Here is a 56,374-nt window from a genome sequence, read left to right on the forward strand (position 1 = left end):
AGCGAAGGCGTACGGGCCAGCCACCCCCCCCCCCCCCCCCCCCCCCCCCCCCCCCCCCCCCCCCCCCCCCCCCCCCCCCCCCCCCCCCCCCCCCCCCCCCCCCCCCCCGGCCCGGGGCGGTCAGGTGCATGCCGGGGAAAGTGGCGTGAAACGGCTTCGCGTGTGGTGGAGTGACACCCGTACGCTGCGGCGGTTCTGCAGAGTGTTGATCTTGGGGGGTCATTCATGTTTCACCGTCGGGGATTTGCCGTGGCAGCACTGGTCGGGGCGGTGGTCCTGCTCGGCAGCGGATGCGAGGATGCCGCGCCGAAGAGCACGCCGGAGAAGGGCGCGGACAAGCCGGCCGCCACGACCCCTGCTGCGCCCGCGGCCTCGCCCAGTACGCCCGCGATGCCCACGCTCGTCGGGCAGAAGTTCACGGACGCCGAGGCCGCCGTCAAGACGCTGGTCAGCAGACCCGTCGAGGCGCGCAGCGCCTACAGCGACGTCCCGTTGGCCGCGGACCACGGCCCGTGGGCGGTCTGCTTCCAGACCCCGGCGGCCGGGAGCCCCCTCGACCCGGCGTCCGCCGTCGAGCTCTCGCTCGTCGCGCCCGGCCGGCCGTGCCCGGACAAGGCCGGCGCCGCCCTGGCCCCCTCCAAGGCCCCGGCGGCGAGCCGGACTCCCGCCCCGCCGAAGCCGAAGACCTCGCCCCCGACCGACGGCGGCTCCACCGGCGGTGACGGCGGCGGCAGCGGCAGCGGCAGCGGCGGGAGCAGCGTCTACTTCAAGAGCTGCGCCGAGGCCAAGGCCGCCGGGGCGGCGCCCATGCGGCGCGGCCAGCCCGGTTACCGCGACGCCCTCGACCGGGACAAGGACGGCATCGCCTGCGACAAGTAGCGACGTAAAGGTAAGCCGACCGGTGGGTTTCAGCCGCACGGCGGAGCGATCCTCGGCGCCCCCGGCACGGGCCGGGCAGAATCGGCCCCGTCGGTACGGTGTCGAGGGGGCGGCCATGGCAACAGCGAATGCACGGACGGAAACCGGTACGGAGGCACCCGCGCTCGAGGGGATCCCGCTGCTCGGCTCCCTGTTCGACCTGAAATCGGACTCGCTCGGGACCTATCTGCGCGCCCAGCAGCAGCGCGGCGACGTCGTACGGATCACCGCCGGCCCGCCGGGGCTGCGCGCCGAGCTGTACTGCGTCTTCTCCGCGGAGGGCGCGCAGCAGGTCCTGGCCTCGGAGTCGGCCAACTTCCGCAAGGACAACGCCTTCTACCAGGAGGTCCGGGACTCCTTCGGCAACGGCCTGCTGACCAGCCAGGACGAGGACTACATGCGCCAGCGGCGGCTGGTCCAACCGCTGTTCACCAAGCGCCGGGTGGACGGCTACGCCGACGCCGTCGCGGCCGAGACCCGGGCAGTGGTCGCGGGCTGGGAGCAGGCCCCCGGCGGCGTGGTCGACGTCGGCGAGGAGATGACGCAGCTCGCCCTGCGCGCGGTCGCGCGGATCCTGTTCGGCACCGACGTGGAGGCCACCGTCGACGTCGTCGACCGGTGTTTTCCGGTCATCACGGATTACGTGCTGCGCCGCGGCTACTCCCCCGCCAACATCCCGCGCACCTGGCCCACGCCGGGCAACAAGCGGGCGGCCGCCGCGATGGACGAGCTGTACGCGGTGTGCGACAAGATCATCGCCGAGCGGCGCGGCGGGGCCGCGGCCGGGGGCGAGGACCTGCTGAGCCTGCTGGCCGCGGCCACGAGCACGGAAGACGGCGAGTTCGACGCCGCCGAGCTGCGCGACCAGGTACTGATCTTCCTGCTCGCCGGCCACGAGACGACCGCCACCTCGCTCGCCTTCTCCCTGCACCTGCTGGCCCGCCACCCCGAGCAGCAGGTGCGGGCCCGGGAGGAGATCTCCCGCGTGCTGGGCGACCGTACGCCGGAGGCCGCCGATCTGGACCGGCTCCCGTACCTCACGCAGGTCCTCAAGGAGGCGATGCGGCTCTATCCGGCCGCACCGGTCATCGGCCGCAGCTCGGTCGCGGCCACCGAGGTCGGCGGACGGACCGTTCCGGCGGGCTCGGACGTGATCCTGGCCCCGTGGGTGACGCACCGGCACCCCCGGTACTGGCCGGATCCGGACCGCTTCGACCCGGACCGCTTCACCCCGGAGGCGGAGGCCGGCCGGCCGCGCTACGCCTGGTTCCCGTTCGGCGGCGGCCCGCGCGCCTGCATCGGGCAGCACTTCTCGATGCTGGAGTCGGTGATCGCGCTGGCGATGATCCTGCGGGCGTACGAGTTCGAGGCCGTGGACACCGACATCCCGGTCAGCGCCGGGATCACCCTGCGGGCGGACGGCCCGATCCGCTGCCGGGTCCGGGGCACGGCCGGATAGCGGCCGGCCGTGCCGCGGACACGCCCGGACCGCGCTCGTCGGCTCCCGCCGCCGGCCTGTCTCAGACGGCCGCCGGGGCGTGGTTGCCCTTGAGGCGTTCCAGGTCCGAGGGGCGGACCTGGATCACGAGCAGCGCAATGCACGCGGAGACCAGGGCGAAGCACGCCCCGACGATGAACGCGGAGCTCACGCCCGCGGTGAGCACCTGGTCGCCCCACGGGTCCGGGAGCTGCCCGGTCCGCAGGAAGAGGGCCTTCTGGACGGGGTCGGCCTGGCTCAGGAAGGCCGGGACCTGATCGTGGGCCTCGTTGCGGCTGACCGTGCCGAACACCGTGACCAGGATGGACAGGCCCAGCGATCCGCCGACCTGCTGCGTCGTGTTGAGCAGTCCGGAGGCCGCCCCCGACTCCCGGTCGGGGACGTTAGACAGGGCCATCAGGGTCAGCGAGACGAAGTTCATGCCCATGCCGAGGCTGAAGACGAGTATCGGGCCCAGGATGCTCCCCAGGTACGTCGAGTCGACGTCGGTCTGCGTCAGCCAGGCCAGGCCGGCGGACGCGCACAGCGCTCCCGCCACCATGAAGGGTTTCGGCCCGTACTTCGGCAGGAGCTGGGAGGTGACGCCCGCGCCGACGGCGATGACGGCGCTCACCGGCAGGAAGGCGAGGCCGGCCTGCAGCGGGCTGAAGCCCAGCACGTTCTGCACGAACAGGGTCAGGAAGAAGAACATGCCGAACATGGCGCAGGCCAGGAAGAGCATGATGCCGTAGGACCCGGCCCGGTTGCGGTCGGCGAACATGTGCAGCGGGGTGATCGGCTGCGGCGAGCGCCGTTCGTTGAGGAAGAACAGCAGGAGCAGGACCACGGCCGCCCCGAAGGAGCCGAGCGTGATCGGGTCGGTCCAGCCTTCCTGGGAGGCGCGGATGAAGCCGTAGACGAGCGCGACCATGCCGAGGGTGGACAGCAGCGCGCCGGCGACGTCGAAGTGTCCGGGGTGGCGTGCGGACTCGCGGATGACGCGCCGGGCCATCAGGGCGATGGCCAGGGCGATCGGGACGTTGACGAAGAGCACCCAGCGCCAGTTGAGCCATTCGACGAGGATGCCGCCGGCCAGCAGTCCGATCGCGCCGCCGCCCGCCGAGACGGCGGCGAACACGGCGAACGCCCGGTTGCGCGCCGGGCCTTCGCGGAACGTGGTGGTGATCAGCGCCAGGGCGGTCGGGGAGGCGATGGCGCCGCCGACGCCCTGCAGGGCCCGGGCGGCCATCAGCTGGCCCTCGTTCTGCGCGAGCCCGCCGAGCAGTGAGGCGAGGCCGAAGAGCAGCACGCCGAAGATGAACACGCGTTTGCGGCCGAGGATGTCGCCGGTGCGCCCGCCGAGGAGGAGCAGCCCTCCGAAGGTGAGGGTGTAGGCGTTGACGACCCACGACAGGCTCTCGGTGGAGAAGCCGAGGGCGGTCTGGATGTGCGGCAGCGCGATGTTCACGATGGTGATGTCGAGAACGACCATGAGCTGGCACGAGGCGATGACGAAGAGCGCCAGCCCGTTGCCGCTGCCTCGGACCTTGCCGTCGGTCCCCTTGCTGGTCGGCGTTGCGTTCCGGTCCACCTTTTCGACGCTAAACCTGCTACCGGGGCTACACCACTCGAATGGCCTAGGCTACTTGACATGTACAGTGTGCCATTTCACATGACACACTACGATCATGGATGTTTTCCTCAGGCTCTCCGCGAGCACCGGCCGCTTCACCTACGGCGCCCCGCGCGCGTTCTCCTTCGGGGACGACGGCCGGCTGCTCTGGTTCCTCCGCTCTACCGGCCCCACCGACGCCTTCGACGGCCTCTGGGTCCTGGACACCGCCACCGGCACCGAGACCCGCCTCGCCGACCCCCGCGAGCTGTCCCCCGAGCCGGGCACCCTGCCGGTCGCCGAGCGCCGGCTGCGGGAGCGGATCCGGCTGGTCGCCGCCGGGATCGGCTCGTACGCGCTCTCCGGCGACGGCCGCAGCGCGGTGTTCCCGCTGTACGGGCGGCTGTACCGGGTCAGGTACGAGGGCACCCCCGAGGGCGCCTCCGCGGTCGCGCCCGAGGGCACCGGGAAGGCGTTCGGGCAGCCCGAGGAGATCCCGGCCGCCGGGCCCGCCCTCGACCCGCGGCTCAACGCCGACGGCTCCCGCACCGCGTACGTCGCCGACGACGCCCTGTACGCCCACCCCGGCGGCCGGGTCAGCCCCGCCGACGGGGCCCGCTGGGGTGTCGCGGAGTTCGCCGCGGCCGAGGAGCTGGACCGGAGCCGGGGCCACTGGTGGTCCCCCGACGGGGAGACCCTGCTGGCCGCGCGCGTCGACGAGTCCGCCCTCCAGCGGCGCCACTTCGCCGACCCCGCGCAGCCCGAACTCCCGGCCGAGGACTTCGCCTATCCCGAAGCGGGCGGGCCCAACGCCGAGGTGCAGCTGTGGGTGCTCGGCCCGGACGGCGCCCGCGTACGGCTCGACTGGGACGCGGCGGCGTACCCGTACGTCTCCGACGCCGGCTGGGAGTCGGAGACGGAGATCCTGCTGACGGTCCAGGACCGGCTCCAGCGATGCGTGCTGCTGCTCTCCGCCGATCCGGCGACCGGCCGTACCCGGGAGCTGTCGCGCACCACCCACCCCCACTGGGTCGACCCGATGCTGCCCGGCACCCCGGCCCGGCTCGCCGACGGCCGGATGCTCACCGCCGCCGACACCCCGGACGGCGCCGCCCGCGGCCTCGCCGTCGACGGGAAACCGCTGACCGGGGACGGGATCCAGGTCCGCCGGGTGGTCGGCACCCACCGCGACCGCCTCCTGATCGAGGCCGGGCAGCGCGACCCCGCCGAACAGCAGGTCCTGCTCCTCGACCCCGCCACGGGGGAGCTGACCCCGCTGGCCGACGGACCGGGGGTGCACGGCGTCCTGGCTTCCGCCGGAACGCTGCTGCTGACCTCCGCCGACGCCGACGGGATCCGGCGGACCGTACGCACCGCCGACGGGCGGGAGTTCGTACCCGGCGACCTGTCCGCGCCGCTGCCGTACCGGGTGGTCCCGCTGCTGGAGCGGGTCACCGAGCACGGCATCCCGACCGCGCTGGTACTCCCCCGCGGCCATGTCCCGGGCCGGCGGCTGCCCGTCCTGATGGACAGCTACGGCGGCCCCGGCTACCAGGACGTGTCCGCCGAGCCGCGCCGCTGGCAGCAGCGGCAGTGGTGGGCCGACCGCGGCTTCGCGGTGGTGACCGTCGACAACCGCGGAACCCCGTACGTCTCCCCCGCCTTCACCCACGCCGTGTACCGCGGGTTCTCCGAGGTCACCCTGGACGACCAGGTCGCCGCCCTGCACGCGCTCGCCCTGCGCCACCCGGACCTGGACCTCGGCCGGGTCGGGGTACGCGGCTGGTCGTACGGCGGCTACCTGTCCGCGATGGCGGTGCTGCGCCGCCCGGACGTCTTCCACGCGGCGGCCGCCGGGGCCGCGCCCACCGACTTCCGGCACTACGACACGGCGTACACCGAGCGGTACCTGGGACTCCCCGAGGACCACCCGGACGTCTACGAGCGGGACTCCCTCGTCCCCGACGCCCCGAACCTGGCCCGGCCGCTGCTGCTGATCACGGGCCTGGCCGACGACAACGTCCACCCCTCGCACACCCTGCGCCTCTCGCAGGCCCTGACGGACGCGGGCCGCCCGCACCAGCTCCTGGCCCTCCCGGGCGTCACCCACATGACCCCGAACGGCACCCGGGAGAAGATCACGACGCTGGAACTGGAGTTCTTCCGCCGGGAGCTCGCCTAGGTCGCCTCTTTCTGATCGTGCCGGTGAGGCAAGAGCCGGAAGAGACGGCCTACGCGGATCCCGCCGCGAAGGCGAGGATGGCGGGTACCGCCTCGTGCAGGCTCGTGAAGTGGCGGTGCACGCCGTCCACCGGGGCCGGCGTGTTCACCCCCCACACCGTCATGCCGGCCCGCAGCCCGGACTCGACGCCGGACGGAGCGTCCTCGATGACCAGGCAGTCCCGCGGCCTGACACCGAGGCGCTCCGCGGCCAGCAGGTAGGGGACCGGCGAGGGTTTGCCCTCGGCGACGGCGGCGGCGTCCACGAGCACGCCCGGAACCGGCAGTCCGGTCCGCGCGAACCGCCCGCGCACCCGGTGCTCGTAGTTCGAGGTCACCAGGGCCCAGCGCCCCCGGGGCAGGCCGGACAGCAGCTCCGGCGCGCCGGGAAAGGCGGCGTAGACACCGGAGCGGACGTCCTCGTCCTCCAGCTCGTGCAGCGCGGCCAGGCAGGCGCCCGGGTCCTGTTCGGGGACCACCTCGGCGAAGGTCTCCAGGGGACGGGTGCGCAGTGCCACGCGGTGGACCGCGTCGGGGTCGAGTCCGTACCGCGCCGCCCATGCCGCCCAGACGCGGCGCTGGTTGGCCACCGCGTCGATCAATGTCCCGTCGACGTCGAAGAGGACGCATGCCGCGGGGCCCGGCCGGGAGATGTCGCTGGTCACGCCGTGATCATGCCATCAGCGCGCCACCGGCCGAACGGCGGGAGGACCCCGGGCCGATCGTGTCGGCCCGGGGTCCTCCTTCTCCCCCTGGATCCCCGTCAGTCACCGGGGAAGTGGCAGGCCACCTCGCGCGAGGCGGCGATCCGGAGCAGCGGGCGCTCCGTCCGGCAGATCTCCTGTGCCTTCGGGCAGCGCGGGTGGAACGTGCAGCCCGGGGGCGGTGCGGCCGGGCTCGGCGGGTCGCCGAGCAGCACGATCCGCTCCCGGCGCCGCTCGGCCGCCGGGTCCGGCAGCGGTACGGCGGACAGCAGGGCCCGCGTGTACGGGTGCTGGGGGTTCTCGTACAGGGTGCGCTTCTCGCCGATCTCGACGATCCGGCCGAGGTACATGACGGCGACCCGGTCGCTGACCCGTTTCACCACGGACAGGTCGTGCGCGATGAACACGTAGGCCAGGCCGAGTTCGCGGCGCAGGCGTTCCATCAGGTTGACGATCTGCGCCTGGACGGAGACGTCGAGCGCGGAGACGGGCTCGTCGGCGACGATCAGCCGGGGGCTCGTGGCCAGGGAGCGGGCGATCCCGATGCGCTGGGCCTGGCCGCCGGAGAACTCGTGCGGGTAGCGGTCGATGTGCTCCGGGATCAGCCCGACCAGGTCCATCAGCTCGGCCGCCCGGCGGCGCGCGTCGGAGGCCGACCAGCCCTGCACGAGCAGCGGGTCGGAGATGATCCGGGCCACCGTCTGGCGGGGGTTGAGGGAGGAGTGCGGGTCCTGGAAGACCATCTGGAGGTGGCGGCGCAGCGGACGGAGTCTTCCCTGCGGGAGCCGGGTGATGTCCCGGCCGTCGAAGGCGATGCTGCCGGAGGTGGGTTCCAGCAGCCGCACCAGCATCCGGCCGGTGGTGGACTTCCCGCAGCCCGACTCGCCCACCAGGCCGAGGGTTTCGCCCGCCGCGAGATCGAAGGAGATCCCGTCGACGGCGCGCACGGGCGCCCCCCGGCGCCCGGACGCGGAGCGCCTGCCGGGAAAGGCCATGGTGAGATCGCGTACGGACAGCAGCGGCTCGGGCGGCGCCGGGTCCGTCCCGGCGGCACCTTCCGGCCGTGCGGTGGTGTCCGGGGAGCGGGCCTCTACGGTCATCGGGACGCCTCCGGGGCGGTCGGGGCGGACGCGGCGGACGCGGCGGACGCGGCGACGGGCACGACCCCGGCCCCCGTGAAATGGCATGCGGCCGTACGCCCGGCGATCCCGTAGGGCCGTGGCTCGGGCCGCTCGGTGGCGCAGCGGCGCTGCTGCTCCGGGGTGCCCGCGGCGGCGAGATGGCAGCGCGGGGCGAACGCGCAGCCGGGGGCGGGCCCGAGCAGGGAGGGCGGTGAGCCGGGGATGGCCCGCAGGGGCTCGTCGTCGGCGTCGTCCAGCCGGGGCAGCGAGTCGAGCAGACCGCGGGTGTACGGGTGCGCGGGGTCGGCGAACAGCTCGTCGACGCCGGCCTGTTCGGCGGCCCGGCCGCCGTACATGACCAGCACCTCGTGCGCGACGCGCGCGACCACCCCCAGGTCGTGGGTGATCATCACGACGCCGAGGCCGCGCTCCTGCTGGAGCCGGGCGATGAGCTCCAGGATCTGCGCCTGCACGGTCACGTCGAGGGCCGTGGTGGGCTCGTCGGCGATCAGCAGATCGGGTTCGCAGGCCAGCGCCATCGCGATCATCGCGCGCTGGCGCATGCCGCCGGAGAACTGGTGCGGGTACTCCCCGGCCCGGCGGGCCGGTTCCGGGATGCCGACCTCGCCGAGCATGTCGACGGCGCGCCGGCGCGCGGCGGCCCGGCCGGCCTTGAAGTGCACCCGGAAGTGCTCGGCGATCTGCTCGCCGACGGTGTAGTAGGGGTGCAGGCTGGACAGCGGGTCCTGGAAGATCATGGCCATCTTCCGGCCGCGCAGCCGGGACAGCTCCTTCTCGGACATGCCGGTGAGCTCCTGCCCGGCCAGTGCGATGGAGCCGCCGACCTCGGCGCCCCGGTGCAGGCCCATGACCGCGAGCGAGGTGACGGACTTGCCGGACCCGGATTCGCCGACGATGCCGAGGGTCCGCCCGGCCTCCACGGTGAAGCCGAGCGCGTCGACGGCCCGTACGGAGCCGCGCGGGGTGGTGAAGGTGACGCGCAGATCACGTACTTCGAGGAGCGGGGCGTCGGGGAGAGCGGCCATCAGTACCTCACCCTCGGGTCGATGACGGCGTACAGGAGGTCGACGACGAGGTTGGCGACGACGATGAAGAAGGCGGCGAGCAGCGTGACCCCGAGGACCACCGGCTGGTCCGAGCTGACCAGGGCCCCGTAGAACAGCCGCCCGATGCCCGGGAGTCCGAAGATGGACTCGGTGATGACGGCGCCGGCGAGCAGCCCGCCGAGGTCCATGCCGAAGATGGTGAGGATCGGGGTCATCCCGGAGCGCAGCCCGTGCTTGACGACGACGGTGCGCTCGGGCATGCCCTTGGCCCGGGCGGTACGGATGTACGGCTCGGCCATGGCCTCGATCATGGAGCCCCGGCTCTGGCGGGCGTACATGGCCGCGTAGAGCAGGGCGAGCGCGGTCCACGGCAGCAGCAGGTTGGAGGCCCAGGCGGCCGGGTTGTCGGTGAAGGCCTGGTAGGTGGGGTAGGGCAGGAGCCCGGCGACGCGGATGACCCCGTAGATGAGCATCACGGACGTGAAGTAGACCGGCAGCGAGGCGGCGGCGACCGCGCCGACCATCAGGGCCTTGTCGGTGGCGGTGTCCTTGCGCAGGGCCGCGGTGACCCCGGCGCCGAGGCCGAGGACGAGCCACAGCGCGGCGGCGCCGACGGCCAGGGAGGCGGAGACCGGGAGGCGGTCCATCAGCAGGTCCCACACGGGCAGGGAGTTCTCGTACGAGTAGCCCAGGCACGGGAAGTCGCACTGGACGGCGTACTGGCCGGTGCCGAGGGTGCGGCCGGTGAAGATCCCGGTGAGGAAGTCGGCGAACTGCCGCCACACCGGCTGGTCCAGGCCGAGGTACTCCCGTACGTCGGCCAGCCGTTCGGCGCTGCAGGTCTTGCCGCAGGCGGCCGCGGCCGGGTCGGAGGGCAGGACGTAGAAGATGAGGAAGGTGACGGCGGCGATGGCGAGCAGGACGCCCGCGAGGGCGAGCAGCCGGCGCGCGAGGTAGAGGATCACGTGCGGCCGCCCCTCGGGTCGAGGATGTCGCGCAGGGCGTCGCCGAGCAGGGTGAAGGCGAGTACCGCGAGGAAGAGGAAGGTGCTCGGGATGACGAAGTACATGGGGTCGGTCTCGTAGAAGGCGACGGACTCGGCGATCATCTGGCCCCAGGACGGGGTGGGCGGGCGCACGCCCACGCCGAGGTAGCTGAGCGCGGCCTCGGTGCTGATCATGCCGGGGATGAGCAGGGTGGTGTAGGCGATGACCGGGCCGGAGACGCCCGGGAGGATGTCGCGGGTCAGGATCCGCCAGGAGCTCGAGCCGCCGACGCGGGCGGCGTCGACGTACTCGCGGTGTTTGAGGGAGAGGGTCTGGCCGCGGACGACGCGGGCGACGCCGGGCCAGCCGAAGACGCCGATGACCGCGGTCATGAGCACGATCCGGTTGACGTCCTTGGCCACCGACAGCATCGCGATCATGAAGATGAGCGAGGGGAAGGACATCGTCAGGTCCATCAGCCGGGACAGGACCATGTCGGTGCGGCCGCCGAAGTAGCCGGCGGCGATCCCGGCGGCGGTGCCGGTGACCACGACGATGGCGGTGGCGGTGAAGGCGATGAGGAGGGAGACCTGGGCGCCGTGGACGACGCGGGCGAACAGGTCGCGGCCGGTGACGGGTTCGACGCCGAGCCAGTGCTCGGGGCTGATCCCGCCGAGGGAGCCGAGGGGCTGGCCGCCGAGGTAGGGGTCGATGGCGGACTTGTCGAACTCCTCGGGGGACCAGCCGCCGAGTGCGCCCAGCCAGGGGGCGGTGACGGCCATCAGGACGAAGAGGAGGACGACGCAGAGGCTGACGCGGACGGCGGGGCGGCGGCGCAGCTCCCGGCGGGCGAGCTGCCAGGGGCTGCTGCCGGTGGCTGCCGCCGCGGGCCCGTCCTCGGCGGCGCCGGGGGCCGGTGCCCCGCCCGGTGTCCCGCCCGGAGCCGGCGCCGGGGCCGCCTGGCCGCCGGCACCGGGTGCGGTGGTGGTCATGGTGTCGAGGGCTCCGTATTCCTCAGCCCTGGCTCTTCGAGGGGTCCTTGAGGCCGACCGTGCCGTAGTCGATGGTGCCGGTCCACACGGGGTGGCCGTAGGCGCCCGCGATGTTGGGGCCGACGAGCAGCGGCTTGCGCTCGAGCAGGATCGGGACGGCCGGGGACTTCTTCATGATCTCGGCGTCGAGGTCGATCCAGGCCTGGTTGGCCTGCTTGGCGTCGGCCATGGCGTTGATCTCGTCGATCCGCTTCATGGTGGCCTCGTCGCGGAACTGGCTGTTGTTGCCCTGGTTGCCCTTCTCCTTGATGGTGCGCCCGTCGAAGACGAAGGGGATCCAGGTGGAGCCGGACGGGTAGTCGGGGCACCAGCCGGAGAGCGTCATGTCGGGGGTGGTGGAGAGGTCGCCGATGACGTCGTAGTACGCGCCGGGGTCGATGGTGTCGATGACGACCTCGACGCCGACGCGGGACAGGCCCTGCTGGATGGCCTCGGCCTTGTTCTTGTCGCCGGTGGAGACGGCGAGGGAGACCTTGAGGGTTTCCTTGCCGGCGGCCTTGAGGAGCTCCTTGGCCTTGGCCGGGTCGCCCGCCGGGGCGATCTTGAGGGTGTCGGCCTGCTTGCCGCCGGAGAGCGCCGGGGGCAGGTAGGCGGTGGCGACCTCGTTGAGGGCCGGGCCGCCGCCCGCGGTGATCACCGCCTCCTTGTCGACGGCGTACTGCATGGCCTCGCGGACCTTGGGATCGTTGAAGGGCGCCCGGGAGTTGTTCAGGGCGAGCATCTCGGTGCAGCCCTGGGACTCGGCGAGCAGGCGCGCCTTGACGTCCTGCTTCGGCAGCACCTTGGGGGCGCTCTCGGGGCGCATGTCCATGTACTGGACGGTGGAGGCGTCGGCGCCCTCGCCGGCGATGATGCGGTCGTCGATCTGGCCGCCCTTCAGGCCCATGACCACGACGAACTTGTCGGGGTAGGCCTTTCTGACCGTGTCGGTCTTGGGGTCCCAGTGCTCGTTGCGGACGAGGACGAGCTTCTTGTCGCGGTCGTACGACTCGATCTTGTACGGGCCGGAGGAGAACGGGCGGGCGTCGTACTGGGTGCCCTTCTCCTGGGACTGCGGGACCGGGGCGAAGGTGGGGAGGGTGGCGGTGGCGGAGAACTCGGCGACGGGGCGCTTGAGTTCGAAGACGATGGTGCGGTCGTCGGGCGTCTTGACGGAGTCGAGGTGCCGGCCCTGGAGCGGGCCCTTGTAGCCCTCGGTGCCGGCCAGGTACTGGGCGGCGTAGTCGGCGCCGCCCGTGAGGTCGGGCGCGAAGGAGCGCTCGACGTTGTACTTGACGTCCTGCGCCTTGATCGGCGTTCCGTCCTCGTACTTCACGCCCTCCTTGAGGGTGAAGGTCCAGGTCTTGCCGCCGTTGGAGGGGGTGCCGAGGTCGGTGGCGAGGTCGGGGACGAGCTCGCCGCCGGCCTTGCCGGGCTCGGCCTTGAAGGTGACGAGCGTGCGGTAGAGGAGGCGGGTGCCGAAGTCCATGGCCGGCATGACCCAGTTGCGGGCGGGGTCGAGGTGGGCGAAGTCCTGGTTGGACAGGACGGTCAGGGTCCCGCCCTTGACCGGGGTGCCGCCGAGGATCTTGCCGTCGTTGGCGGCGGCGGGGTTGCTCGCGCCGGCGCCGGTGGAGCCCTTCTTGGGGTCGGAGCAGCCCGACGCACCCAGGGCGAGTGCGGCCACCAGGGCGGTGGCGAGGGCGAGTTGGGTGCGCTTGGTCATGGGTCACTCCAGTGAAGGGCCGCGCTCTATGATGTGACCGGTAACATAGTAATGTGAAATTGTACTGACAAGGGGTTGGCGCCGCCGTTATCCAGCCGTTGCCCAAATCCCGCCAGCCGGGGGCGCGTTGGGGGGCGTCAGACAGGACTCAGGGGGCGGGCGCTCACGGTGGAGCGGCCGACGGCGATCAATGTGATCCGCGCCTCTTCATTCTGGTTCTTCTGGCGTGAGCCATAGATCATCCTGCAATCTTCGTCATGGACCAGATCGCATTCGGTCTACGCCTGCCAGGAAGGAAAGGCCCATGACCAGCCAGCGCCCCGGGCTGTACGAGATGTTCGACGACCGGTTCCGAACCGGACGCTGCATGAACGGTGATGACGCACTGGAGGTCCTCTACACGGGCTGCCGCTGGGCCGAGGGGCCGATCTACCTGCCCGCCTGGCGGCAGGTGGTCTGGAGCGACATCCCCAACGACCGGATGCTGCGCTGGGACGAGGAGACGGGCGCCGTCGGCGTCTTCCGCCGCTCCGCCGGGCACACCAACGGCAACACCCTCGACCGCCAGGGCCGGCTGATCACCTGCGAGCAGGGGAACCGGCGCGTCACGCGCACCGAACACGACGGCACCATCACCGTGTTGGCGGACCGCTGGAACGGCAAACGCCTCAACAGCCCGAACGACGCGGCGGTGAAGTCCGACGGTTCGATCTGGTTCTCCGACCCGGACTTCGGCATCACCAGCGACTACGAGGGCCACCGCGCGCAGAGCGAGATCGGCTCCAACAACGTCTACCGCCTCGACCCGGCCACCGGCGCCGTGCAGTTGGTCGCCGACGGCTTCGGCGCGCCCAACGGCCTGGTCTTCTCCCCCGACGAGCGGCAGCTGTTCGTCTCCGACACCCGGGCGGGCTTCATCCGGGTCTTCGACGTACGCGACGACGGCACACTGTCCGAGGGCGAGGTCTTCGCCGAAGCGGCGCCCGGGAAGGCTCGCTTCGACAACCTCCGCTTCGACGACGGCGGCCGGCTCTGGGCCGCCGCGATGGACGACGGGGTGCACTGCTACGACCCGGACGGCACCCTGATCGGACGGCTCAACGTCCCCGAGACGGTCTCCAACATCGCCTTCGGCGGCGCCAAGCGCAACCGCCTCTTCGTCACCGCCGAGACCAGCCTCTACTCGATGGTCATGGGCGTCACCGGCACGCACCCGACCGGCCCGGGGCGCCGGCGCTGGCTCGACGGCTGAGCCCGGGGATCCGGCGCGACCCGAAGGACGCCCCCTAGACGCCCGAGCCGAGGCCTCCCGGGGTGCGGCCCACCGGCTCGTCGCGGCCCTGGGCCCAGAGGGAGCGGACGTGGCCGAGGTGGCGGACCATGCAGGCCTGCGCCGCCTCCGCGTCCCCGGAGATCATCAGGTCCAGCAGCTCGATGTGCTCCTCGGCGGACGAGACCAGCTTGCCGGCCTCGTCCAAGCCCGTCAGCCCGTACAGCCGCGAGCGCTTCCGCAGGTCGCCGACCGTCTCCACCAGGCGGTCGTTGCCCGCCAGGGCGAGCAGCGAGAGGTGGAAGCGGCGGTCCGCCTCCAGGTAGCCGATGAGGTTGTGCTCGCGGGCGTTGGTGACGATCTCCTCGGCGATGGGCCGCAGCGCCTCGAGCTGCTCCGCCGTCGCGATCTTCGTGATCCGGCCGATGGTCGGGACCTCGATCATCGTGCGCAGTTCGGTGTACTGGTCCAGGTCGCGCTCGCTGACCTCGGTGATCCGGAAGCCCTTGTTGCGGACGGGCTCCACCAGGCCCTCGCGGGCCAGGTCGAGCATCGCCTCGCGGACCGGCGTGGCGGAGACCCCAAGTTCGGCGGCCAGGCCGGGCGCCGAGTAGACGCTGCCGGGGCGCAGTTCACCCGCTATCAGGGCTGCTCGGAGGGCGTGGCCGACCTGGTCGCGGAGCCGTTCCTGGGCCTTGATCAGACTGTTTTGCTTCAGGTCACCCATTGCTGTTCCTCCGAAACCCCTTCGCACCACCGAGTGCAGGGGAACAGCGTACAATGTCACGTTGCGCTTATTCCCCGACCCGTGGTGTCTCCCGCGGCGCGATACATCGCCACCGCCACAGCGAGATCTTCCCAGGCCATGCCCACGCTCTTGAAGAGCTGTGGACAACTCGGGGCTCCGGCCACCTGCATCCGGCCCGTCACCAGGTCGGCCAGGGTGCCGCTGATGTGGCCGGGTCCGATGGCCCCCTCCGCCTCCGGCACCAGCAGGTCCCCCGCCTCGCGCAGCGCCGCCGCCCGCGACTCCACGTACACCGCCGCCCTCCGCACCAGCGCGGTGTCCGTCTCCCGGGCGTCCGGCTCGTGGGAGCCGACGGCCACGACCGTCGCGCCCCGCGCCACCAACCGCCCGTCGAAGAGGGGTTCGCGGGCCGTGGTGCAGCACAGCACCAGGTCCGCGTCCGCCACGTCCGCCGGGGTGCCCGTACGGGCCGGGACCCCCAGGGCGCGTGCGTGCTCCGCCAGCTTCTCCGCGGCCACGGGGCCGCGGCCCACCACCACGACCTGGGCCAACTCCCGCACGGCCTGCACCGCTTCGAGATGCCCGTACGCCTGCGGGCCGGCGCCGAAGAGCACCAGCCGCAGGGGCCGCCCGGCCGGCGCGAGGTGGCGCAGGGCGAGCGCCGAGACCGCCGGGGTGCGCAGGGCGGTCAGCGCCGCGCCGTCGAACAGGGCCAGCGGGCGCAGGGTCGGCCCGTCCAGCAGCAGGTACGAGCCGGTGATGCGGGGCAGGCCGCGGGCCGGATTGCCGGGCGCAACGCCGGCGATCTTCACCCCGGCGTACGCCCCCGCCGCGGCCGGCATCAGCAGCAGCTCGCCGCCGCCGGGCACGGGCATCGCCGAGCGCTGCGGGCAGGCCTCCGGGTCCAGCCCGGCCCGCAGTACGTCGGCCAGCGCGTCGGCGGCTGCGGCCGGGGTGAGCAGCGCCGCCGTCTCCTCGGCCCCGAACTGCGGGATCACAGCAGGAACCCGGGGCCGAGGGCGTCCTGCGGATCCAGCACGAACGCGTGCTCGCCGGTGCGGTACGCCGTGCCGGTGACCTCCGTGACGAGGCCGTCGCGGGAGCCCTCCGGTACCACCCGGCCCGTGAACACCGTGCCCACCACCGACTCGTGGAGCAAGTCCTCGCCCGCGCCGAGCCGCCCGTCCTCCGCGAGCAGCGCGAGGCGCGCCGAGGTTCCCGAGCCGCAGGGCGAACGGTCGATCTGCCCGTCGGCGAACACGGTGACATTGCGCTGGTGCGGCCCGAAGGGCGTGTCGGGCAGCTCCTCGTGGAGGACCACCCCGTACACCCCGGAGAGCAGCGGCCCGCCCGGGTGCCAGGTCCCCGGGTGGGTGGCCAGGGCCGCCCGGATCTCCTGCCCGGCCCGGACCAGTTCGGGCAGCGCAGCCCGGGAGACCTCCAGGCCGAGGTCCCGGGCGGCGGCGGACGCGTAGCAGGCGCCGGCGTGCGCGAGGTCCACCTCCGCCATGCCCAGGGTGGTCGCCACCGGCACCTTGCGGGCGCTGACCCGGGCCGGGACGTTGCGGAAGGTGACCCCGGTGGTGCGGCCGCCGCTGCGGTGCACGGTCGCGGCGACCCGGCCCGACGGCACGTCGATGCGTACCTGTACGGCCCCGTCGTCCGGGGCGGCGACCCGGCCGGTGTCCACGGCCCAGGCGCCGAGGGCCATCGTGCCGTGGCCGCAGGCGGTGGAGTAGCCGTCCTTGTGCCAGAACAGCACCCCGAAGTGGGCCCCGTCGTCGTCCGGGGGCACGACGAACCCGCCGTACATCCCGGCGTGCCCCCGCGGCTCCTGCACGAGGAGCCGCCGTACGTCGTCCAGCGGGCTGCGGCGCGGGGCCGTCCCGGAGCCACCGGGGCCGATGGCGGTGGCGCAGCGCTCGGCGACGGTGTCCCCGGGGACGGGCGGCAGGCCGGCTGCGGCGACGTCGACGATCCGGAAGGGCTCCCCTGCCGTGTGGTAGTCCACGGTCCGGACGGTGACGGCCCCGGCGCTCACAGGAGGAACCCCGCGGGGAAGGGGTCGGACGGGTCGAGGAAGTACTGGGCGGTGCCGGTGATCCACGCCCGCCCGGTGACGGTGGGGACGACGGCGGGGAGCCCGCCGACCGTGGTCTCGCCGATCAGCCGGCCGGTGAACTCGGTGCCGATGAAGGACTCGTTGACGAAGTCCGCGCCGAGCTCGAGGAGGCCTCGGGCGTGCAGCTGGGCCATGCGTGCGCTGGTCCCCGTACCGCAGGGCGAGCGGTCGAACCAGCCCGGGTGGATGGCCATGGCGTGCCGGGAGCGGCGGGCGTCGGAGCCGGGGGCGGCGAGGTAGACGTGCTTGACGCCGGCGATGGAGGGGTTCTCGGGGTGGACGGGCCGGTCGCCGGAGGCGTTGACGGCGTCCATGACGGCGAGTCCGGCGGCGAGCAGGTCGTCCTTGCGGTCCCGGTCGAAGGGGAGCCCGAGGGAGTCGAGTTCGACGAAGGCGTAGAAGTTCCCGCCGTAGGCGAGGTCGTAGGTGACCGTGCCGAAGCCGGGGACCTCGGCCTTCAGGTCGAGCCCGACGCAGAAGGAGGGGACGTTGGTGAGGGTGACGGCGGTGGCCGCCCCGTCCTCGACGCGGACGTCGACGCTGACCAGCCCCGCCGGGGTGTCGAGCCGGACGGTGGTGACCGGCTCGACGACTTCCACCATGCCCGTCTCGACCAGGACGGTGGCGACCCCGATGGTCCCGTGGCCGCACATGGGGAGCAGGCCCGACACCTCGACGTAGAGCACGCCGAAGTCGGCGTCGGGCCGGGTGGGGGGCTGGAGGATGGCGCCGCTCATCGCGGAGTGGCCGCGCGGCTCGTACATGAGCAGGGTCCGGACGTGGTCCGTGTGCTCGATGAAGTGGAGCCGCTTCTCGGCCATGGTGGCGCCGGGGATCACCCCGACGCCGCCGGTGATCACCCGGGTCGGCATGCCCTCGGTGTGCGAGTCCACCGCGTGGTAGATGTGGCGCGTGCGCATTCCAGTCCCTTCCCGTCTTCCGTTCCCCACGGGGGGACTAGTTGAGGCCCTCGGCGAGGGCCTTCTCGGTGGCGGCGCGGACGGCCGCCTCGGTCTCCCCGGTGAGGGGGAAGCGCGGCGGGCGGGTGGCGCCGCCGGGGCGTCCGGCGAGGTCCATGGACAGCTTGATGGCCTGGACGAACTCGGTCTTGGAGTCCCAGCGCAGCAGGGAGTGCAGGGACTTGTACAGCGGCAGCGCGGTGGCGACGTCTCCGGCGACGGCGGCCCGGTAGAGCTCGGCGCAGGAGCGCGGCAGGGCGTTGGGGTAGCCGGCGATCCAGCCGACCGCGCCGGCGAGGGCGAGTTCGAGGAGGACGTCGTCGGCGCCGATGAGCAGGTCGAGGCCGGGGGCGAGCTCGGCGATCTCGTAGGCGCGGCGGACGTCCCCGCTGAACTCCTTGACGGCGACGATGCTGCCGTCGCCGTGCAGGCGGGCGAGCAGGGCGGGGGTCAGGTCCACCTTGGTGTCGATGGGGTTGTTGTACGCGACGACGGGCAGCCCGGAGCGGGCGACCTCGGCGTAGTGGGCGCGTACGGTCGCCTCGTCGGCCCGGAAGGCGTTGGGCGGCAGCAGGAGTACGGAGCCCGCCCCGGCCTCGGCGGCCTGGTCGGCCCAGCGGCGGGCCTCGGCGCTGCCGTAGGCGGCGACGCCGGGCATGACGCGGGCGCCGTCGCCGGCCGCCTCGACGGCGGTACGGACGACGCGCGCCCGCTCGTCGTCGGTGAGGGTCTGGTACTCCCCGAGGGAGCCGTTGGGGACCACGCCGTCGCAGCCGTTGGCGACGAGCCAGGCGACGTGCTCGGCGTAGGCGTCGTAGTCGACGCTGAGGTCCTCCCGCAAGGGCAGCGCGGTGGCGACCATGATGCCGTGCCAGGGGCGGGTGCGGGTGTCCGTACCCGTGGTGGGCGCGGGGGTGTGCGCGTCGGTCATGTGAGAGCTCCCTAGAGTGGTGTGTGACATTTTACTAGTGGGTGTGAGGCGGCCACAAGGGCCTGGACCGCCCGATCAGCCGTTCGCCGGAGGCAGTTCGGCGAGGTGGCGCAGCGGGACCGGGCAGGACAGGGGCCGCCGGTCGGGTGCGGGTTCCTCCCCGGCCAGGGCGGCGACGGCCGGTCCGCACATCCGGCCCTGGCACCAGCCCATGCCGGCCCGGGTGAGGAGTTTGACCGTACGGGCGTCACGCGCCCCGAGGTCGGCGACGGCCTCGCGGATCCGGCCGGCCGGGACCTCCTCGCAGCGGCAGGCGTCGGTGTCGTCGCGGAGCCAGTCGGTCCAGCCGGCGCCCGGACGGTGGGCGGCGCCCATCGCGTCGGCGAAGGCGCGCAGGCGGGCCCGGCGGCGGGCCAGGGCGGCGGGGGCGGGCCGGCCCGCGATGGCGTGGGCGGCGATCTCCCCTTCGAGCAGCGCCAGTTGGGCGCCGCCGATGCCGCCGGTCTCGCCGGCGGACCAGATGCCGGGGACGGAGGTCCGCTGCTCGCCGTCCAGCGCCAGCGCGGCGGTGCCGTCGGCGCTGCGGCGGGTGGCGCAGCCGAGGCCGGTCGCCAGCTCCAGCTGGGGGACGAGCCCGTGACCGACGGCGAGGGCGTCGCAGGGGATCCGGCGGCCGGTGCCGGGCACGGGCCGCCAGTCCCGGTCCAGGCGGGCCACGGTGACGGCCTCGACGCGGTCGGCGCCGTGGGCCTCGGTCACGGCGTGCCGGGTGAGCAGCCGGATGTGGCGGTGGAGCAGGGCGCTGCCGTACGTGGCGGCCTCGGCGATCTTGCCGGGGTTGCGCAGCAGGACGGGGACGTGGCCCGCGTAGCCGCTGTACGCGGCGGCTTCGACGATGGCCGGCACCCGGGCCCCGGCGGCGGCGAGCGAACCGGCGACGGCGAGCAGCAGCGGCCCGCTCCCGGCGACGACGACCCGCTCGCCCGGCAGGACGAGCCCGCTCTTGAGCATGGCCTGCGCCCCGCCGGCCCCGACCACTCCGGGCAGGGTCCAGCCGGGGAAGGGCAGTTGCCGCTCGTAGGACCCGGTGGCGAGGAGTACGGCCCGGGCGTGCAGGGTCGCGGCCGCCTCGTCGGGACCGGCGACGGCGTGCAGCGTCCAGGCGGGGCCGCCCGGTACGACGGTCCAGACGTGGTGGGCCGGGAGGTAAGTGATCCGGCCGGCCGCCTCGTGTGCCCGGAGGGCGGCTTCGCGGGAGGCGAAGGCGGCCCACCCGTGGTGCAGGGCTTCGGGACGGTCCGCCCCGAGCCCCGGCGCGGGGTGGCGGTAGTACTGCCCGCCGGGCCGCTCCCCCGCATCGAGCAGGACGACCCGCAGCCCGAGACCGGCGGCGGTGACGGCGGCGGCGAGCCCGGCGGGGCCCGCGCCGACGACGGCCAGGTCGGGCAGGGGGCCCGGCGTTGCGGGGTCAGACGCCGAGCTCGGCATGGCCGGTTCCTTCCTGGGTGGTGACGGTGTCCCCGGGGCGGGCGGGGACGAGGCAGGCGCGCTGGTTCGGGCGGCCGTTGACGGTGACGAGGCAGTCGTAGCAGCTGCCGATCCCGCAGAACGCCCCGCGCGGGGCGCCGCGTTCGCGGGTGGTCCGCCAGGCGAGGATCCCGGCGCCCCACAGCACGGCGGCGATGCTCTGGCCCGCCTGGGCGGTGAGCTCGCGGCCGTCGAAGCGCAGGACGTAGGTCGCCTCGGGCGCACCGCCGACGAGGGTGCGGGGGGTGTGGCTCATCGGCCGTTCTCCTTGAGCAGCTTGCGGTGGGCGGGCCGGTACGGAGTTCCGCTGCGCGGAGCCTCCTCCCCGCCCCGCCCCTTCCCGATTTCCGGGGCTCCGCCCCGGACCCCGTGCCTCGAACGCCGGCGAGGCTGGATCTTCCCGGGCGGCGCCGGTACGTACTCGGCGTGCCGGCTGCCGCACGGCGACGATCCCGGCCCCGCGCGGCGGGGACCCGTACCGGGCGCGGTCATCGGGTCGGGGCCTGGTCGAAGCGGGCCGGGTCGAACGGCGACAGGGGGAGCGGTGGTTCGGCCCCCGTCAGGGCGGCCGTGATCAGGACGCCCGTGGCCGGGGCCAGGCCGATGCCCGCGCCCTCGTGGCCGCAGGCGTGCAGCAGCCCCGGGACCCGGGGGTCCGGGCCGATCGCCGGGAGGTGGTCCGGGAGGTACGGGCGGAAGCCGTGGTAGGTGCGCAGGACCCGGGCGTCCGCCAGGACGGGGAAGAGGGCCGCCGCCTGAGCGGCGAGGCGGCGCAGGGCCTCCACCGACAGGGACCGGTCGAAGCCGACCCGCTCCCGGGTGGCCCCGATCAGCACCGGGCCCGACGGCGTGCCCTCCACCACCGCCGAGGACTGCAGGGCCGCCGAGCCGCTGGCGACGTCCGCGATGTAGTCGGCGGCGTAGACCTTGTGCCGGACCACCCGCGGCAGCGGCTCCGTCACCAGGACGAACCCGCGGCGCGGAAGCACCGGCAGGGACACCCCGGCCAGTTCCGCGATGCGGCCGCCCCAGGTCCCGGCCGCGTTCACCACCGCGGGGGCGAGGAGTTCACCACCGCGCGTGCGGACCCCGCGGACGCCCCCGGGCCCCGCGAGGATCCCGGTCACCTCCTCGCCGAGGTGCACCGAAGCCCCCGACGCGGCGAGCAGTCTGGCCGCCGCCTGGGCCGGCTGGACCTGGGCGTCCTGCGGGTACAGGAACCCGCCGACCGGCCCGGGGGCCAGGTGGGGCTCCAGCTCGCGGAGGTCGTCGACCCCCGCCTCGACGGCTTCGACCCCGGCGGCGCGCTGGCCTTCGGCGAAATCTCGCAGCGCCTTGAGCGAAGCCTCGTCCGGGGCGACGACGAGCCCGCCCTTGGCCTCGTACTCGATCTCCTGCGGGAGGACCGCGGCGAGTTCGCGCCACAGGCCGGCCGACAGCAGGGCCAGGTCGAGCTCGGGGCCCGCCTCCTTGTCGGAGACGAGCAGGTTGCCTTCTCCGGCTCCGGTCGTGCCGCCCGCGACGGGGCCGCGGTCGACGACGGCCACGGAGAGTCCGGAGCGGGCTGCGTAGTACGCGATCGCGGCTCCGACGACGCCGGCGCCGATGATCACGACGTCCAGGGGATGTCTCTTGGGCACGGCAGTAATATGTCACATTCTTTAGTCGGTGCCTAGGTCGCCCGGCCGATCCTCCGGCCGGTCCGCGGGCCGGTCCGCGGGCCGGTCCCTCCCCCCGTTGCGGAAGGGACCGGCCCGGTCGCCGGATCAGCTGCGCAGCGGGCCCTCGCAGCTGTAACTCGACGTCCCCGCCCTGTGGTCGGTCCAGACCTCGACGGGGCCGAAGGAGCAGTTCATGTCGGCCAGGTTGTTGGAGGCCGCGCCCGCCCGGTCGAGGATGAAGTAGTCCACCGTCTCCGACATGTCCTTGAAGTTCTGGTCGTCGCTGCGCCAGTTCTTCAGGTTCGAGGAGATCCGGCCGGTGCAGGTGAACCGGCGCTTGCCCGGGCCCCCGTTCTCCACGCAGTCCGGGGTGTTGTACGTGGCGGTCGCGAAGGCCGACTTCACGTTCGCCAGAGCGGAGTCCCGCAGCCGGTCGTTGGGCGTGAAGCTGGTGTTCGGCACGTAGAGCTGGTCGACCTTGGCGATCTGCGCGTCCAGGAAGCGGTCGTAGTCGCGCTGGAGGTAGGAGTCCGCGCCCGTCCGGTGGCGCCAGGCGTCGTACCCGGCGACGTCGTTGGCCCGCAGGTGGGTGTACATCTCGCGCAGCAGCGAGGGCTTCTCCGTCCACAGGAACTCGAAGAAGGTGCCCGCGTAGTTGTAGAAGCGGAAGCCGTCGCCGTCGTACGTGGCGTTCAGCAGCTGCTCGACCGACATCCGCGGGCCGCCGCCGGCGGTGTCGCTGATGATGCCCTTGACCAGGGACTTGCGGACGGCGATGCCGTTGTCGCGGGTGGCGCCGTCGAAGAACTCGGCGGTGCCCTCGTCCATGGCGGTGGTGCGGTCGCCCTCGTACCAGGGGCCCTCGCCGAAGAACCCGGGGACGGCGAACCGGCCGTTGAGGTAGTGCGTGTACTCGTGGCGGAAGAGCTCCTCGAGGGTGAGGGAGGAGTCCTGCGGGACGCGGCGCTGGTACGTGTAGAAGGTGGCGCCGTTCTCGATGTACATGCCGCCGTTGTTGGTGCCGTAGCCGTTCAGCATCGTCTGGTACGTCACGTAGTCGGCGCGGGAGGCGTACAGCACGATGTTCAGCGTGGTGTTGGGGTCGCCGGCCAGCGGCTGGTCGGTCCCGAGCACCCGGTGGAACTGCGTCTTGACCTGCTTGCTCGCGTAGTAGAGCTGGTCGACGGTGGCCCGGTCGAGGGCCGTGCGGACCTTGATGGCGCCGTTGTCGTAGGTGTACGTGTTCGGGAAGAGCATCTTCTCGATGTCCTCCTTGCACACCCCGTACTGCTTGCACGCGTTGTAGGTGTTCAGCCAGGAGACGACCTTCGCCCAGGGCTCGCTGCCGTTGCCCCACGCGGTCTTGACCGGCTCCAGGAGGGCGCCGAGGTCGGCGGCGATCTGGTCCTGGAAGCCGTCGATCTGGCCGAAGCGGCCGTACTCGCCGACCGCGTCGCGGACCACCCACTCGTTGGCGGTGCCCTTGAGGTGGGTGTATCCGGCGAAGGCCTTGAAGGCCGCCCGGTAGGCGGGGTCGGCCTTGACCGCGGCGTGGAAGGCGTCGTCCTCGTTGCCCGGGTACACGCCGAGGTAGTTGACGGTGAGGGCCGCGAGGGCGGCGCCGCCCCAGTTCGCGTCGCCGCTGGTGGCGGGGTGCGAGGCGTCCATGGTGGCCAGGACCTTCTTGACGAGGCCGAGCTGGCTCTGGCGCATGCCGGGGCCGGTCGCGTACAGGGCCTCGCGCAGGGTGCGGGCGTTGGAGGCGGTGGCGTCGAAGGTGTGGGCCGCGTTGCCGAAGTCGGTGACGGCCTTGCTCATGGCGCCGACGGTCGCGGCGTCGGTGAGGTCGATCTCGGAGCGCGAGAAGTCGTGGTACATGGCCGCGTGCAGGTACGTGAACATCTCCTCCAGGTGCGAGGAGCCCCGGCCGTCGTGGGCGGCGGCCAGGCCGGATATCCGGCGGGAGACGGCCTGGACGTGCGCGTCGGACATGACCGGCACCAGGCGGGCGTCCCAGGTCCAGATCAGCCCGCGCAGACAGCCGTCGGCGGTGACGGCCGGGTCGGCCAGGAAGTCGGCGAACTGCTCGGGGGCGAGGCCCGTGATCCCGTCGAGGGTGCAGGGGACGCCCGCGGCGACGCTCTGCGCGGTGGGCGCGGCCTGGGCGGCGGCGAGCTTGCGGCTCTTCTCGGTGCGCTCGGTGCGCTCGGCCGGAGCTGCGGCGGCCGGGGCGGCCCCGGGGACGCGGCCGTCGGCGGACAGTCCGCCGGGGGCCAGGGCCGTGGCGGGCGCCGCCTCCTTGGGCGAGGCGAGGTGGTCGACCTCGTCGAAGGGGTTCGGGGCGGGCGCACCGGAGGTGAAGGTGCCGGGCACGGCGGCGGGGGCGGCGGGCGCGGGCCGCTCGGCGGTCTGGGACACGGCCTGGCCGGCCGAGGCGAGCAGCGTCACCGCGACGGCGGCGGAGAGGAGAGACGTACGCACAGCTCTGTGCTGAGACACCAAAGACTCCTGCTTGGGAGGGGAGGTGGGGGAAGTGGTGCGCAAATACGTGGACTGCGTGAGATGCGTGAGATGCGTGAACTGCCCTGCGTCACGCGGCGTTTGACGGGGATTAACGTGCCGCGGTGTGAGCTGTAACATAGTAATGTGAAATTGCACTGACAAGACCTGTGCGCCCACCAGTTCGCATCTTCTTGAGGGAGCCCCCCGTGACCGAAACCCCCTCCCGCCTCAACATCGGCAGCCACGACCTGCCGGTGTCACCGGAGTTGTCCCGCTTCATGGCCGCCGACTGGGCGGCGTCCCCCCTCCCCGACGCCGCGCGGGTCTCCGCGCACGAGGTCACCCCGGCCCGGCGCGCCCGGCTCTCGGCGCGCTTCCCGGGCGAGCGGCTGATCGTCCCGGCCGGCGAGCTCAAGGTCCGCTCCAACGACTGCGACCACCGCTTCCGCCCGCACAGCGCGTACGCCTGGCTGACCGGACTGACGGGCGAGGACCAGGTGGGCCACGTCCTGGTGCTGGAGCCCTCGGGCCCGCACGGCCACGAGGCCGTGCTGTACCTGCGCCCCCGCTCCCCGCGCGCGGACGGCAACGAGGAGTTCTACCGGGACCGCCGCTACGGGGAGTTCTGGGTCGGCCGCCGCCCCGACCTGGCGGAGGCGCAGCGCCTGACCGGCCTGCGCTGCGCCCACCTGGACGACCTCGGCTCCCCCGCGGGCCGCAACGCCGCGACCGACACCGAACTGGCCGCCGCGCTCTCCGAGTTGCGGCTGGTCAAGGACGCCTGGGAGGTCGGGCAGCTCCAGCTCGCCGTCGACCACACGGCGGCCGGTTTCGAGGACGTCGTACGGGCGCTGCCGCGCGCACTGGCGCACCCGCGCGGCGAGCGGTGGATCGAGGGGGTCTTCGGCCTGCGCGCCCGGGCGGAGGGCAACGGCACCGGGTACGACACGATCGCGGCGTCGGGCGCGCACGCGTGCGTCCTGCACTGGATCCGCAACGACGGCCGGCTCGACCGGAACGAACTGCTGCTGCTGGACGCGGGCGTGGAGACCGACAGCCTCTACACGGCGGACATCACGCGCACCCTCCCGCTGTCGGGGCGCTTCTCGCCCGTGCAGCGGCAGGTGTACGAACTGGTGCTGGCGGCTCAGGACGCTGGCATGGCGGCGCTGCGCCCGGGCGCGAGCTTCCGGGACTTCCACCGGGCCGGAATGCGGGTGATCGCGGAGGGCCTGGCGGAGTGGGGCGTCCTGAAGGACGCGCGGGGCGACCTGCACCGGCGGTACACGCTGTGCAGCAGCGGTCACATGCTGGGCCTGGACGTGCACGACTGCGCGAAGGCGCGCGCGGAGACCTACCTGGACGGGGTCCTGGAGGAGGGCCAGGTTCTGACGGTCGAGCCGGGCCTGTACCTGCAGCCGGACGACGAGACCCTGCCCCCGGAGTTGCGCGGCATCGGGGTGCGCATCGAGGACGACCTGGTCATCACGGCGAAGGGCGCCCGACTGATGTCAGGCGCCCTGCCCCGCACGGTCGCGGGGATCGAGGAGTGGATGGGGGCTCTGCTGGAGAGCCGGTGAAGCCGGGGGTCAGTGGCCGGGGTGGCCGGCGGTCCGGTCAGTGGCCGCCACCGCCTCCGCCACCCCCGCCTCCGCCGCCGCCACCGTGGCCGCCGCCGCCACCGTCGCCGCCGCCCCCTCCGCCGCCGTCGTGGCCACCGCCACCGCCACCGTCGCCACCACCGCCGCCGCCGTAGCCACCGCCACCACCGTCGTGGCCGCCGCCACCGTCACCGCCGCGGCCGGACCCGTTGTCGTTCCAGCCGCTGTTGTGACCGCTGCCCCAGTTGTTGTCGTTCCGGTTGTCATGGTTGGAGCGGCCGTCGTTCCACCGGCTGTTGTCCCAGTTGTTCCAGTTGTCGTGCCAGTTCGCGTTGTGCCGGCTGTCGTTGCGGGAGTCGTTGTCCCAGCACCAGCTGGGGCGGTCGTTCCAGTTGTGCCAGCGGGAGGGGTCGCAGCAGTCACGCCAGTGGTCCCCGCGCCAGTCGTCGGAGCACCATCCCGTGTTGTTCTGCTGGGTCTGAGGGAGACCCGCGGCGAACGCCCCGCCGACAGGCATCAGGCCGAGCGCGACTCCCGCGGCTCCCGCCACGATCGTCGCGGTGATGACACGGCGCATGACCATGCACCTCCGAGGATTGAGACATTCCTTACAAAAAGGTCATTTCCACCCTCACCCCTCCCTGGCTCGCTGTCAAAACCACCTGGTCAGCGGTCCGGCAACTCGGATACGGCCGCACCGAGTACGGCAATACCGTCCAGTTCGACCAGGGCCGGCTCGTCCCAGAGGCGGACCACTCCGATGACCGCCATGGCCGGGTAGTCGCGGCCGGCCAGCCGGCGCCAGACGCGGCCGAGTTCGGGCGCGTGGGTGCGGTATGCGTCCACGTCGACCGTGTAGACCGTCACGCGGGCCAGGTCGGCCGGGGTGCCGCCGGAGGCGGCGAGCGCCGCCAGGAGGTTGGCCAGAGCGCGTTCGAACTGCTCGGGCAGGGTGTCCCCGACCACCTTGCCCGAGGCGTCGAGCGCGGTCTGGCCGGCCAGGAAGACGAGCCGGGAGCCGCTCGCGGCCACGGCGTGGGAGAAGCCCGCCGGCGGGGAGAGCTCCGCCGGGTTGATCCGCTCGAGACTCACCGGTAGAGCTCCTTCGCGATGATCGTGCGCTGGACCTCGCTCGCACCCTCGTAGATGCGCGGGGCCCGCACCTCCCGGTACAGGTGCTCCAGCAGGTGGCCGCGCTGGAGGGCGACGGCGCCGTGCAGCTGGACCGCGTGGTCCACCACGTACTGGGCCGTCTCCGTGGCCAGCAGTTTCGCCATCGCCGACCGGCGCGGGACGTCGGGCGAGCCGGCGTCGTACGCGCCCGCCGCCGCGTAGACCAGCAGCCGGGCGGCCTCGGTGCGGGTGGCCATCTCGGCCACCCGGTGGCCCACCGCCTGGAGGTCTCCCAGCACCCCGCCGAACGCGGGCCGCGCCGCCGTGTAGGCCAGGGTCGCGTCCAGCGCGGCCCGGGCCATGCCGACGGCGAAGGCCCCCACGCTCGGGCGGAACAGGTTCAGCGTGTCCATCGCCACCCGGAAGCCCCGGCCGGGCTCGCCGAGCAGGTCCTGCGGGCCGACCGGGACCCCGTCGAACGAGAGCCGGCCGATCGGATGCGGCGAGAGCATGTCCAGGGGCTCCCCCGACAGGCCGGGGCGGTCCGCCGGGACCAGGAAGGCGGTGACGCCCTTGGCGGCCGGCCCCTCGCCGGTGCGCGCGAACACCGTGTAGAAATCCGCCTCGGGGGCGTTGGAGATCCAGCACTTCTCACCGCTGAGCCGCCAGCCGCCGGCGCCGTCGTGCCCGCTCCCGCTCCCCCCGCCCCCGTCCCGTACGGCCTGCAACGCCAGCGCCGCCGCGTCCGAGCCGGCCCCCGGCTCGCTCAGCGCGAAGGCCGCCACCGCGCGCCCGGCCCGCACCTGCGGCAGCCAGCGCGCCCGCTGCTCCGGCGTCCCCGAGCTGAGCACCGGATGCGCCCCCAGGCCCTGGAGGGCAAGGGCCGTCTCCGCCTCCGTGCATCCGTACGCGAGGGATTCGCGGAGCAGGCACAGCTCCAGCGCCCCCGAGGTGAAGACCCGCTCCAGCAGGCCCAGCTCACCGAGTGCCGCGAGCAGCGGACGGTTGACCCGCCCCGGCTCGCCCTTGTCGGCGAGCGGCCGCAGCCGGTCCGCCGCCAGCGCGCGCAAGTGCCCGCACCACTCCTCTTGTTCCGCCCCGAGCGCGAATCCGGTCATCCGAATATCCCCGCTTCTATCGCGTCCTGTTGACTGCCGTCACCATCACGATACGCTCGTAGCGCACGTGCACGGCCTGCTCCGCCACTTCGGTCCCTCACCCGGGGGCCGCTGCCGTTGCAAGGGGGCGAACCCGCCTTGGAGCTCAAGCCTTCCGCCCACGCCGACACCTTCGCGCGCGACCACCTGCCACCGCCCCACGCCTGGCCGCGGCTGCTGTTCGAGCTCCCCGAACTGGCCTACCCGGACCGGCTCAACTGCGGCGCCGAGCTGCTCGACGTCACCGTCGCCCGGTTCGGGCCCGACCGCCCGGCCTTCCGCAGCGGCACGGGCGAGGTGTGGTCGTACGGAGAGCTGCGCGAGCGCGTGGACCGCCTCGCGCACGTGCTCACGGCGGACCTCGGCGTGGTCCCCGGGAACCGGGTGCTGCTGCGCGGCCCCACCGGCCCGTGGCTCGCCGCCTGCTGGCTGGCGGTGATGAAGGCGGGCGCGGTGGCGGTGACGGTCCTCGCCCAGCAGCGGGCGCAGGAGCTGGCCACGGTCTGCGCGATGGCCCGGGTGCAGCACGCGCTGTGCCATGTGGGCGCACTGGACGACCTGGCCAAGGCCGAGGTTCCCGGCCTGCGGATCACCCCGTACGGCGGCGAGGCCCCGGACGACCTGCTGCGGCTGGCCGGCCGGCACGAGGCGCCCTTCCGCGCCGTCGAGACCTCCGCCGACGACGTGGCCCTGATCGCCTTCACCTCGGGGACCACCGGCCGCCCCAAGGGCTGCATGCACTTCCACCGCGATCTGCTCTCCGTCGCCGACACCTTCTCCCGCAACGTCCTGCGCCCCCGCCCCGACGACGTCTTCGCGGGCAGTCCGCCGCTCGGCTTCACCTTCGGCCTCGGCGGCCTGGTCGTCTTCCCGCTGCGCGCCGGCGCCTCCGCACTGCTGCTCGACCAGGCGGTCCCGCGCCGGCTGCTGCCCGCACTCGCCGCACACCGGGTCACGGTGCTGTTCACCGCGCCCACCGCGTACCGGGCGATGCTGGACACCCTGGGCCCGTACGACGTGGGCGCGTACGACCTGTCCGCGCTGCGCCGCTGCGTCTCGGCGGGCGAGAACCTCCCGGCGGCCACCTGGCAGGCCTGGTACGAGCGCACCGGACTGCGGATCATCAACGGCATCGGCGCCACCGAGCTGCTGCACATCTTCATCTCGGCGGCCGACGAGGACATCCGCCCGGGTACGACCGGCCGCGTGGTGCCGGGCTGGCAGGCACGGGTGGTGGACGCCTCCGGCCGGCCGGTCGCGGACAACGAGCCGGGGCTCCTGGCCGTGCGCGGCCCGGTGGGCTGCCGCTACCTGGCGGATCCGCGGCAGGAGGAGTACGTACGGGACGGCTGGAACCTGACCGGGGACACCTACGTCCGCGATCCGGAGGGCTACTTCCGGTACGTCGCCCGCGCCGACGACATGATCGTCTCGGCGGGCTACAACATCGCGGGCCCGGAGGTGGAGGAAGCCCTGATGCGCCACCCGGACGTGGTGGAGGCTGCGGTCGTGGGCCGCCCGGACGAGCGACGCGGCCAGGTCGTGGTGGCGTACACCGTCCTGAGGGCGGGTGCGGCGCTGACGGAAGAGGCCCTGCGTACGTTCATGCGGGCGGAACTGGCCCCGCACAAGTGCCCCCGCTCCTTCGTCTTCCTCTCGGCGCTCCCGCGGACCGCGACCGGGAAACTGCAGCGGTTCCGGCTGCGAGACGGAGCTGATCCGGCCTGATCGGCAAGACGCCCCCTAGAGTGAACCCGTGGTCGAGCAGCACACCCCGCGATCCCTGATCGTCACGTTCTACGGAGCCTACGGGCGGGCCTTCGAGGGTCCGGTCCCGGTGTCGGCGCTGGTCCGCCTGCTGGGCGCGGCCGGCGTGGACGCCCCGTCGGTCCGCTCGTCGGTGTCCCGGCTGAAGCGGCGCGGCTTCCTGCTGCCCTCGCGCGCCGCGGACGGCTCGGCGGGGTACGGGCTCTCCGCGGAGGCGCGGCAGCTGCTGGACGACGGCGACCGGCGGATCTACGGGGACCGCGACGCGCACCCGCCGGGAGAATGGCTGGTGGCGGTGTTCTCCGTGCCGGAGCAGGAGCGGCACAAGCGGCACCTGCTGCGCTCGCGGCTGGCCCGGCTCGGCTTCGGCGCGGTGGCGCCGGGGGTGTGGATCGCCCCGGCCCACCTGTACGAGGAGACCGGGCACACCCTGGGCCGGCTGCACCTGACGGCGTACGTGGAGCTGTTCCGCGGCGGCCACCTCGGCTTCGCCCCGACCGCCGAGGCGGTGGCCCGGTGGTGGGACCTGACCTCGCTGGCCAAGCAGCACGAGGAGTTCCTCGACCTGCACGAGCCGGTGCTGCGCGCCTTGCAGTCGGGTCCGGCGCCGACGCCGGAGGAGGCCTACCGCGGCTACCTCCTGGCGCTGGACACCTGGCGCCGCCTCCCGTACGCCGATCCGGGCCTGCCGCGCGAGCTGCTGCCGGCGGACTGGCCGGGCGACCGGGCGGCGGCGGTCTTCGCCGAACTGCACGCCCGGCTGCGGGACGTCGGGGCGGGGTTCCTGGGGCCGTAGGGGTGTCTTGCCGTCCGGTTCGCCGGAGAGAAACTGATGTGCGCGGGGAAACGATCCGGCGCCATCATGAGCCATGACCTGGACCTTCACCCATGACCTGGCGGCCTACCTGGCCGCGGCGGGCCCGGCCGTCGCCGGCGAGCCCGTCGCCAACACCTCCCTGCTGACCGTGACCGACGCGCTGGAGCGGCGCGGCCTGGACGCGTACGGATCCGCCGAGCCCTTCTTCGGCTGGTGGACCGGCGCCGACGGGAGCGTCACCGGCGCCCTGCTGTGCACCCCGCCGCACCCGCTGCTGATCGGGGCGCTGCCGGACGAGGCCGTCGCCGGGCTGGGGGCCGCGCTCGCCGCCGAGCCGCTGCTCGCCGGGGTCGACGCACTGACCGCCCGCCGCCGCGACGCGGAGGCGCTGGCCGCGGCCTGGGGCAGGCCGAGCGAGGTCACCGAGGAGAACCGCCTGTACCGGCTCGCCGGCCTCGTGGCCCCGGATCCCGCCCCGGCCGGGCGGGCCCGGACCGCCACCGAGGCCGATCTGCCGTTGCTGATGGAGTGGGCCGGCGCCTTCAAGCGGGAGACCGGGGAGCCGGGCGGCCCCTCCGAGGCCTTCCTTCGCGACCGGCTCTCGTACGGGGGCATGCTGCTCTGGGAGGACGCCGGGACGCCGGTGTCGATGGCCGGGTTCTTCCGCCCGATCGGCTCGGCCGCCCGCGTCGGCCCCGTGTACACCCCGCCGGAGCTCCGCGGCCGCGGTTATGCCGCCGGGGTCACGTACGCGGTGAGCGAAGCGGCGCACGCGGCCGGGGCCTCGGAGGTGCTGCTCTTCACGGACCTGGGCAACCCCACCAGCAACGGCGTCTACCAGCGCCTGGGCTACACCCCGGTCGAGGACCGCATCGAGGTGGCCGCCCTCTGAGGGCGGCCGGAGGACGCCTCCCTCAGCCGCGGCCGGCCGGCGGTTTGCGGCTGCCGGCCCGGTAGGGGGCGGGCCAGGGGGCCGCCGGGCCGGCGTAGGACTGGTCGGCGGCCGCGTGCAGGGTCCAGTGCGGGTCGTACAGGTGGGGGCGGCCGACGGCGCAGAGGTCGGCGCGGCCCGCCAGCAGCAGGGAGTTCACGTCGTCCCAGGAGGAGATGGCGCCGACGGCGATGACCGGGACGCCCAGCGCGTTGCGGATCCGGTCCGCGTACGGGGTCTGGTACGAGCGCCCGAACTCGGGGGCCTCGTCCGCCACCACCTGGCCGGTCGACACGTCGATGGCGTCGGCGCCGTGGGCGGCGAAGGCGGCCGCGATGTCCACCGCGTCCTGGGCGGAGGTACCGCCCGGGGCCCAGTCGGTGGCGGAGATGCGGACGGTCATCGGGCGGTCGTCGGGCCAGACCGCGCGGACCGCGTCGAAGACCTCCAGCGGGAACCGGAGCCGGTTCTCCAGCGGGCCTCCGTAGGCGTCCGTACGGTGGTTGGTGAGCGGGGACAGGAAGCCGGACAGCAGGTAGCCGTGGGCGCAGTGCAGTTCCAGCAGGTCGAACCCGCAGTCGGCGGCCCGTACCGCGGCGGCCGCGAAGTCGGAGCGGATCGACGCGAGGTCCTCCGCCGTCAGCGCGCGCGGGACGGCCGAGACGCCCGGCCGGTAGGGCAGCTCCGAGGCCGCCACGACCGGCCAGTTGCCCTCCGGGAGGGGGTCGTCCATGCCCTCCCACATCAGCCGCGTCGAGCCCTTGGGACCCGAGTGGCCGAGCTGGACGCCGAGCGCGGTGCCGGGCGCGGAGGTGTGCACGAAGTCGGCGATCCGGGTCCAGGCGGCCGCCTGCTCCGCCGTGTACAGGCCGGTGCAGCCGGGGGTGATCCGGCCCTCGGCGGACACGCAGACCATCTCGGTCATCACCAGGGCGGCTCCGCCGAGGGCCCGCGCGCCCAGGTGCACCAGGTGGAAGTCCCCGGGCGTCCCGTCGCCGTCCTGCGCGGAGTACATGTCCATCGGGGAGACCACGACCCGGTTGCGCAGGGTCAGCCCGCGCAGCTTCAGGGGCGTGAACATCGGGGGGGTGTCCTCGTCCGGGCAGCCGAAGTCCCGTTCGACGGCCCGGGTGAACCGCTCGTCGCGCAGCCGCAGGTTGTCGTGGGTCACCCGGCGGCTGCGGGTGAGCAGGTTGAAGGCGAACTGCCGGGCGGGCTGGTCCACGTATCCGGCGAGTTCCTCGAACCACCGCATGCTGGCGGCGGCGGCCCGCTGGGTCGAGGCCACCGCCGGGCGCCGTGCGGCCTCGTACGCGGCCAGGGCGCCGGGCACGTCCGGCTGCGCGGCCACGGCTTCGGCGAGCGCGAGCGCGTCCTCCACCGCCAGCTTGGTGCCGGAGCCGATGGAGAAGTGCGCGGTGTGCGCCGCGTCGCCGAGCAGGACCACGTTGCCGTGGGACCACCGTTCGTTGACGACCGTTCGGAACTCCGTCCACGCCGAGCGGTTTCCGTGCAAAGGCCGGCCGCGCAGGGCCTCGGCGAAGATCTTGGCGCAGCGGGCGGCCGATTCGTCCTCGTCGCACAGGTCGAGCCCGGAGGCGTGCCACACCTTCTCGTGCATCTCCACGATCACGGTGGAGGCGTCCGCCGAGTACGGGTAGGCGTGCAGCTGCATGACGCCGTGCTCGGTCTCGGCGATCTCGAAGCGGAACGCGTCGAAGGCGAAGTCGGCGGCGAGCCAGATGTAGCGGCACTGCCCGCTCGTCAGCGTCGGCCGGAAGTGCGCGGCGCCGCTCTGCCGGGTCGCACTGTGCACCCCGTCGGCCGCGACCACCAGGTCGTACGAGGCCGCCAGCAGCGCGGCGGCCGGCGCCCCGGTGCGGAAGCGGAGCGTCACCCCGAGCCCGGCGCAGCGCTCGTGCAGGATCTCGAGCAGCCTGCGCCGCCCGATGGCGGCGAAGCCGTGGCCGCCGGAGGTCAGCAGCCGCCCGCGGTGGACGACGTCGATGTCGTCCCAGCGCACGAACTCCGCGCCGAGGGCGGCGTGGACCAGGGTGTCGGCCGCTTCGATGCCGCCGAGGGTCTCGTCGGAGAGCACCACGCCGAAGCCGAAGGTGTCCTCGGGGGCGCCGCGTTCCCAGAGTTCGACGGTGTGGCCCTGGCGGGCCAGCAGTGCGGCGGCGTACAGGCCCCCGGGCCCGCCGCCGATGACGGCGACCCGCAACGGGCTGCCGACCCGCATGGTGCCCGCAGCCATGGCGCTACCTGCCCTTCCACTCCGGGGGCCGCTTCGTGGTGAAGGCGGCGTGGAACTCGGCGTAGTCCCGGCCGTGCATCAGCAGGGCCTGGGTGTTGGCGTCGAGCTCGACCGACGCGGCCAGCGGCATGTCGAGCTCGGCGGTCAGCAGCGCCTTGGTCTGCGCGTACGCGAGGGCCGGGCCGGCCGCGAGGTGCGCGGCGAGTTCGGCGGCCCGTACGCCGGCCTTGCCCTCCTCGGTGACCTCGCTGAGCAGGCCGATGCGCTCGGCCTCCGGCGCGCGTACGGGCTCTCCGAGCATCAGCAGCCGGGTGGCGTGGCCGAGGCCGACGACGCGGGGCAGCAGGTAGGCGGCGCCCATGTCGCCGCCGGAGAGGCCGACGCGGGTGAAGAGGAACGCGAAGCGGGCCGTGGGGTCGGCGATCCGGAAGTCGGCGGCGAGGGCGAGGACGGCGCCGGCCCCGGCGGCGACCCCGTGCACGGCGGCGATCACCGGGAAGGGGCATTCGCGGACGGCCCGCACCACCTGGCCGGTCATCCGGTTGAAGTCGAGGAGCTGGGCGGTGTCCATCGCGAGGGTGGCGCCGATGATCTCGTCGACGTCCCCGCCGGAGCAGAACCCGCGGCCCTCGCCGCCGAGCACCAGGGCGCGTACGGACCGCTCCCGGGAGAGTTCGGCGAGCAGGTCGCGCAGGTCGGCGTAGGCGCCGAAGGTGAGGGCGTTGAGCTTCTCTGGGCGGTCGAGGGTGACGGTGGCCACGCCGTCCTGCCGGGTCACCCGCAGGTGGCGCCACCGTTCGGTCGCTGCTGTGGAACCGATGAAGGGGCTCACACGATCGACGGTATCACTGCATCGTGACTGCCGTCACAGAAACGCGACACATGGGTGAGGCGCCCTGCCGCCCCGGCCCGCATGACTATGCGGTGCCGGGCCGGCATCAGCCCCCACTAGGAGCCGACCGGCGGGGCGAGGGTTGCGACGAGCACGGCCTTGATGGTGTGAAGCCGGTTTTCGGCCTCGTCGAAGACGAGGGAGTGCTCGGATTCGAACACCTCGTCCGTCACCTCGAGCGACTCCAGCCCGTGCCGCTCGTGGATCTCCCGGCCGACCTTGGTGCCCAGGTCGTGGAAGGCGGGCAGGCAGTGCAGGAACTTCACGTCGGGGTTCCCGGTCGCGCGCAGCACGTCCATCGTGACGGCGTACGGCGCCAGGGCGCCGATCCGCTCGTCCCAGACCTCCTTGGGCTCGCCCATGGAGACCCACACGTCGGTGGCGACGAAGTCCGCCTGGGCCACGCCCTCGGCGACGTTCTCCGTCAGCGTGATCCGGGCCCCGCTGGCGGCCGCGAGCCGGCGCGCCTCCGACACCACGGACTCGGCCGGCCAGTAGGCCTTCGGCGCGACGATGCGTACGTCCATGCCGAGCAGCGCGCCGGTCACCAGGTACGAGTTGCCCATGTTGAAGCGGGCGTCGCCGAGGTAGGCGAAGGTGATCCGGTCCAGCGGCTTGGGGCAGTGCTCGGTCATGGTGAGCACGTCGGCCAGCATCTGGGTGGGGTGCCAGTCGTCGGTGAGCCCGTTGAACACCGGCACGCCGGAGTGGGCGGCGAGCGCCTCGACGGCCGCCTGGCTGTCACCCCGGTACTCGATGCCGTCGAACATCCGGCCGAGCACCCGCGCCGTGTCCTTGACCGACTCCTTGTGGCCGATCTGGGAGCTGGCCGGGTCGAGGTAGGTGGTGTGGGCGCCCTGGTCGGCGGCGGCGACCTCGAACGCGCAGCGGGTGCGCGTCGAGGTCTTCTCGAAGATCAGCGCGATGCTCCTGCCCTGGAGGCGGCGCTGCTCGGCCCCGGCCTTCTTGGCCGCCTTGAGGTCGGCGGCGAGCTCGATCAGGCCGCGGAACTCGGCGGCTGAAAAGTCGAGCTCCTTGAGGAAACTGCGGCCGACGAGGTCGGTGGCCATCGGGGTACTCCAGGGTCGCGCTGACGGGGATGCTGGAAGTGTATACGCCGTCCTGCATTGATATACAGCCCCCCATCCACCGGTCCGCCGGCCTCCGGTTTGCGCCTCCTGCTCCTACGCCCGCCCTCCTGGTGCCCGGTCCTCCGGTTCCCCTCCGGATCAGGCCGGGTCCCGCTCCACCGGGCAGCTCATGCACCGCGGCCCGCCGCGGCCCCGCCCCAGCTCGCTGCCCGGGATCTCGATGACCTCGATGCCCTCCTTGCGCAGGTGCGTGTTGGTCGTCACGTTCCGCTCGTACGCCACCACCACCCCCGGCTCGACAGCCAGCACGTTGCAGCCGTCGTCCCACTGCTCGCGCTCCGCCGCGTGCACGTCCTGCGTCGCGGTCAGCACCCGGATCGAGTCCAGCCCGAGCGCGGCCGCGATCGCCCGGTGCATGTGCTCCGGCGGATGGTCGGTCACCTTCAGCTCCTGCAGGCCGGCGCCCGGCTCGATCGTGTAGGAGCGCAGCATGCCGAGGCCCGCGTACTGGGTGAACGTATCTCCGTCCACCATCGTCATGACGGTGTCCAGGTGCATGAACGCCCGCCGCTTCGGCATGTCCAGCGCCACGATGGTGGTCGCCGACCCGGCCGCGAAGAGGCCGCGCGCGAGCATCTCCACCGCCTGCGGCGTCGTCCGCTCGCTCATCCCGATCAGCACCGCGCCGTTGCCGATGACGAGCACGTCCCCGCCCTCGATGGTCGAGGGGTAGTCCGCCTGCCCCTGCGACCAGTAGTGGAAGGCCCCCGAGGAGGTGAAGAGCGGGTGGTGCTTGTAGATCGCCTCGAAGTGCACCGTCTCGCGCTGCCGGGCCGGCCAGCGCATGGCGTTGATGGACACCCCGTCGTAGATCCAGGCGGAGGTGTCCCGGGTGAACAGGTGGTTGGGCAGCGGCCCCAGCAGGAAGTCGTCCAGCTCCATGGCGTGGAAGCGCACCGACACCGGCTCGGCGTGCCGCTCCAGGTACTCCCGCTTGGTCATCCCGCCGACCAGCGCCTCGGCCAGCCCGGTCGCCGGCAGCTGGTCGAAGACCGCGCGCAGGTGGTCGGTGGCGAGCGGACCGTACTCCTTCTCGTCGAACACCCGGTCCAGTACGAGGTGTCTGGCCTCCGGGATCTCCAGGGCCTCGCACAGCAGGTCGCCGAAGAGGTGCACCTCCACGCCGCGGTCGCGCAGGACGTCCGCGAAGCCGTCGTGCTCCTGGCGGGCCCGGCGCACCCACAGCACGTCGTCGAAGAGCAGCGCGTCCTTGTTGCTCGGTGTGAGCCGCTTCAGCTCCAGGTCGGGCCGGTGGAGGATGACGCGGCGAAGCCGCCCGGTCTCGGAGTCGACATGGAATCCCATGGCGTACACGTTCGCAGACCGGACGGCTTTTTGATGTGGCGTTCGCTCAGGAGACCGAGCGCAGCCGGCAACCCCCGCAGGCCCGTCGGCCCCCGCGGGGTCAGCGCAGACCGAGGAGTGCCGTCGGGGTCCCGATGAGCTCCGGGGTGGTCAGGCCCAGCTTGGGCATGGTCAGGTCCGGGATCCCGAAGTTGTCGCCGTTCGGCATCGTCAGCGGGGCGCCGACGACCGCCCCGGGGGTCCGGGCGAGCAGGCCGGTGGCCGGGGACTCCAGCGTGCCCTCGCCGTCCGTCTTCGGGTCGCCGAGCAGGTTCGGCACCGGCGCACCGACCAGGGTGCTGCCGAGCTCGGTGCTGACCGGCAGCACCGGGAGGATCGGGTTGGGGAGCAGATCGCCCGTGTGGTACCGGGGAGCCTCCGGGGCGCCGACGACCGGCACCGGCACCGCGGTGGCCACGCGCGGGGTGTCCACGCCCAGCGTGGTCTTCACGGCGTCCAGTGGCACGGCCACCGGCACCGAGTCGGCCACGGCCGGGGTGGCCGCGCCGGCCGCGGCCATACAGGTCATGAGTGCCGCAATGCTTCCGCGCGCGGTCATCTTCATAAGTGACGTTCCGTCCTTCCAGGGTTGCGGACATTCCGCTGCCCTGGATGAACGATCCCGCCGGTGGTTTTCCTGGCGTTCTTCGGGAAAGTTCCCCCATACGACCTAATTCGGGGCCGTACGGGGGCCTCACCTTTACGGCGGCGTGCGACGCGCCGTCACCGTCCGCGTCACAGCCTCCGTCCTCCGCGCCCTGGCCTCAGCGTCGTGGCCTCTGCGTACTGGCCTCTGCGTCACAACCGGGGGTCGACCGGCTCCGATTCGAGGGCGAGCACCCCGAAGACCGCCTCGTGCACCCGCCACAGCGGCTCCTCGCCCGCCAGCCGGTCCAGGGCTTCCAGCCCGAGCGCGTACTCGCGCAGGGCCAGCGAGCGCTTGTGCCCCAGGAACCGCCGGCGCAGCTTCTCCAGCTGCTCCGGACGCGTGTACTCCGGCCCGTAGATGATCCGCAGGTACTCGCGGCCGCGGACCTTGACGCCGGGCTGGACCAGGCGCCCCTTGCCGTCCCGGGCGTACGCCTGGAGCGGCTTGACGACCATGCCCTCGCCGCCCGCGGCCGTCAGCTCCAGCCACCAGTCGGTGGCCGCCCGTACGGAGTCCTCGTCGGCGGTGTCGACCAGGATCCGGCCGGTGCGGCGCAGCAGCCCGGTGCCGGCCGGCTGGTCGGGGTCATCGGCTTCGACGAGCCGGTCCAGCCAGAACAGCTGCTCGTCGTGCGGTACGCCGGCCAGCGAGCGCCCGGCTGCCGCCAGGAGCTGGAAGGGCGCGAACCGTACGCCGTCCAGCCCGTCCGTGGTCCAGCAGTAGCGCCGGTAGGCGTCGGTGAACCGCTCGGCGTCGGCGGCCCGGTCGCGCTGGCGGGCGAGCAGGTCGCCGGTGTCGATGCCCCGGCCGGCTGCCGCGGCCAGGGCGGCGAGGGCGTCCGGGAAGACGGCGCGGGAGGCCGCGCCGACGGCGGCGTACTGGTTGCGCAGCAGGCCGGCGGACTTGAGCGACCAGGGCAGCAGCTCCCCGTCCAGCAGCAGCCAGTCGGTGGCCAGTTCCTCCCACAGGCCCGCGCGGGTGATGGCGCCGCGGAGCCGGGCGAGGACCTCCTCGGTGACCTCGGGGTCGTGGAAGAAGGGCCGGCCGGTGCGGGTGTAGACGGACCCGGTCGGCCCGTCGACGCCGAAGCGCTCGCGGGCGCTCTCGGCGTCCTTGCAGACCAGAACCGTGGCCCGGGAGCCCATGTGCTTCTCCTCGCACACGACCTGGGCGACGCCGTCCTTGCGGTACTGGGCGAAGGCCTCGGCCGGGTGCTCCAGGTAGCCCTCCTCCTGCGAGGTGGCGGTGGGCGCCATGGTCGGCGGCAGGTACGGGACCAGCCGGGGGTCCACCGCGAAGCGGCTCATGACCTCCAGGGCCGCCGCCGCGTTCTCCTCGCGCACGGTGACGTTGCCCAGGTGCCGGGTCTCGACGATCCGGCGCCCGTGGACGTCGCCGAGGTCGAGCGGGCGGCCGTCGTGACCGCCGGGCGCCTCGGAGACCAGCGGCCTGACCGGCTCGTACCAGACCTTCTCGGCCGGTACGTCGACCAGTTCGCGCTCGGGCCAGCGCAGGGCGGTCATCTTCCCGCCGAAGACGGCGCCCGTGTCGAGGCAGATGGTGTTGTTGATCCAGGCGGTGTTCGGGACCGGGGTGTGGCCATAGACCACGACCGCCTTGCCACGGTAGTCCTCGGCCCACGGGTAGCGCACGGGCAGGCCGAACTCGTCGGTCTCGCCGGTGGTCTCCCCGTACAGGGCGTGCGAGCGGACCCGGCCGGAGGTGCGGCCGTGGTACTTCTCGGGCAGGCCGGCGTGGCAGACCACCAGCTTGCCGCCGTCGAGGACGTAGTGGCTGACCAGGCCCGCGATGAAGCTGCGGACCTCCTGGACGAACTCCTCCGGCTCGTGGCTCAGCTGCTCGATCGTCTCGGCCAGCCCGTGGGTCTGCTGGACCTTGGAGCCCTTGAGGTAACGGCCGAGCTTGTTCTCGTGGTTCCCGGGCACGCACAGGGCGTTGCCGGACCCGACCATGCCCATCACACGGCGCAGGACGCCGGGGCTGTCCGGGCCGCGGTCGACGAGGTCGCCGACGAAGACCGCGGTGCGGCCCTCCGGGTGGACGCCGTCCTCGTACCCGAGCTTGCCGAGCAGGGTCTCCAGCTCGGAGGAGCAGCCGTGGATGTCGCCGATGATGTCGAAGGGGCCGGTGAGGTGGGTGAGGTCGTTGAACCGCTTCTCCAGCACTATCTCGGCGGCCTCGGCCTCCTCGACCGAACGCAGCACGTGCACCTTGCGGAAGCCCTCGCGCTCCAGTCCGCGCAGCGAGCGGCGCAGGTCGCGGCGGTGCCGCTGGATGACGGCGCGGGGCAGCCCGGCCCGGTCGGGGCGGGAGGCGTTGCGTTCGGCGCAGACCTCCTCGGGCATGTCGAGGACGATGGCGATGGGCAGCACGTCGTGCGCGCGGGCGAGCTGGACCAGCTGCCGGCGGGCCTCGGGCTGCACGCTGGTCGCGTCGACGACGGTCAGGCGGCCGGCTTCCAGCCGCTTGCCGGCGATGTAGTGGAGTACGTCGAAGGCGTCCTTGCTGGCGCTCTGGTCGTTCTCGTCGTCGGAGACCAGGCCCCGGCAGTAGTCGGAGGAGAGGACCTCGGTGGGCTTGAAGTGCTTGCGGGCGAAGGTGGACTTGCCGGAACCGGTGGCCCCGATCAGGACGACGAGGGACAGGTCGGTGACGGGAAGTACGCGCGTGCCGGTCGTGGTCATGCAACCTCACCCTCCTTCTGGATATCGGTGTTGATCTGCGAAAAGACGGCCATCTGGGTCGGCGGCCCCACCTCGGGGTCGTCGTCGCCGACGGGAACGAACTCGGCCGCGTACCCATAGCGTTCGGCGACCTCGCCGGCCCAGGTACGGAACTCCGCACGGGTCCACTCGAAGCGGTGGTCGCCGTGCCGGACGTGCCCGGCGGGCAGGGTCTCCCAGCGGACGTTGTATTCGACGTTCGGGGTGGTGACGAGGACGGTGCGGGGGCGGGCCGAGCCGAACACCGCGTACTCCAGGGCGGGCAGCCGCGGCAGGTCCAGGTGCTCGATGACCTCGCTGAGCACGGCCGCGTCGTACCCGGCGAGCCGCTTGTCGGTGTAGGCGAGCGAGCCCTGCAGCAGCTGCACGCGGCTGCTCTGCCGCTCGCCCATCCGCTCGAGGCGCAGCCGCTTGGCGGCCATGCCGAGGGCCCGCATGGACACGTCGACACCGACGATCTCGGTGAAGTCCACGTCCTTGAGGAGGGCCTGCACCAGCTGTCCCTGTCCGCAGCCGAGGTCGAGGACCCGGGCCGCGCCGGCGGCGCGCAGGGCGCCGAGGATCGCCTCGCGGCGCTGCACGGCGAGCGGCACGGGCTTCTCGTCGGTCTCCGCCACGGCGTTGTCGAGCTCCTCGACCTCACTGCCGTCGACCTCGGCGAGCCGGACCAGCTCCAGCCGCTCCAGGGCGTCGCGGGTCAGCCGTTTGTGCCGGGCGAGATAGCGAGCACTGATGAGTCCGTTCTCGGGGTGCGTGGCCAGCCAGCCGTCTCCGGCGCGCAGCAGCTTGTCCACCTCGTCGGGGGCGACCCAGTAGTGCTTGGCGTCGTCGAGCACGGGCAACAGGACGTAGAGCTGTCGCAGGGCGTCGGCGAGCCGCAGCTCGCCCTCCAGGACGAGCCGCACGTACCGGGAGTCCCCCCACTCGGGGAACTGCTCGTCGAGCGGTACGGGTTCGGCCTGTACGAGGTCCCAGCCGAGCGGATCGAACAGCCGGTGCACGAGGGCCGCCCCGCCCCGGGCGGGCAGCACCGGGATCTCGATCCGCAGCGGACGAGCCTGCTCCGGCAGCTCGGGCCGGGCGGTGCACTGGCCCTTGAGCGCACTGCGGAAGACGGAGCTGAGCGCGACGGCGAGCAGCGAGGAGGCGGCGTACGGGCGGTCGTTGACGTACTGCGCGAGCGCGGCGTCGGGCGCCCCGCCCCGCCCCTTGCCCTGCCCGCGCCGCACGAGCGCGACGGGATCCACCTCCAGCAGCAGAGCCGCCGTGCACCGCGCATCCGTGGCTTCGGGGTAGAAGACCTGGGCGACGCCGTGGGAGGTGGAAAACGCCTGCACCTTCCCGGGGTGCTTGTGCAGCAGGAAGCCCAGGTCGGTAGCCGGGTGCTCAGCACTGCCAGTGCTGGAGATCGTCAAGAACATGCAGCTCAGCATGCCTGCCGCCCGATACCGGGGGCCACTGGATTTCCCCCCTCCCTCCGCCCGCCGCCCCGCCCGCGCATCCCGGTTCGGGCACGTGCCCGAGGCGCTCGCGGCAGGCGCTGTGTCAGGCGCGCCGGCGCCCCTGACCGGTCCCGTCCCCCGAAGTCCCTGAGGCCAGTGCGGCGATGCCCGCCGGGCCGATGCGGCAGCAGCCGCCGATCAGGCGGGCGCCCGCCGTGCGCCAGGCCTCGACGGGCCAGGGGGCGGGGGCGGGCGGGGCGTGCCAGGTGGCGGTGGGCGCGTCCCAGACGGAGCCGTCGTTGGGGTAGGCCAGGAGCGGCTTGGCGGTGACGGAGGCGGCGGCCTCGAGGGCGGGCAGTACGTCCGCCGGGTCGCAGCAGTTGACGCCGAGGGCGATGATCTCCGGGGTCCCGGCCGCGAGGGCGAAGGCCTCGGGGAGGGGTTGGCCGGCGCGGGTGCGGTCGCCGGCCACGGTGTAGCTCAGCCAGGCGGGCATGCCGGTCCCGGCGAGGACGCTGAGGAGGGCTTCCGCCTCGTCGGCGTCCGGGACGGTCTCCAGGGCCAGGACGTCGGGGCCGGCCTCGAGCAGCGCCTCGATGCGCGGGCGGTGGAAGGCGGCGAGCTCGCGCACGCTCAGCCCGTACCGCCCGCGGTACTCGGAGCCGTCCGCGAGCACCGCCCCGTACGGGCCGACCGAGGCGGCGACCCAGACCTCGTGGTCCGCGGCCTCGGCCGCCCGGGCGGCGAGTGCGACGCTGCGGTGCAGCAGGGCGGTGGTCGCGGCCCGGTCGTGCCCGTGGGCGGCGAAGGCCTCGTACCCGACCTGGTAGCTCGCGGTGATCAGCACCTCGGCGCCGGCCCGCGCGTACGCCGTGTGGGCGGCCTCCACCTGGTCGGGCCGCTCGGCGAGCACCCGGCCCGACCAGAGGCCGCCGGACAGGTCGCAGCCCTGGTCGGTGAGCTGGTTGCTCAGCCCGCCGTCCAGAAGGACGACCCTGGCGGCCAGGGCTTCGGCGAGCGGGCCGGACGCGCGGGGCATCGGTCGTACGCCTCCCTCAGCCGCCGAGCTGGGACAGCACCTGGGCCGAGATCAGCTCCAGGTGGTCCAGGTCGTCGAGGTCGAGCAGCTGGAGGTAGACGCGGGAGCTGCCGACGGCCGCGTAGGCGCCGATCTTCTCCACGACCTCGGCCGGGGAGCCGGCCAGGCCGTTGGCCTTGAGCTCGTCCACGTCCCGGCCGATGGCGGCGGCGCGGCGGGCGACCTCGGCGTCGTCCTTGCCGACGCACACCACGAGGGCGTTGGAGTAGACGAGGTCGTCGGCGCCCCGCCCGGCCTCCTCGGCGGCCCGGCGCACCCGGCCGAACTGCCGCTCGCTGTCCGCGATCGACGCGAACGGCATGTTGAACTCGTCGGCGTACCGGGCCGCGAGGCGCGGGGTGCGCTTGGCACCGTGGCCCCCGATGAGCACGGGCACCTTGGCCTGGGCCGGCTTGGGCAGCGCCGGGGACTTCTCCACCCGGTAGTGGGTGCCGGTGTAGTCGAACGTGGCGCCGGGCTCGGTCGCCCACAGGCCGGTGACGATGGCCAGTTGCTCCTCGAGCCGGGCCATCCGCTCCGCCGGGAACGGGATGCCGTACGCCTTGTGTTCCTCCTCGAACCAGCCCGCGCCCAGACCCAGTTCGATCCGGCCTCCGGACATCTGGTCGACCTGGGCCACCTGGATGGCGAGCACGCCGGGCAGCCGGAAGGTGCCGGCCGTCATCAGCGTGCCCAGCCGGATCCGCCGCGTCTCCCGGGCCAGGCCCGCGAGGGTGATCCAGGCGTCGGTGGGCCCGGGCAGGCCGTCCGCCGAGCCCATCCGCAGATAGTGGTCCGACCGGAAGAACGCGTCGAAGCCCAGGTCCTCGGTGGCCTTGGCGACGGTCAGGAGGGTGTCGTAGCTGGCGCCCTGCTGCGGTTCGGTGAAAATACGGAGATCCATACGTCCCATCCTGCCTCCCCGGGCCGCTTCCGGCAGGCGCCCCCGTCCCACCCCGGCAGGGTGAATCTGCGTCAACCCTGCGGTCCACCCCGCATCCGGCCAGTGACCAGCCCGGACGGGGATCGTTGGCTCGGACGGAGCCGGACCGCCCGGCCCGCGCGCCGGCGGCCCATCGCCGGTCGTTCATCGCCCCCTTCCGTCGTGGAAGGGCCAGGGCCGAGGAGGCCGCCATGTCCCACGAGGCCGTGCCGGAGACCCGCCAAGAGAACGGACAGACCGGACAGGCAGCACACGACCACGCACGTCAGGAGCCCGCGACGGCCGCCCAGGGCGGCGCACCGAAGGGCCTGCTGCAGCAGATGGAAGAGCTGATGGCGGCGCTGAACGCCGACCTGTCGCAGCTCGACGCCGATCTCCAGTCCTCCACGGACCGCGCCCCCGGCACGCCGCCGGCCCCGGGCAGCCGTGCCCCCGAGAGCGAGCGCCCGTCCTACCGGTCGTACTGACCGTGCGGGTCCCGTCGCGCGCGGCGGGACCCTCGACCCCGATCTGCCGCCGTTCTCCCGCTCGCCCGTCAGGCCACGCCCGAGGCGGATCCCCGTTCGCGCACCGTCAGGCGCCGTAGGACACCCCGGACCCGGTCGCTCGATTCGTCGGCTGCGTCGATGGACTCTATGCACTGCCAGTACAGGCCTTCGTCGTCCGTCGCGCAGGCCACCCCGACCAGGGCTATGCCCACTTCGCCGAGCAACGCCTGCAGTCCGAGCAGAGCCTGGCGGACATCCGCCACCCCGGTCAGCTGCGCCGCTCTCGGTGGATGGTCGGGCGGGCTGCCCTCGCCGCGCAGGGCGGCTCTGTCGAGCACCCCGCAGCCTCTGCCCCCTGCTTCACCCAGTCCCCGTGCCTCCGATCTCAGCTCCGGCGGCCCGGTGACCGCCAGCCAGCTCCCTATCCCCTGCGCGAGCGCCTGGGCCTGCCAGGCCTCGCCGACGATGTCCATCGCCGCCCCGCTCTGTGCCAGCGCGTGCCGGCCGGCCGCGATGAGCCGTACCGCATCCATATGCCGTCCCCCGTCCGCACGACATCCACCCGTTCTCACCACTACCCAGAGTGAGGGCAATGGGCCAGTAAAGCCAGGGGTATTCGGAAATCTGTGGACACAAACATGGTTGTGGACGACGCCATCACTCCGAAGAGTGACAATTCGATGTCGGAGGTCCCGTCACCGGGAAGCGGAGCTCGTTCCTCTCGATCTTCGCGGCGAGCGCATCCAACACATCCACCCCGAGAACCTCACAGAATTGCAGCAGATACGCCAGCACGTCGGCCACCTCATCGGCCACGCGGTGCGCGGTTTCCGGCTTCTCCATGACCTTCGCCGACTGTTCCGGGGTCAGCCACTGGAAGATTTCGACCAGTTCGGAAGCCTCCACGCTCAGCGCCACGGCCAGGTTCTTGGGCGTGTGGTACGGCTCCCAGCCGCGCGCGGCGGCGAACTCGGCCAGCCGCCGCTGCAGTTGGTGCAGCCGCTCATCGGAGTGCTCTGTGTCGTGGGTATCGCTCATGGCCCCAGGTCTACCACCGTCACCCCGGGGGTCACGCGGGCGGCCGCGCCCGTCTCCTCCCCCACCGCGGCGAGCAGGCGGACATGGCCGCGGCCGCAGCACAGCAGGGCCAGCCGCAGCAGCTCGGCGTTCTGCCGCCGGTCCAGGCCGCGGTCGAATCCGTCGGCGAGCACCGTCAGCGCCTGCCGGGCGGAGAGCAGTTCGGCGACCGGGTCCATGGCCAGTACCCCCGGGCCGGTCAGCAGGACCAGCGCCAGCGCGAGGAAGCGGAGCTCGCCCGCGCCCAGCCGTCCCAGTTCCGTGGCGGGTCCGGCGGAGCCGCGGTCCAGCAGCGCCGTGACGGGGCCGTGCGCGGGAGCCCGTACGTCCAGGCCCTGCACCGGGCCCGAACAGCCGGTGCGCGCCGCCGCGGCCAGCAGCGCATGGCGGGTGCCGCACTCGTGGCGGGTACGGCGCAGGACGTCGGCCAGGTTGGCGCAGTCGCCCAGCAGCCGGCCCGCGCCCGGCGGGACGGGGGCGCGCATGCGCTCGGGGTGCGGGTCGCAGGGGAACACCGAGCGCAGGGCCACCACCACCTGCTCGGCGGCGGCGAGGACCTGCCGCTGTCCGGCCGTGGCGCCTGCCACGCGCAGCGGGAGCAGGGCGGTGCCGAGCCGGTCGTCGGGCAGCGGGGCCCGGGTGACGCCGATGGCCCCGCCGGTCAGCCAGGAGGCCTGTACGGAGCGTCGGCCGGGGTCGCGCAGGGCGGTGCTGAGCAGGATCTGCCCGTCGACCGAGAGCCGTTCGCCGACGATCCGCAGGGCGGGCTCGGCCTGGACGGCGAGGTCGAGGCGGACGGGCCCGGCCGGGCCGTCGACGGTGCAGCCGATGCGGAACCCGCGTCGCCCCTCGCCGTCGGGCAGGGCCCGGTCGGGGATCCGGGCCCGCGGGTCGGGGAACGCCTCCTCCAGGGTGGCGCCGGATCCCAGCCCGGCCAGGGCTTCGTAGGCGGCCAGAACCTGGGACTTGCCGCTGCCGCTGGGCCCGGTCAGGAAGGTCACGGGCCCGAGCGGGAAGACGGCCGCGCGGTGCGCCCCGAAGGCGGAGAGCCGCAACTCGGTGACGGCGGGCCGGTGGTGCACGACGGGCCGTGGGACATCGGCCGGGACGCCGTGGGCGTCGGCCGGGACGGAGTGGGCATCGGCCGGCACGCCGTGGGCATCGGCCGGGGCGGCGGCGCCGGGTGGCACGTCACGGTCGGACGGCAAGGTGGCGTCGGCCCGCGGGCCGGCAGGGGCATCGGATAACGCGACAGGGGCAGAGGCCCCCGCCGCGTCCAAGGTGGCGTCCATGCGCCGGACGGTACGGCCCGCCGGGCCCCCGGTGGGCTCGGCGAACCGTTCCGCCCTGGCGACCTTCCTACGATCGGGGGACGGCGGCGGCCGCGATCCCCTCGACCTCGGTCCCGACGGGCGCCAGCAGGAAGACGTTCCGGTCGACCCGGTGCATCCCGCTGCCCAGCCCGAAGACCACGCCGCTGCTGAAGTCGAGGATCCGCTTGGCCACTTCGCTGTCCGCGCCGGTGAGGTCGAGCAGCACCGGGATCTGCGCGATCAGGTACTCGGCCACCTCCCTGGCGTCGGCGAAGATCTGGACCCGGATCACGACGAAGCGCCGCTGTTCCGCCGCAGCAGCTCCCGGCGCCGTGGGGATCGTGCGGTGGTCCACCCGGGAGGGCCACTCGTTGCGACTGCGCAGGGGGACCACCTGCGCGAGCCCCTCCCACTGTTCGTCCGTGACGTCGTACCTGCTCACCGGGCCGCCTCGGCCGTGCGCTTCATGTGCATCCCGCCATCCTCTCGTGTTTCACCCGTTCAGCCCAACAACGACACGAGCGACGCAGGGTACTCCTGCACAAGCGAATAGATTAGGTTAGGCATACCTAAGTCACTCGCCCCAGGACGATGGAGAGATCCGCATGCGCATGTCCGGTGCTGCCCCTGCCACCGCGGCCGCCGGCCGGCCCACCGACGCCGAGCGGGTCCGCTCGATCCTGGTCGCCGCCCACTCCATGACCGTGGTCACCGACGGGCTGCGCAGCGAGGTCCGCCACCTCGACGGGGCGGACCCGATGGGCCGGCTGCACCTGCACCCCGGCGAGCCCGGCGGCGACGGCGCGTACCGGCCTTCGATCCGGCTGGAGTTCACCGACATCGCCCCCACCCCCGTACGGGACCGGGTGCGCGCCCGCGTCACGATCCTGGGCCGGCTGCTCTCGCCCTCCACGGACGAAGGCGCCGACTCCACCTGCATGGAATTCGGCCGGGCCGTCCTCGAGACCGCGGAGGGCCGCTCGTACGTCGGCCTCGAAGAGCTCGACGCGGCCTGCCCCGACCCCCTTGCCCCGTTCGAGGGCGGGATGCTCACGCACCTCCTCGACGACCACGCCGAACTCGTCACCCTCCTGCTGCGCCTGGTCCAGCCGCTGCCCGCCGGCGCGATCGTCCGCGCACTGCCGCTCGCCATGGACCGGTACGGGATCACCCTGCGCCTGGAGCAGCGGCGCGGACACCGCGACGTACGACTGCCGTTCCCCTCGCCGCTCGACGACGTCGAGCAGTCCGGGGTGCAGATCCAGGCCCTGTTCAGCGCGGCCCGGCGCAGCTCGCACCGCAACAGCCTGCCCGCGTGAGGAATAGGTCCGTACGGGCTCCCGTTGGGGACGATCATGAAGGCAATCACGTACAGCGCATACGGAACTTCCGAGAACCTCACGCTCGTTGACGTACCGCAGCCCAAGGTCGGTCCGGGCGAGGTGCTGGTCCGGGTGAAGGCCGCCGGCGTGAACCCGGTGGACTGGAAGCTCGCCGCCGGACATCTCGACCCGATCCTCGAGGTCCGCTACCCCGTCATACCCGGCTGGGACGTCGCCGGAATCGTCGAGGCCGTCGGCCCCGACACCTTCGACTACGCGGTCGGCGACGAGGTCTACGGGTACGTCCGCAAGGAGTGGGTCGAGCTCGGCACCTACGCCGAAGTGGTCACCGCCCCCGTCCGGACGCTGGCCCGCAAGCCGCGCGAGCTGACCTTCGAGCAGGCCGCGGGCATCCCGCTGGCCGGCCTCACCGCCTACCAGTCCCTCGTCCGCGTGGGCCTCAAGGCCGGCGAGACCGTGGTCATCCACTCCGCGGCCGGCGGCACCGGCTCGCTCGGCGTGCAGATCGCCGTCGCGCTCGGCCTGCGGGTCATCGGCACGGCCGGCGCGCACAACCACGACTACCTGCGCTCGCTCGGCGCCGAGCCCGTCCTGTACGGGGAGGGCCTCGCGGACCGGATCCGCGCGCTCGCCCCCGAAGGCATCGACGCGGGGCTGGACTTCTTCGGGGACGGCGCCGTCGAGATCCTCCAGTCGCTCGTCAAGGAGCGCAGCCGGGTGGTCTCCATCGCCGACTACGAGGCCGCAGCCAAGGGCGCGCACCAGCTGTGGGTGCGCCCGGACTCCGCCGACCTGACGTTCCTCGGGGAACTGGCCGACGCGGGGAAGCTCACGGTCAACGTGGAGCACGCACTGCCGCTCGCCGAGGCCGCGAAGGCCTGGGAACTCAGCGCGGCGGGCCGCACGCGCGGCAAGATCGTCCTGACGGTCTGACGACACGCGGAAGCCGCCGGAGCACGAGACTCCGGCGGCTTCCGCACGCTCAGCTGCCGAGGCCCCTCACGAGGCGGCCTGCGCGTACCGGTTCGCGGGGCGCGGCAGGCCGTAGTTCTCGCGCAGGGTCGTGCCGGTGTACTCCGTACGGAACAGGCCGCGCTCCTGGAGGATCGGCACGACGTGGTCGACGAAGGCGGTCAGCCCGGTCGGCAGGACGGGCGCCATGATGTTGAAGCCGTCGGCGGCGCCCTGAGTGAACCACTCCTCCAGCTGGTCGGCGATCTGCTCGGGCGTGCCGGCGAAGACGCGGTGGCCGCGGCCCGCGCCGAGGCGGGCGATCAGCTCGCGCAGGGTGAGGCCGTCGCGGCGGGCCAGTTCGGCGACGAGGGTGAAGCGGCTCTTGTTGCCGTTGATGTCCCGCTCCTCGGGGAGCTCGGGCAGCGGGCCGTCGAGGGGGTGCCCGGTGAGGTCGGTGCCGAGCATGCCGGAGAGCTGGGCGAGCCCGTACTCCGGCACCTGGAGGTCGGTCAGCTCCTGCTCCAGGGCCTTCGCCTCGGCCTCGGTGGAACCGATGACGGGCGCGATGCCGGGGAGGACGAGCAGGTCGGACCCGGTACGGCCGTACTTGGCGAGGCGCGACTTGAGGTCCTTGTAGAAGGTCTGGCCGTCGGCGAGGGTCTGCTGGGCGGTGAAGACGGCCTCGGCGTACCGGGCGGCGAACTCCTTACCGTCCTCGGAGGAACCGGCCTGCACGAGGAGCGGGTGGCCCTGCGGGGAGCGGGGCACGTTGAGCGGGCCGGCGACGCCGAAGTACGTGCCGCGGTGGGCGGCGGGGTGGAGCTTGTCGGTGTCGGCGTAGATGCCGCGCTCCTTGTCGAGGACGATCGCGTCGTCCTCCCAGCTGTCCCAGAGCTTGGTGGCGACGTCGAGGAACTCGCGGGCGCGGTCGTAGCGGAGGCTGTGCTCGAGGTGCTCGTCCCGGCCGAAGTTGCGGGCCTCGTCGACGGTGCCGGAGGTGACGATGTTCCAGCCGGCGCGGCCGTTGCTGATGTGGTCGAGGGAGGCGAACTTGCGGGCGAGGTGGAACGGCTCGTTGAAGGTGGTGGAGACGGTGGCGATGAGCCCGATGTGGTCGGTGACGGCGGCGATCGCGGAGAGCAGGGTGAGCGGCTCGAACCCGCCGAGGGCGTTGTAGCGGGCCTTGCCCCAGAGGGCGAGCCCGTCGGCGAAGAAGACCGAGTCGAGCCGCCCGCGCTCGGCCGTCTGCGCCAGTTCCTGGAAGTACCGCAGGTCGGTGACCCGCTCGGGGCTGCTGCCGGGGTGCCGCCAGGCGGCGTCGTGGTGCCCGGCGTTCATGAGGAACGCGTTGAGGTGGAGGGTCCGGGGTGCGGTCATGGTGGTGTTCCTTGGGTCGGAGAGTGGGAAAGGCCGGACCTGAGCCCAGCCCCGCCGGGCGATTGAGACGCGGGCCCGTGTAGAGCCCCGGCCCCGCCGGCATTTGAGGCGCAGGCCCGCGCGGAGCCCCACCCCAGCCCCGCCGGCGATCGAGACGCAGGGTCCGGGCGGAGCCCCACCCCAGCCCCGCCGGCGATTGAGGCGCGGGGCGCGGGCAGAGCCCGGGGAACGGTGGAAGGGTGGGTAGGGGACAGCCCCGCGCAGCGGAACGGCTGTACGCCGGGCGAGCGGTGCTGCCGGGCCCGACGGGGGCGGACGGGCGGGCCCGTCGGCGGCTCGGGCCCGGAGGCGTCAAGCGGCCGGCACCCGCCAGAGGCTGAGACGGCGCTCGATCAAGACCAGCAACTGGTTGAAGGCCACGCCGATGGCGGAGATGGTGACGATGCCGGCATACATCTCCGGGATCGCGAAGTTGTACTGCGAGGCGTTGATCAGGTAGCCGAGGCCCGCCTTGGCGCCGATCATCTCGGCCGCCACGAGGACCAGGATCGAGACGGCTCCGGCCAGCCGGATGCCGGTGAAGACGGCCGGTACGGACGCCGGCAGGATCACCTTCTGGAACAGCCTCGGTGTCGACAGGTCCATGGACCGGGCGAGTTTGACCAGCGTCGGGTCGGCGTTTCCGACGGCGCTGATCGTGTTCAGCAGGATCGGCCAGACGCACGCGTAGACCACGATGGAGACCTTCGAGGTCTCCCCGATGCCGAGCAGCAGCACGAACACCGGCAGCAGCGCGAGGGCCGCCGTATTGCGGAACACCTCCAACAGCGGGCCGAGCAGCGCCGCGACGGGGCGGTACCAGCCGATGAGCAGGCCGAGCGGGACCGCGACGACGACGGCGATGCCGAAGCCGCCGAAGGAGCGGACGAGACTGGCCTGCGTGTGCTCGGCGAGCTGGCCGTTGCCCGCCAGTTCCCACCAGGCCGCGGCGACCTCGCTGACCGGCGGGAGGAAGGTGGCGTCGACGAGGCCGAGCCGGGGCGCGGCCTCCCAGAGGGCGAGCAGGGCGACGATCGCCCCCGAGCGGAGGGCCGCCGCACGCAGCCACCGGGCAATCGCGCGCAGGGCGGACGGGGCGGGCGGAGCCGGGGCGGGAGCCGGCGGGGCGGGCGGGACGGGCGCGGGTTCCCGTACCGGCGCGGCCTCGCGTACCGGCGCCGAATCCCCTACCGGCGCGGGCGCATGGGTGCGCCCGGGGTTCTCCCGACCGACCTCCGCCCCGGCCGCGGTGCTCTTCGTATCGGTTCCGGTGCTCATACGGTGGCCTCCTCCTTCTCCAGTTGCTGGGCGCGGGCCACCTCGTCGTGGAGCAGGGTCCAGATCTCGTGGCGGTAGCGGGCGAATTCCGGGCTGGAGCGCAGCTCCTCCCCGCCGGCGCCGGTGGCCCGGTCGCCGAAGGAGACGGGGACGGCCTCCTTGATCCGGCCGGGGCGGGAGGTCATCACGGCGACCCGCTGCCCGAGGTACACGGCCTCCTCGATCCCGTGCGTGATGAACACGACGGTCTTGCCGGTGCGCTGCCAGATGCGGCGCAGCTCGTCCTGGAGGGATTCGCGGGTCTGCGCGTCGAGCGCGGCGAACGGCTCGTCCATCAGCAGGACGTCCGGGTCGTAGGCCAGGGACCGGGCGATCGCCACGCGCTGGCGCATGCCGCCGGACAGCTCGTGCGGGTGGCGGTCCTCGAAACCGCTCAGGCCGACGAGGTCCAGGAACCCCCGGGCCCGCTCCGTGCGTTCACGCCGGGGGACGCCCGTCGCCTCCAGCCCGAACTCGATGTTGCCGAGCGCGGTGCGCCAGGGCAGCAGGGCGTACTGCTGGAAGACGATGCCCCGGTCCAGGCCCGGTCCGGTGACCGGCTCCCCGTCGAGGAGGATCCGGCCGGAGGTGGGCCGGGTCAGTCCTCCCAGCAGGTCGAGGAGGGTGGACTTGCCGCAGCCGCTGGGGCCGACGACCACCACGAACTCCCCTGCCCCGATCTCGAGGTCCACTCCGTCGAGGGCGGTGAAGCTGCCGCCGTCGCCGGGGGCCCCGGCCCTGCTGCCCTTGGCCTGCTTCCTCGGGAAGGTCTTCGTCACGGACTCGAACACGATCTTCGCCACGGTGCTCAGCCCTTCCCCTGGTCGTTGAACTCGTTCGTGTACAGGTCGGCGGCCTTGACCTGGCCCTTCTTGACCTCGCCGCGCTCACCGAGCCAGTCGATCCACAGCTGGAACTCCTTGTCGGCGATCCGGCCGCCGGTCTCGGCGACCCCGAACGAGCGCCAGTACTTGAGGGTGGCGGTGTCCTCGTTGCGGCCGCGCTTCTTGACGATCTCGGTCATCCGGGCGATGACCTCCTCGCGCGGGGTGGTCCGGGACCATTCGATGGCCTTGGCGACGCCGGTCGTGAAGGTCCGTACGGTGTCGGGGTTCTCCTTGATGAACTGCCGGGTCATCACGTACGACCCCGCGCTGAAGGCGCCCAGCAGCTCGTAGTCCTTGAACAGCGGACGTATGCCCCCGGCGGCGAGGGCCTTGTCGCGCAGGACTCCGCTGAGCACGCCGACCTCGATCTGCTTCTGCCGCAGCGCCTGTTCGGTGTTGACCGGCGGGACCACCAGGGACTCGACCTTCGCCGCATCGGCCTTGGAGAGGCCGTTGCGCTCCAGGTAGATCTCCAGCAGCGCCTGGGCGTGGGCGCCCAGCGTGTTCATGCCGACCTTCTTGCCGATCAGGTCGCGGGGCGAGCGGATCGGGCTGTCCTCCAGGACGTAGTAGCCGAGGTAGGTGTCCTTGTCGGAGCCGTAGTAGGAGATGACGGACTGGATTTGGGCCTTGCTCGCGGCGAGTTTGACGATCGCGCCGTTGAAGGCCCCGCCGAAGTGGGTCTGTCCGGTGGCGGCGGACTGGATGTCCTGGGGTCCGCTGATGGTGTTGCCGACCCAGTCGAGGGTCAGGCCGCCCAGGTAGCCGAGGTCCGCGGCCAGCTCGGGGAGCAGGACCGCGCCGACGGCCCCCTGGTACTTGAGGTTCGTGACCTGCTTGGCGGATCCACCGGTGGCGGTGGCCGTGCCGCAGCTCACCGCGGCCGCCGAGATGCCGAGCAGGGTGAGGAACTGGCGTCGGGAGGTGGAGGTGGAGGCGAGGGCTGCGGGCATGGGGGTTCCTTGTCGGGAATCGGGGGTTTTCGGGGCTGCTACGGGGCGGTCGTCGCGAAGGAAGCGGCGGAGGCCCGGGCGTTCAGCGCGTCGGCGAACTCGTCGACGGCCTGGAAGAGGTCCAGCTCCGCCTCGGGCCGCAGCCGGTCGGGGCCGTCCCCGCGCTCCACGGAGGAGTCCAGGACGAACCGCCCGGCGGTGACGTGCCGGGCCCCGAGGGCGGCGAGGACGGGGCGCAGGGCGTAGTCGAGGGTCAGGACATGGGCGAGGCTGCCGCCGGTCGCGATCGGCAGAACCGTTTTGCCGGCCAGCCCGTCCTGCGGGAGCAGATCGAGGAAGGCCTTGAGCAGGCCGGTGTACGAGGCCTTGTAGACCGGGGTCGCGACGATGATCCCGTCGGCGGCGGCGACGGCTTCGAGGGCCCGGCGGATCTCCGGCTCGCCGCGGCGGGCGGCGAGGAGGTCGGCGGCGGGGAGCTCCCGTACGGCGAGGTGGCCGGTGTCGTACCCGGCGTGGGAGAGGCGGCGCAGGACGTGGTCGGCGACGACGGCGGTACGGGAGTGCGGGGAGGGGCTGCCGGAGAGGGCGAGCAGGGTGGGCACGGGGCCTCCTTGGGGCGTCGTACGAGGGGCGGGCGGGGCGGGTCAGACGCCGGCGGATGCGCCGGAGGGGATGCCGAAGGACGGGTCGGGCACGGCCTCCGGGCTGATCAGGCGGGACGGGACCCCGTCCGGGCCGACCGGGACGTCGCCGTCCACCGTCACGCGGCGCAGGGTGCGCTCGTGGTCGTCGGAGTCGTCGACGCCGTAGTGCTGGGTGGCCCGGTTGTCCCAGATCGCGACGTCGCCGGCCCGCCACTGCCAGCGGACGGTGTTCTCGGGGCTCTCGATGTGCGCCTGGAAGAGGTCGAGGAGGGCCCGGGAGTCACGGCCGGTGAGGCCCTTGATCCGCTGGACGAAGTTCCCGAGGAGCAGGGTGCGTTCACCGGTCTCGGGGTGGACGCGGACGACGGGGTGCTCGGTGAGGAACTCGGTGGAGGTGAACACCTCCCGGTACTGGGCCAGCGCCTCGGGGAGGGCGTCGGGCCTGAGGGCGGCGTAGTCGTACGCGTTGGAGTGCACGGCGCGCAGGCCGTCGGCGAGGCTGCGCAACGGCTCGGGCAGGTTGGCGTAGGCGGTGGCGGTGTTGGCCCAGAGGGTGTTGCCGCCGTACGGGGGGATCGTGACGGCGCGGAGGACGGAGAAGGCGGGGTAGGCGGGGACGAAGGTGACGTCGGTGTGCCACTGGTTGGCGCGGGCGCCGTGGTGGGAGTCGATGCCGAGGGCGTAACGGCCGTCGGCGGAGGGCACGGTGGGGTGGGCGACGGGCGTGCCGAGGAGCTGGGCGAAGGCTTCGTGGCCGGCCTCGTCGAGGTGGTCCTGGTCGCGGAAGAAGACGACCTTGTGGGCGAGGAGCGCGGCGCGGATCTCGGCGACGACATCGCCGCCGATCCCTCCACCGAGCCGCACACCCCCGATCTCGGCACCGATCCGCCCGCCGATCCGGGTGACGGTGGGCTGGGTACGGGTGGCAGTGCTCATGAGGACTCCCTCGGGTTGGTTTTCGCGCGGAGAAATGGAATGCACGGGCAAGCCTGTTGACGCAGACAGGGGGCAGCCGTGGGCGGGGCTGGTGAGCGGAGGCCGGGACCGGGCCGGTGGCCGGTCGGACCGGACGCCCGTCGCCAGGGTCGGAAGGCGTGCGGCGAGCGGGCGGCGCGGAGCCGGGCGGTTCTGAGCCGGAGTGGCCGATGGCCGGTTCGGCGGAAGGCCGAACGGTCTACGGTCAGGGCCCGGGGCGGCGCTTAAGCGCGGCGCGGGGCCGGACAGCGGCCCGGACACGAACCCGGCGCGGTACAGGAGCCGGGGGTGTGGAGCCGCGGGGCGGGAAGCTCGAACGCGGACATGGCTCGGAGACTGTCAGCGGCCCGAACACGGGTCAAGCCCTGCCCGGCAGGCCGGAACGACCCCGGCCCGAAGCTCCCGCCCACCCCGGCACACCGGCTCTGACCTGGCCCCATGCCCTCCCCGGAACGCATCGCGCAACACTGCGCGGCGGCCGAAAACGGTGGCCGGATTTCATGCCCCTGCAACGCGACCGCCACGCGTTCGCCGACACC

49 protein-coding genes are annotated in these 56,374 nt (G+C 73.1%); 11 read left to right on the forward strand and 38 right to left on the reverse strand.

The genetic code is table 11. From position 1 onward, the window contains the following. The first annotated feature begins 249 nt into the window (after positions 1-249). Positions 250-879 (forward strand): excalibur calcium-binding domain-containing protein, encoded by a 630-nt coding sequence (locus ACZ49B_RS11220; protein WP_468303441.1) that lies wholly within the window; start codon positions 250-252, stop codon positions 877-879. 115 nt (positions 880-994) lie between these two features. Continuing rightward, the gene (locus ACZ49B_RS11225; RefSeq protein WP_468303443.1) at positions 995-2,377 is read left to right on the forward strand and encodes a cytochrome P450; all 1,383 of its coding nucleotides are present in this window, start codon (positions 995-997) and stop codon (positions 2,375-2,377) included. A gap of 61 nt (positions 2,378-2,438) precedes the next feature. Here the strand turns inward: ACZ49B_RS11225 and ACZ49B_RS11230 are convergent, their stop codons facing one another. After that, positions 2,439-3,986 carry an MFS transporter gene (locus tag ACZ49B_RS11230; RefSeq protein ID WP_468303446.1) on the reverse strand — a complete coding sequence of 516 codons (1,548 nt, stop codon included), beginning with the start codon at positions 3,984-3,986 and terminating at the stop codon, positions 2,439-2,441. Positions 3,987-4,083: 97 nt separating this feature from the next. On the opposite strand from ACZ49B_RS11230, the gene ACZ49B_RS11235 reads away from it, so the two are divergent. Beyond that, entirely contained in the window at positions 4,084-6,189 is a 2,106-nt protein-coding gene (locus ACZ49B_RS11235; RefSeq protein ID WP_468303450.1) for a S9 family peptidase, read from the forward strand. Positions 6,190-6,238: 49 nt separating this feature from the next. Here ACZ49B_RS11235 and ACZ49B_RS11240 read toward each other — a convergent pair whose 3' ends face one another. From ACZ49B_RS11240 to ACZ49B_RS11265, 6 genes are all read right to left on the reverse strand, one after another. After that, entirely contained in the window at positions 6,239-6,892 is a 654-nt protein-coding gene (locus ACZ49B_RS11240; protein ID WP_468303453.1) for an HAD family hydrolase, read from the reverse strand. A gap of 98 nt (positions 6,893-6,990) precedes the next feature. After that, positions 6,991-7,926, reverse strand: a complete 936-nt coding sequence (locus tag ACZ49B_RS11245; protein WP_468303973.1) for an ABC transporter ATP-binding protein — start codon at positions 7,924-7,926, stop codon at positions 6,991-6,993. A 101-nt stretch (positions 7,927-8,027) separates the two neighbouring features. After that, a complete protein-coding gene (locus ACZ49B_RS11250; protein WP_468303456.1) occupies positions 8,028-9,098 on the reverse strand; it encodes an ABC transporter ATP-binding protein in 1,071 nt (356 codons plus the stop codon). Next, on the reverse strand, positions 9,098-10,084 hold the full coding sequence (locus ACZ49B_RS11255) for an ABC transporter permease (RefSeq protein ID WP_468303458.1): 987 nt from the start codon (positions 10,082-10,084) through the stop codon (positions 9,098-9,100). The genes ACZ49B_RS11250 and ACZ49B_RS11255 overlap by 1 nt, the downstream gene beginning before the upstream one ends. Continuing rightward, entirely contained in the window at positions 10,081-11,097 is a 1,017-nt protein-coding gene (locus ACZ49B_RS11260; protein ID WP_468303460.1) for an ABC transporter permease, read from the reverse strand. Before ACZ49B_RS11260 ends, ACZ49B_RS11255 begins: the two co-directional genes overlap by 4 nt. 22 nt (positions 11,098-11,119) lie before the next feature. Beyond that, positions 11,120-12,862 (reverse strand): ABC transporter substrate-binding protein, encoded by a 1,743-nt coding sequence (locus ACZ49B_RS11265; protein WP_468303463.1) that lies wholly within the window; start codon positions 12,860-12,862, stop codon positions 11,120-11,122. Between the two features lie 304 nt (positions 12,863-13,166). On the opposite strand from ACZ49B_RS11265, the gene ACZ49B_RS11270 reads away from it, so the two are divergent. Next, positions 13,167-14,114 carry an SMP-30/gluconolactonase/LRE family protein gene (locus tag ACZ49B_RS11270; protein WP_468303465.1) on the forward strand — a complete coding sequence of 316 codons (948 nt, stop codon included), beginning with the start codon at positions 13,167-13,169 and terminating at the stop codon, positions 14,112-14,114. 34 nt (positions 14,115-14,148) lie between these two features. Here the strand turns inward: ACZ49B_RS11270 and ACZ49B_RS11275 are convergent, their stop codons facing one another. The 9 genes from ACZ49B_RS11275 to ACZ49B_RS11315 all read right to left on the reverse strand — a co-directional run bounded on the left by ACZ49B_RS11275 (position 14,149) and on the right by ACZ49B_RS11315 (position 24,579). Continuing rightward, entirely contained in the window at positions 14,149-14,859 is a 711-nt protein-coding gene (locus tag ACZ49B_RS11275; RefSeq protein ID WP_468303467.1) for a GntR family transcriptional regulator, read from the reverse strand. Between the two features lie 56 nt (positions 14,860-14,915). Next, the gene (locus ACZ49B_RS11280; protein ID WP_468303470.1) at positions 14,916-15,878 is read right to left on the reverse strand and encodes an ornithine cyclodeaminase family protein; all 963 of its coding nucleotides are present in this window, start codon (positions 15,876-15,878) and stop codon (positions 14,916-14,918) included. Continuing rightward, a complete protein-coding gene (locus ACZ49B_RS11285) occupies positions 15,875-16,891 on the reverse strand; it encodes a proline racemase family protein (RefSeq protein WP_468303473.1) in 1,017 nt (338 codons plus the stop codon). Before ACZ49B_RS11285 ends, ACZ49B_RS11280 begins: the two co-directional genes overlap by 4 nt. 26 nt (positions 16,892-16,917) lie before the next feature. Continuing rightward, positions 16,918-17,922, reverse strand: coding sequence for a proline racemase family protein (locus tag ACZ49B_RS11290; protein ID WP_468303475.1), 1,005 nt, complete (start codon positions 17,920-17,922; stop codon positions 16,918-16,920). 37 nt (positions 17,923-17,959) lie between these two features. Further along, on the reverse strand, positions 17,960-18,892 hold the full coding sequence (locus ACZ49B_RS11295; protein ID WP_468303477.1) for a dihydrodipicolinate synthase family protein: 933 nt from the start codon (positions 18,890-18,892) through the stop codon (positions 17,960-17,962). A gap of 75 nt (positions 18,893-18,967) precedes the next feature. Beyond that, positions 18,968-20,380, reverse strand: coding sequence for an FAD/NAD(P)-dependent oxidoreductase (locus ACZ49B_RS11300; protein ID WP_468303479.1), 1,413 nt, complete (start codon positions 20,378-20,380; stop codon positions 18,968-18,970). Further along, positions 20,361-20,675, reverse strand: coding sequence for a (2Fe-2S)-binding protein (locus ACZ49B_RS11305; protein ID WP_030293977.1), 315 nt, complete (start codon positions 20,673-20,675; stop codon positions 20,361-20,363). Before ACZ49B_RS11305 ends, ACZ49B_RS11300 begins: the two co-directional genes overlap by 20 nt. 232 nt (positions 20,676-20,907) lie before the next feature. Beyond that, positions 20,908-22,059: an NAD(P)/FAD-dependent oxidoreductase gene (locus tag ACZ49B_RS11310; RefSeq protein ID WP_468303482.1), complete on the reverse strand. Its 1,152-nt coding sequence runs from the start codon at positions 22,057-22,059 to the stop codon at positions 20,908-20,910. 126 nt (positions 22,060-22,185) lie between these two features. Further along, positions 22,186-24,579 (reverse strand): collagenase, encoded by a 2,394-nt coding sequence (locus ACZ49B_RS11315; protein ID WP_468303485.1) that lies wholly within the window; start codon positions 24,577-24,579, stop codon positions 22,186-22,188. Positions 24,580-24,788: 209 nt separating this feature from the next. Here ACZ49B_RS11315 and ACZ49B_RS11320 point away from each other — a divergent pair, with 209 nt between their 5' ends. Then, positions 24,789-26,162 carry an aminopeptidase P family protein gene (locus ACZ49B_RS11320; protein WP_468303488.1) on the forward strand — a complete coding sequence of 458 codons (1,374 nt, stop codon included), beginning with the start codon at positions 24,789-24,791 and terminating at the stop codon, positions 26,160-26,162. Between the two features lie 37 nt (positions 26,163-26,199). On the opposite strand, the gene ACZ49B_RS11325 is transcribed toward ACZ49B_RS11320, so the two are convergent. The 3 genes from ACZ49B_RS11325 to ACZ49B_RS11335 all read right to left on the reverse strand — a co-directional run bounded on the left by ACZ49B_RS11325 (position 26,200) and on the right by ACZ49B_RS11335 (position 28,414). After that, the gene (locus tag ACZ49B_RS11325) at positions 26,200-26,760 is read right to left on the reverse strand and encodes a hypothetical protein (RefSeq protein ID WP_468303491.1); all 561 of its coding nucleotides are present in this window, start codon (positions 26,758-26,760) and stop codon (positions 26,200-26,202) included. Positions 26,761-26,849: 89 nt separating this feature from the next. Beyond that, positions 26,850-27,275: a RidA family protein gene (locus tag ACZ49B_RS11330; protein WP_468303494.1), complete on the reverse strand. Its 426-nt coding sequence runs from the start codon at positions 27,273-27,275 to the stop codon at positions 26,850-26,852. Next, positions 27,272-28,414 carry an acyl-CoA dehydrogenase family protein gene (locus tag ACZ49B_RS11335; RefSeq protein WP_468303497.1) on the reverse strand — a complete coding sequence of 381 codons (1,143 nt, stop codon included), beginning with the start codon at positions 28,412-28,414 and terminating at the stop codon, positions 27,272-27,274. Before ACZ49B_RS11335 ends, ACZ49B_RS11330 begins: the two co-directional genes overlap by 4 nt. Positions 28,415-28,552: 138 nt before the next feature. On the opposite strand from ACZ49B_RS11335, the gene ACZ49B_RS11340 reads away from it, so the two are divergent. From ACZ49B_RS11340 to ACZ49B_RS11350, 3 genes are all read left to right on the forward strand, one after another. Beyond that, positions 28,553-30,181 carry an AMP-binding protein gene (locus tag ACZ49B_RS11340; RefSeq protein WP_468303499.1) on the forward strand — a complete coding sequence of 543 codons (1,629 nt, stop codon included), beginning with the start codon at positions 28,553-28,555 and terminating at the stop codon, positions 30,179-30,181. A gap of 28 nt (positions 30,182-30,209) precedes the next feature. Then, complete coding sequence (locus ACZ49B_RS11345; RefSeq protein ID WP_468303502.1) at positions 30,210-31,016, forward strand: PaaX family transcriptional regulator; 807 nt, start codon at positions 30,210-30,212, stop codon at positions 31,014-31,016. A 73-nt stretch (positions 31,017-31,089) separates the two neighbouring features. Then, positions 31,090-31,929, forward strand: coding sequence for a GNAT family N-acetyltransferase (locus ACZ49B_RS11350; RefSeq protein WP_468303505.1), 840 nt, complete (start codon positions 31,090-31,092; stop codon positions 31,927-31,929). Positions 31,930-31,951: 22 nt separating this feature from the next. Here ACZ49B_RS11350 and ACZ49B_RS11355 read toward each other — a convergent pair whose 3' ends face one another. The 9 genes from ACZ49B_RS11355 to ACZ49B_RS11395 form a co-directional block, all read right to left on the reverse strand. Beyond that, positions 31,952-34,225: a bifunctional salicylyl-CoA 5-hydroxylase/oxidoreductase gene (locus ACZ49B_RS11355; RefSeq protein WP_468303508.1), complete on the reverse strand. Its 2,274-nt coding sequence runs from the start codon at positions 34,223-34,225 to the stop codon at positions 31,952-31,954. A gap of 4 nt (positions 34,226-34,229) precedes the next feature. Continuing rightward, positions 34,230-35,057, reverse strand: a complete 828-nt coding sequence (locus ACZ49B_RS11360) for an enoyl-CoA hydratase family protein (protein WP_468303511.1) — start codon at positions 35,055-35,057, stop codon at positions 34,230-34,232. A 116-nt stretch (positions 35,058-35,173) separates the two neighbouring features. Further along, positions 35,174-36,187, reverse strand: coding sequence for an ornithine carbamoyltransferase (gene argF / locus ACZ49B_RS11365; protein ID WP_468303514.1), 1,014 nt, complete (start codon positions 36,185-36,187; stop codon positions 35,174-35,176). Between the two features lie 159 nt (positions 36,188-36,346). Continuing rightward, on the reverse strand, positions 36,347-37,573 hold the full coding sequence (locus ACZ49B_RS11370; RefSeq protein WP_468303517.1) for an arginine deiminase: 1,227 nt from the start codon (positions 37,571-37,573) through the stop codon (positions 36,347-36,349). Positions 37,574-37,673: 100 nt separating this feature from the next. Continuing rightward, positions 37,674-38,141 carry a hypothetical protein gene (locus ACZ49B_RS11375; RefSeq protein WP_468303519.1) on the reverse strand — a complete coding sequence of 156 codons (468 nt, stop codon included), beginning with the start codon at positions 38,139-38,141 and terminating at the stop codon, positions 37,674-37,676. A 269-nt stretch (positions 38,142-38,410) separates the two neighbouring features. Continuing rightward, positions 38,411-40,966, reverse strand: coding sequence for a polynucleotide kinase-phosphatase (locus ACZ49B_RS11380; protein WP_468303523.1), 2,556 nt, complete (start codon positions 40,964-40,966; stop codon positions 38,411-38,413). Continuing rightward, complete coding sequence (locus ACZ49B_RS11385; protein WP_468303526.1) at positions 40,963-42,426, reverse strand: 3' terminal RNA ribose 2'-O-methyltransferase Hen1; 1,464 nt, start codon at positions 42,424-42,426, stop codon at positions 40,963-40,965. The genes ACZ49B_RS11380 and ACZ49B_RS11385 overlap by 4 nt, the downstream gene beginning before the upstream one ends. A 124-nt stretch (positions 42,427-42,550) precedes the next feature. Beyond that, positions 42,551-43,486 carry a homocysteine S-methyltransferase gene (mmuM, locus tag ACZ49B_RS11390; RefSeq protein ID WP_468303529.1) on the reverse strand — a complete coding sequence of 312 codons (936 nt, stop codon included), beginning with the start codon at positions 43,484-43,486 and terminating at the stop codon, positions 42,551-42,553. A gap of 16 nt (positions 43,487-43,502) precedes the next feature. Beyond that, complete coding sequence (locus ACZ49B_RS11395) at positions 43,503-44,429, reverse strand: LLM class F420-dependent oxidoreductase (RefSeq protein WP_468303531.1); 927 nt, start codon at positions 44,427-44,429, stop codon at positions 43,503-43,505. Between the two features lie 230 nt (positions 44,430-44,659). On the opposite strand from ACZ49B_RS11395, the gene ACZ49B_RS11400 reads away from it, so the two are divergent. Beyond that, complete coding sequence (locus ACZ49B_RS11400) at positions 44,660-44,935, forward strand: hypothetical protein (RefSeq protein WP_468303534.1); 276 nt, start codon at positions 44,660-44,662, stop codon at positions 44,933-44,935. Positions 44,936-45,003: 68 nt separating this feature from the next. Here ACZ49B_RS11400 and ACZ49B_RS11405 read toward each other — a convergent pair whose 3' ends face one another. The 4 genes from ACZ49B_RS11405 to ACZ49B_RS11420 form a co-directional block, all read right to left on the reverse strand. Continuing rightward, entirely contained in the window at positions 45,004-45,489 is a 486-nt protein-coding gene (locus ACZ49B_RS11405; protein WP_468303537.1) for a DUF6099 family protein, read from the reverse strand. 124 nt (positions 45,490-45,613) lie between these two features. Beyond that, positions 45,614-45,994 carry a nucleotide pyrophosphohydrolase gene (locus ACZ49B_RS11410; protein WP_468303540.1) on the reverse strand — a complete coding sequence of 127 codons (381 nt, stop codon included), beginning with the start codon at positions 45,992-45,994 and terminating at the stop codon, positions 45,614-45,616. Beyond that, positions 45,991-47,325 (reverse strand): AAA family ATPase, encoded by a 1,335-nt coding sequence (locus ACZ49B_RS11415; RefSeq protein ID WP_468303543.1) that lies wholly within the window; start codon positions 47,323-47,325, stop codon positions 45,991-45,993. Before ACZ49B_RS11415 ends, ACZ49B_RS11410 begins: the two co-directional genes overlap by 4 nt. A gap of 67 nt (positions 47,326-47,392) precedes the next feature. Then, positions 47,393-47,788, reverse strand: coding sequence for a cell division protein SepF (locus tag ACZ49B_RS11420; protein ID WP_030293940.1), 396 nt, complete (start codon positions 47,786-47,788; stop codon positions 47,393-47,395). Positions 47,789-47,951: 163 nt separating this feature from the next. Here ACZ49B_RS11420 and ACZ49B_RS11425 point away from each other — a divergent pair, with 163 nt between their 5' ends. Together ACZ49B_RS11425 and ACZ49B_RS11430 are read left to right on the forward strand one after the other, a co-directional pair. Continuing rightward, a complete protein-coding gene (locus ACZ49B_RS11425) occupies positions 47,952-48,665 on the forward strand; it encodes a DUF2470 domain-containing protein (RefSeq protein WP_468303546.1) in 714 nt (237 codons plus the stop codon). 36 nt (positions 48,666-48,701) lie between these two features. Beyond that, on the forward strand, positions 48,702-49,622 hold the full coding sequence (locus ACZ49B_RS11430) for an NADP-dependent oxidoreductase (protein ID WP_468303549.1): 921 nt from the start codon (positions 48,702-48,704) through the stop codon (positions 49,620-49,622). A gap of 66 nt (positions 49,623-49,688) precedes the next feature. Here ACZ49B_RS11430 and ACZ49B_RS11435 read toward each other — a convergent pair whose 3' ends face one another. From ACZ49B_RS11435 to ACZ49B_RS11460, 6 genes are all read right to left on the reverse strand, one after another. Further along, positions 49,689-51,020: an LLM class flavin-dependent oxidoreductase gene (locus ACZ49B_RS11435; protein ID WP_468303553.1), complete on the reverse strand. Its 1,332-nt coding sequence runs from the start codon at positions 51,018-51,020 to the stop codon at positions 49,689-49,691. 351 nt (positions 51,021-51,371) lie between these two features. Continuing rightward, positions 51,372-52,337 carry an ABC transporter permease gene (locus tag ACZ49B_RS11440; RefSeq protein ID WP_468303556.1) on the reverse strand — a complete coding sequence of 322 codons (966 nt, stop codon included), beginning with the start codon at positions 52,335-52,337 and terminating at the stop codon, positions 51,372-51,374. After that, the gene (locus ACZ49B_RS11445; protein ID WP_468303558.1) at positions 52,334-53,179 is read right to left on the reverse strand and encodes an ABC transporter ATP-binding protein; all 846 of its coding nucleotides are present in this window, start codon (positions 53,177-53,179) and stop codon (positions 52,334-52,336) included. Before ACZ49B_RS11445 ends, ACZ49B_RS11440 begins: the two co-directional genes overlap by 4 nt. 5 nt (positions 53,180-53,184) lie before the next feature. After that, positions 53,185-54,216, reverse strand: a complete 1,032-nt coding sequence (locus ACZ49B_RS11450) for an ABC transporter substrate-binding protein (RefSeq protein ID WP_468303560.1) — start codon at positions 54,214-54,216, stop codon at positions 53,185-53,187. A gap of 38 nt (positions 54,217-54,254) precedes the next feature. Further along, positions 54,255-54,818: an NADPH-dependent FMN reductase gene (gene ssuE, locus ACZ49B_RS11455; RefSeq protein WP_468303563.1), complete on the reverse strand. Its 564-nt coding sequence runs from the start codon at positions 54,816-54,818 to the stop codon at positions 54,255-54,257. A gap of 42 nt (positions 54,819-54,860) precedes the next feature. Next, the gene (locus ACZ49B_RS11460) at positions 54,861-55,796 is read right to left on the reverse strand and encodes a TauD/TfdA dioxygenase family protein (protein ID WP_468303565.1); all 936 of its coding nucleotides are present in this window, start codon (positions 55,794-55,796) and stop codon (positions 54,861-54,863) included. Positions 55,797-56,374 lie beyond the last annotated feature (578 nt).

Source organism: Streptomyces sp. NPDC031132, assembly GCF_055570595.1.

Coding starts and splice junctions, on each gene's coding strand:
- ACZ49B_RS11270 (WP_468303465.1), top strand. CDS start 13,167: ATGACCAGCCAGCGCCCCGGGCTGTACGAGATGTTCGACGACCGGTTC.
- ACZ49B_RS11260 (WP_468303460.1), bottom strand. CDS start 11,097: ATGACCACCACCGCACCCGGTGCCGGCGGCCAGGCGGCCCCGGCGCCG.
- ACZ49B_RS11335 (WP_468303497.1), bottom strand. CDS start 28,414: ATGACCGGATTCGCGCTCGGGGCGGAACAAGAGGAGTGGTGCGGGCAC.
- ACZ49B_RS11460 (WP_468303565.1), bottom strand. CDS start 55,796: ATGAGCACTGCCACCCGTACCCAGCCCACCGTCACCCGGATCGGCGGG.
- ACZ49B_RS11440 (WP_468303556.1), bottom strand. CDS start 52,337: ATGAGCACCGGAACCGATACGAAGAGCACCGCGGCCGGGGCGGAGGTC.
- ACZ49B_RS11275 (WP_468303467.1), bottom strand. CDS start 14,859: ATGGGTGACCTGAAGCAAAACAGTCTGATCAAGGCCCAGGAACGGCTC.
- ACZ49B_RS11395 (WP_468303531.1), bottom strand. CDS start 44,429: ATGGATCTCCGTATTTTCACCGAACCGCAGCAGGGCGCCAGCTACGAC.
- ACZ49B_RS11450 (WP_468303560.1), bottom strand. CDS start 54,216: ATGCCCGCAGCCCTCGCCTCCACCTCCACCTCCCGACGCCAGTTCCTC.
- ACZ49B_RS11295 (WP_468303477.1), bottom strand. CDS start 18,892: ATGACCGACGCGCACACCCCCGCGCCCACCACGGGTACGGACACCCGC.
- ACZ49B_RS11355 (WP_468303508.1), bottom strand. CDS start 34,225: ATGGCTGCGGGCACCATGCGGGTCGGCAGCCCGTTGCGGGTCGCCGTC.
- ACZ49B_RS11405 (WP_468303537.1), bottom strand. CDS start 45,489: ATGGATGCGGTACGGCTCATCGCGGCCGGCCGGCACGCGCTGGCACAG.
- ACZ49B_RS11225 (WP_468303443.1), top strand. CDS start 995: ATGGCAACAGCGAATGCACGGACGGAAACCGGTACGGAGGCACCCGCG.
- ACZ49B_RS11265 (WP_468303463.1), bottom strand. CDS start 12,862: ATGACCAAGCGCACCCAACTCGCCCTCGCCACCGCCCTGGTGGCCGCA.
- ACZ49B_RS11370 (WP_468303517.1), bottom strand. CDS start 37,573: ATGGGATTCCATGTCGACTCCGAGACCGGGCGGCTTCGCCGCGTCATC.
- ACZ49B_RS11290 (WP_468303475.1), bottom strand. CDS start 17,922: ATGCGCACGCGCCACATCTACCACGCGGTGGACTCGCACACCGAGGGC.
- ACZ49B_RS11300 (WP_468303479.1), bottom strand. CDS start 20,380: ATGCCGAGCTCGGCGTCTGACCCCGCAACGCCGGGCCCCCTGCCCGAC.
- ACZ49B_RS11425 (WP_468303546.1), top strand. CDS start 47,952: ATGCGCATGTCCGGTGCTGCCCCTGCCACCGCGGCCGCCGGCCGGCCC.
- ACZ49B_RS11415 (WP_468303543.1), bottom strand. CDS start 47,325: ATGGACGCCACCTTGGACGCGGCGGGGGCCTCTGCCCCTGTCGCGTTA.
- ACZ49B_RS11375 (WP_468303519.1), bottom strand. CDS start 38,141: ATGACCTGTATGGCCGCGGCCGGCGCGGCCACCCCGGCCGTGGCCGAC.
- ACZ49B_RS11245 (WP_468303973.1), bottom strand. CDS start 7,926: ATGGCCTTTCCCGGCAGGCGCTCCGCGTCCGGGCGCCGGGGGGCGCCC.
- ACZ49B_RS11325 (WP_468303491.1), bottom strand. CDS start 26,760: ATGCGCCGTGTCATCACCGCGACGATCGTGGCGGGAGCCGCGGGAGTC.
- ACZ49B_RS11235 (WP_468303450.1), top strand. CDS start 4,084: ATGGATGTTTTCCTCAGGCTCTCCGCGAGCACCGGCCGCTTCACCTAC.
- ACZ49B_RS11385 (WP_468303526.1), bottom strand. CDS start 42,426: ATGTTCTTGACGATCTCCAGCACTGGCAGTGCTGAGCACCCGGCTACC.
- ACZ49B_RS11435 (WP_468303553.1), bottom strand. CDS start 51,020: ATGACCGCACCCCGGACCCTCCACCTCAACGCGTTCCTCATGAACGCC.
- mmuM (WP_468303529.1), bottom strand. CDS start 43,486: ATGCCCCGCGCGTCCGGCCCGCTCGCCGAAGCCCTGGCCGCCAGGGTC.
- ACZ49B_RS11430 (WP_468303549.1), top strand. CDS start 48,702: ATGAAGGCAATCACGTACAGCGCATACGGAACTTCCGAGAACCTCACG.
- ACZ49B_RS11380 (WP_468303523.1), bottom strand. CDS start 40,966: ATGACCACGACCGGCACGCGCGTACTTCCCGTCACCGACCTGTCCCTC.
- ACZ49B_RS11250 (WP_468303456.1), bottom strand. CDS start 9,098: ATGGCCGCTCTCCCCGACGCCCCGCTCCTCGAAGTACGTGATCTGCGC.
- ACZ49B_RS11400 (WP_468303534.1), top strand. CDS start 44,660: ATGTCCCACGAGGCCGTGCCGGAGACCCGCCAAGAGAACGGACAGACC.
- ACZ49B_RS11305 (WP_030293977.1), bottom strand. CDS start 20,675: ATGAGCCACACCCCCCGCACCCTCGTCGGCGGTGCGCCCGAGGCGACC.
- argF (WP_468303514.1), bottom strand. CDS start 36,187: ATGGCCACCGACCTCGTCGGCCGCAGTTTCCTCAAGGAGCTCGACTTT.
- ACZ49B_RS11410 (WP_468303540.1), bottom strand. CDS start 45,994: ATGAGCGATACCCACGACACAGAGCACTCCGATGAGCGGCTGCACCAA.
- ACZ49B_RS11350 (WP_468303505.1), top strand. CDS start 31,090: ATGACCTGGACCTTCACCCATGACCTGGCGGCCTACCTGGCCGCGGCG.